This is a genomic window from Halovibrio sp. HP20-59, from assembly GCF_033052795.2.
In the GTDB taxonomy this organism is placed as follows: domain Bacteria; phylum Pseudomonadota; class Gammaproteobacteria; order Pseudomonadales; family Halomonadaceae; genus Vreelandella.
In genome coordinates, this window is sequence record NZ_JAWJUW020000008.1 from 56,860 (window position 1) to 113,514 (window position 56,655).

Genomic DNA, 56,655 nt, shown 5'->3' on the forward strand with positions numbered 1-56,655 from the left:
ACGTTTGCTGCTGGATGTGATGGCTGTCAAAGCGGGTGCTCAACCGCTGGATTACACCCTATGGAATGAGCATAAAGACTACTATTTTAAAGCGATTCAGGCCGGGCGAGATGGTGGCTATCAGTTTATTGAACGCTTGGTTCGAGATGTTTTGGAGACGCAATAAGAAGGGTTAGAAAGTCTGCGTACAGTCTCAAAAAGCCAGGGTCAATTTAGCAAAACGACGCGAACGAGACTTGAGACGTTTCTCTACCACTGCCGTGCGCTCACCTGTTTCTATCGCGCTTGAGCTGGCGACTGCACGCAAAATACGCTCGCGGGAAACAGTGACTTTATCAGTTGGGGCCTTACGAACCATGACAACGCTCCTAGGCAAATCAATAGTTATTATTATAGCAGTAACCTTGCCGGTATGTCGTGCCTGTTACCTAGCCTTATAGGTGGTTAAAAAGGTGGTCAGGAGGTGCAGTCAACGCTCATAGAACGCATTTCGACGTGTTGGGTTCCTTTGATTCGCCTGTGTTTGATGTAAAGCCTGCCAATGGGTGTATTTGCCTAACGAAGCGCTGCCCCCATGTTAAGATGTCATATCTTAAATATTGCACTGGCTACTCTTTAAATTTTTTAATAAACAATAGGTTGTAATGATTTAATGAACTATTCTTCCCATAACAGCCTTGTCTCTTTTATTTGGAAAATTGCCGACGACTGCCTGCGCGACGTTTATGTCCGCGGCAAGTACCGTGATGTCATTCTGCCCATGGTGGTGTTGCGCCGTTTGGATACGCTTCTAGAGCCCACTAAGGAAGCTGTGCTCGAAGAAGTTCGTTATCAGAAGGAAGACCAAGACGCGCTAGAATTTGATGATGATCCGCTAGAAGCGGCGTCCGGCTATGTTTTTTACAACATCAGCCAGTGGACGCTAAAAAAGCTGCATAGCACCGCGACCAACAACCAACAAATCTTGCTAGCGAACATTGAGGACTACCTCGATGGTTTCAGCGACAACGTCAAAGAGATTATCACCCGCTTTAAACTTTTTGATCAGATGCGCCTCATGGCGAACAAGCAAGTGCTGCTGGACGTCATCGAGAATTTTGTCTCGCCCCGGATCAACCTAACACCTCATGATGCAGAAGACCCTGAAGGCAACGTCTTGCCGGGTTTGTCGAACCTTGGCATGGGCTATGTGTTTGAAGAGTTGATCCGTAAGTTCAACGAGGAGAACAATGAGGAAGCGGGGGAGCACTTTACCCCGCGCGAGGTTATTCACCTTATGACCCACCTCATGTTCGACCCGATCAAAGGTCAGCTCCCACCTGTCATGACGATCTACGACCCTGCCTGTGGGTCGGGCGGCATGCTGACTGAAGCGCAGAACTATATCAAAGACACTGAAGGGCAGATCCAGGCGAAAGGTGATGTCTATCTCTACGGTAAGGAGATCAATGACGAGACCTACGCGATCTGCAAATCGGACATGATGATCAAGGGCAACAACCCTGAAAACATCCGCGTCGGTTCCACGCTCTCCACCGATGAGTTTTCGGCCCATCGCTTCGACTTCATGCTCTCCAACCCGCCTTATGGGAAAAGCTGGAACAGCGAGGTCAAATATATCAAAGATGGCAAAGACGTCATCGATCCTCGCTTTCAGGTCGAACTGGCCGATTATTGGGGCAATAAAGAGACCGTAGACGCCACTCCGCGCTCTTCGGATGGCCAGCTTCTGTTCCTGATGGAGATGGTTAACAAGATGAAGCCTGCGGGCACCAGCCCGCTTGGCTCACGCATTGCCAGTGTTCACAACGGCTCCAGCCTGTTTACTGGGGATGCGGGTAGCGGTGAATCCAATATCCGCCGCTACATCATTGAAAACGATATGCTGGATACCATCATCCAGCTGCCGAATAACCTCTTTTACAACACTGGCATCACCACCTACATCTGGCTGTTGACCAACGCCAAACCCGAGGCACGCAAAGGTCGTGTTCAACTGATCGACGCCAATCTGCTCTACCGCAAGCTGCGCAAGAACCTGGGTGATAAGAACTGTGAGTTCTCAGACGAACACGTCCAGCAGATTACCAATGCCTACCTGAATTTTGCGCCCATTGAGCGTGAGGTTGATGCTAACAATGACCCGCTAGGCATCGCTGCTCAGGTCTTCGATAACGAAGATTTCGGCTATCACAAAGTCATCATCGAACGCCCCGACCGTCGCCGCGCTGGTTTCAGTATTGAGCGCATCGCGCCGCTACGTTTTGATAAGAGCCTGCGTGAACCGATGGAGTGGCTCTGGGCGGAACACGGAGAGAAAGTCTACGAAACGGGCTTTCTGAAGGGTGAAGCCAAGGCCATCACCGCCTGGTGCGAGGAGCAGGGCATTACCCTGAACGCCAAGCAGCGCGGCAAGCTCATTGATACGAAATACTGGGCGAAATTACGCGACCTGGTGAACATCGCTAACCAGCTTATGGATGATATCGGCACCGAGGAAACCGCCGACTTCAACGCCTTCCGTGACGATGTCAGCAAAGCGATCAAGGCTCGCAAGATGAAGGTCTCGGCAGCCGAGAAAAACGCCATTCTTAACGCCGTGAGCTGGTACGACGAAAAAGCGGAGAAGGTGATTGCCAAACGCTATCCGCTTTCAGAAGAGGGCGTGACAGATATTGCTGAACGCTTTGAATGTACCGTGGCACAACTGGCAGATTTTGGTTACTACCGGCAGCCCGATGGCAGCTATCTGACCTATGAGAGCGCAACCGACCTGCGCGATGCGGAAAGTGTGCCACTAAAAGACAGCATCCACCGTTACTTCCTGGCGGAGGTAAAGCCTCACGTAGAGGAGGCCTGGATCAATCTTGACTCAGTCAAAATCGGCTACGAGATCAGCTTTAATAAATATTTCTACCGCCACAAGCCGCTGCGTAGTCTGGAAGAAGTGACGCAGGATATTCTGGCGCTTGAGAAAAAAGCTGACGGATTGATTGCGGATATACTTGGAGTCGAAGTAGCGACGAAGTTGGAGTCGGTGGAATGAACGTCGCGGCTTATCCTAAGTATGAGAGTTACAAACATACGAGTATCAAATGGTCCCCTGAAATACCTAAGCATTGGGACATTATGCCGTTGAAGTCCATGGCAGGCCTGAAAAGCGGAGACACGATTACAGCCGAGCAATTCACAAGCGATGGTTTTCCTGTTTACGGAGGAAACGGATTCCGAGGTTTTACGGATAGAAAAACACACACCGGGAACTTTGTGTTGATTGGAAGACAAGGCGCGTTATGTGGGAATGTGAACTATGCGCATGATGACTTTTTTGCGACGGAGCACGCCATAGTTGTATCGCCCAAGAAATCACTTGAAACAATCTGGCTCGGAGAAGCCATACGTTGTGCGGATTTCAACCAGTTATCCCAATCTGCAGCTCAACCAGGCATCTCTACTGAAGTGATTGGCAACCAGCGCTTTCCATTTCCCCCACTCCCCGAACAACGCGCTATCGCGGCATTTCTGGATGGAAAATGCGCCAAGATCGACGAGGCGGTGCGGATCAAGGAGGAGCAGATCAAACTCTTGCGCGAGCGCAGGCAGATCCTGATTCAGGAGGCCGTCACCCGTGGTCTGAATCCTGATGTTCCCATGAAGAACAGCGGCATCGACTGGATTGGGGAGATTCCTGCGCATTGGGAGGTTCGGCGTGGAAAGTATCTTTTTCGAGAAGTAAATGAGCGGTCTGAAAGTGGCAATGAAGAGCTTCTTTCAGTCTCGCATACCAGCGGAGTGACGCCTCGGTCTGAAAAGAACGTCAATATGTTTTTGGCTGAAGACTACACCGGCTCCAAACTCTGCCGACCAGGCGATATCGTTATCAATACAATGTGGGCGTGGATGGGAGCCTTGGGAGTGTCAGACCTGAGAGGAATTATTAGTCCGTCTTACGGCGTTTATCGCTCATTGCAGAAAGGGGCTTTCAACCGGCGTTTTCTGGAATGGCTGTTGCGCACCACTCCTTTTATTGAGCAATACAATAAAATTTCGACAGGGCTACATTCGTCACGCCTGCGGCTATATCCGCACATGTTCTTAGGAATGCCCATAGCGTTTCCTAACCGTGATGAGCAGGATTCGATCGTTACACATGTCGAAGTCGAAGCCGAGAAAATCGACAAAGCTATTTCAATCAAACAAGACCAGATCACCACGCTCAAAGAATACAAAACCAGCCTGATCAATTCAGCGGTAACGGGCAAGATCAAAGTGATTTAAGGAGCAGTGATGAGCTATGCGGTCAGCAACACCAAGGAAATCGCGCTGGAACAGGCCATCGAAAAACACTTGGCTGGTACCACCACGGAAGCGCAGGCGCAGGGTATAACGGAAGCCGTGGCCTATGGCGTAGGCGCTTACCGCATTGGCCATACTGCCGACTTTGACCCCGCGCTGGCGCTGGATACCGTCAAGTTCTGGGCGTTTCTGGAGGCGACCCAAGGCAAAGCGCTTGAAAAGCTGCAAACCCGCAACCCCGCTGACTGGCAAGCTAAAATCCTCGGGCAGTTCGATAAGCTGGTGAAGCGCAAGGGCATATTGCATCTGTTAAAAAAGGGCCTGCCGGTTGAGGATGAACACTTCACGCTGATGTATCCCGCGCCGCTGGCTAGCTCCTCGCCCAAGGTTCACGATAACTTCGCCGCCAATATCTGGAGCGTGACCCGTCAGGTTCACCACTCGCTGTCGAACCCGAACGAATCCGTGGATATGGTGCTGTTCGTTAACGGACTGCCTATCGCCACGCTGGAATTGAAAAACGCCTGGACGAACCAGACGGCCCGTTATCATGGGCAGAAACAGTATCGTGACCGGGATGCCAGCCAGCCACTAATGCAGTTCGGTCGCGTGCTGGTACACATGACAGCCGATACAGATGAAGCCTGGATGGCAACTAAGCTGTCCGGTGATTCGACCTACTTTCTGCCTTTCAATAAGGGCCATAACGAGGGTGCAGGCAATCCGCTCAACCCCAACGGCCATAAGACCGCTTACTTGTGGGAAGAGGTCTTCCAGCCTAAAAGCCTCGCTGGCATTATTCAGCATTTTGTTCTACTGGAAGGCAAAAGCAGCGATCCGCTGGCAAAGAAGGCTCTTATCTTCCCGCGTTATCAACAGCTAGATGTGGTGCGCAAACTTCTGAATCACACCGCAACGCATGGCGTTGGGCACAGGTATCTTATCCAGCACTCTGCGGGCTCGGGCAAGTCGAATAGCATTACCTGGGCGGCCTATCAACTGATTGAAAGTTATCCCAAGCAGCTGGACTTGCCTGGCGCAAAAGCGCTTGATGCACCGCTATTTGATAGCGTGATTGTGGTGACCGACCGTCGCCTGCTGGATAAGCAGCTGCGCGATAACATCCGTGATTTTTCCGAAGTGAAAAACATCGTCGCCCCGGCGATGCGTTCGGCGGATCTCAAGGCAGCGCTGGAGAACGGTAAGAAGATCATCATCACGACGATTCAGAAGTTCCCCTTCATCATCGACGGTATTGAAGATCTAAGCGACAAGCGTTTTGCCGTGATTATCGATGAGGCTCATAGCGGGCAAACCAGTCACGCTCAAGGCAATATGAATAAAGCCATGGGCGGAAGTGCAGAAGAGGAGGAAGAGGATAATCAGGACAAGATTCTCAAGTCCATACAGGGACGTAAGCAGCGTAGCAACGCTTCCTACTTTGCGTTCACGGCCACACCCAAAAACAGTACGCTGGAAATGTTCGGTGAGGCGCAGCCGGATGGCAGCTTTAAACCTTTCCACCTCTACAGTATGAAGCAGGCCATCGAGGAGGGCTTTATCCTTGATGTGCTGGCTAACTACACCACCTACAAAGGTTATTACGAGATACAGAAGTCTATCGAAGGCAATCCCCAGTTCGACACCGCCAAGGCGCAGAAGCAGCTGCGTGCTTATGTTGAGCGCAGCCAACAGACGATCAACATCAAGGCTGAAGTCATGGTCGAGGACTTCGTCGATAACGTGGTGAACAAGAAGAAGCTGCGGGGAAAGGGTAAGGGAATGATCATCACGCAGAATATCGAGATGGCCATTCGCTACTACAAAGCCGTCCAGACCGAATTGGAAAAGCGTGGTAACCCATTCAAAGCGCTTATCGCCTTCTCGGGAGAGAAGGAGGTTGATGGGATCAAATATACGGAAGCGGAGATGAACGGCTTTCCGGAAGACAAAACTCGGAAGGCGTTCGACAAGGACGAATATCGTCTGCTTGTGGTGGCGAACAAATACCTGACGGGTTTCGACCAGCCGAAGCTCTGCGCCATGTATATCGACAAAAAGCTGCAATTCGTTCTTGCCGTACAGGCGCTATCCCGCTTGAACCGCTCCGCGCCGAAGTTGAACAAGCGCACTGAGGATCTGTTCGTGCTCGATTTCTTCAACTCGACCGAAGATATCAAGACCGCTTTCGACCCTTTCTTTACCGTTACCACGCTATCGCAGGCGACCGACGTCAATGTGCTGCATGAGCTGAAAGAGAGCCTTGATGATGAGGGCGTCTATGAATGGGCTGAGGTTGAGGATTTTTGTAAACGCTTCTTTGATCAAGAAGATGCGCAGCAGTTAAGTCCGCTCATTGATACGGCGGCTGAACGTTTTAATAACAGCCTGGAGCTCGAAGGTTCCGAGAAGATTGATTACAAAATCAAGGCCAAGCAGTTTGTAAAGATCTACGGGCAGATGGCGTCGATTATGCCCTTCGAGGTGCTGGCTTGGGAGCAGCTGTTCTGGCTCCTGAAGTTTCTTATCCCGAAGCTGAAGATCAAAGACCCAAATCAGGATGAGCTTGATGAGCTTCTTGAGTCAGTCGACCTATCGTCATACGGGTTAGGGCGCACTAGGCTAAATCACTCGATTGCGCTGGATGCTGAGGAAGCAACGCTAGATCCTCAAAACCCTAATCCACGCGGATACCGGGAAGACGAAGTTCAAAAAGATCCGCTGGAGGAAATCATTCGCAGCTTTAATGAGCGTTGGTTTCAAGGTTGGGGGGCAACGCCAGAGGAGCAGCGTGTGAAGTTCTTGAATATTCTTGAAAGTGTTCAGGCACATCCGGACTTTGAAGAGAAGTTTAACGAAAACCCCGACCCTTACTCCCGTGATCTCGCCTTTGAGCAGATCATGAGGGAAGTGATGTTAAAACGGCGCAAAGAGGAGATGGAGCTGTATAAACTTCATCAAGATCCAACGTTTAAGGCGTCTTTTTACCAAAGCATCAAAAATGCTCTTCCAAAGCCGGGGTTGGGTAACAATCTGTTCTAAGTGTGAGGTCAGCCCAAGGGCAAATGCGATCTCCATCAGGCTAAATTCTTTATTAATTTGGAGATCGCATGACACCTACTCAAGCCCGCCCAACCTCCATTCGTATCTTTCTCGCTGATGGCACGCCTGAAGGCTTGCGCTTAGTCGAGAAATCCAACTGGACGGGCAGGGCGGTGGTGGCTAACCGCTCCCAGCTTGAGCGTGCGCTGATGCGAGGCGAAATGGCACAACCCGGCGTGTATGTGCTCACCGGGCAAACGGAAGATGGTGTTTCCAAGCTTTACGTAGGCGAAGCCGATGCGCTGGGAGATCGTATCAAGCAGCATGTATCGGGTAAGGAGTTTTGGACGCGGGTGGTGGCGTTTACCAGCACCAACGAAGGCTTGAACAAAGCCAACGTGCGTTACCTGGAAGCAGGTTTACTGGCTCTGGCGAAGACCGCTAATCAGTGGGCGCTAGATAACGGGACCTTTCCTGCGCCGCCCCCACTTTCTGAAGCCGACCGTGCCGATGCCGAGTGGTTTTTAGCTGAAATGCTGGTGATTTTTCCGCTGTTGGGCATTGATGCGTTTGAAGCAGCTAGCAGCCAAGCCGCTGCGTCATCTTCAGAGCAAGTCGAGCCGCCGGTTACGCTTTATCTCAACGAACGTGGGGCCGAAGGTACCGGTAGAGAAGTCGCGGATGGCTTTGTGGTGTTAAAAGGCTCCCAGGCTCGCGCCGAAGAGATGGTTTCTATTCACGATTATATGCGCGAACAGCGCCAGCTTCTGCAAGAACGGGGCGTATTGGCGCCGCTAGATGGAAAGCTGGTCTTCACCCAAGATTTTCGTTTTTCGTCGCCATCAACCGCGGCGGGTGTGTTGGTCGGTGGCGCTTCAAACGGTCGGATTGCCTGGAAAGATGCGAGCGGTAAAACTTTGAGGGCCATACAGGATGAGCGCTTGGCGAGTATTTAATATGTGCTTACTGAGCTTCCCTCCGACCCAATAATATCCTCCACCTGATGCCGCTTTTGAGCAAACTCAGCGGGCGGCAGTTAATTGAGAAGGAGACTGAAACAACACTGCACTTGGTGCAAAAGAGGGCATCCGCCCCAGCCGCTATGTGCTTTACTATCTGCAACTGTTATTCACGGAGGAGTCACCCATGGCCATAGGCGGCTTGATAGGATTACTGGATGACATTGCCGCATTGGCGAAGTTGACCGCAGCATCATTGGACGATGTGAGTGCCGCCGCTGGGCGTGCGACGGCGAAGGCGGCTGGGGTGGTGGTCGATGATACGGCGGTGACGCCGCAATATCTGCAGGGGGTGGCAGCGGAGCGTGAACTGGCGATTGTGAAGCAGATCGCGCTGGGGTCTATCCGCAACAAGCTGATTTTTATCCTGCCGGTGGCGCTGCTGCTGAATCACTTTTTGCCCGCGCTATTGCCGATCATCCTGATGGTGGGCGGCACCTACCTGGCCTTTGAAGGCGCGGAGAAGGTTTGGCATAAGCTTTCCGGCAAACATGACGACGACAAACCGGCGGTAGAGAAGGGGCCGGAAGCCGAGAAAAAGATCGTGAGTGGTGCCATTCGTACCGACCTGATTCTGTCTGCTGAAATCATGGTGATCGCGCTGGCTACTGTCTCCCATCAAGGGTTCTGGTCACAGCTGGCGAGCCTGGTGGTGGTCGCGTTTTTCATCACACTTCTGGTGTATGGCGTGGTCGCACTGTTGATTAGGATGGATGATATCGGCCTGAAGCTCGCCCAGCGGGAGAGTTCGGGAGTTCAGACCCTGGGCCGTGGTCTGGTGACGGCCATGCCCAAGGTGCTAGCGACCATCTCGGTCGTGGGCACCGTCGCCATGCTCTGGGTGGGTGGGCATATCCTGATGGCCAATCTGGGGGCCGATGGCACGGGTTGGTTCAACGCACCCTATGCTTGGGTACACCATATCGAACAGGGCATTAGCGAGGCAACCGGTGCCTTGGGCGGTACGCTGGGCTGGAGCTTCAATACGCTGTGCTCTGCGGTGATTGGCTTTTTGGTGGGCTCGGTGGTGGTGGGGGCGTTGCACTTACTTCCCGTTAAGAAAACACAAAATATCTAAAATATTTAAGAATCAGATATTTTGTTAACTCAAAGTACACCATATTTAATTTTTTTAAAGAGCGCATGGTTAGCCCTTTAGTTAAGTTCTAATTTGTGAACCATGAGTACTCTTAAAGAAGAAAAGCTAAAGAAAGTGCTTGAAGCCTTACCTTCAGGGTTCATGGTCGATACCGCATGGCTTGAACGCTGCGGTGTCAGCCGTTTCCTTACTCGCAAATACGTCGATAGCGGTTGGCTGGAACGCGTTAACACCGCGGCGTCTTCCGACGCCCCGCGCCTCATGCAACAACGTCGGCCACCATCGATTGGAAAACCTGCCTGCTCTCCATGCAGCATATAATGCGCTATGACATCCATGTCGGCGGTACAACGGCGTTTGCCCAGCAGGGCTACGATCACTATCTGCGTCTGGGCAGCAATGCGCCTGTCTGGGTATATGGCGACGCCACACCCAACTGGCTCAGCAAGCTGCCACTAAACGCAACCGTCGAAACCCGTAGCACCTCGCTGTTCACCGACTCATCGCTTGGGTTAGCCAAGGACAACATCAACGACGAAGACACGCTGCCATGGGACTGGACGCTTAAAATGTCGGCACCCGAAAGGGCGATCATGGAAGCTATGGACGAGCTGCCCGACCATGAAAGTTTTCACAATCTCGATATGCTATTTGAGAGCCTGACAACGCTGCGCCCGAAACTACTGTCAGCTCTGCTGCAGAGTTGTAAGAAGATCAAGGTAAAGCGGCTGTTCTTTGTCTTTGCCGATCGCCACGACCACCCCTGGCGCAAGCGCCTTGATCCAACAGCATTCAATCTTGGGAGCGGCGACCGTGCACTGGTAAAAGGGGGGAAGATACATCCACGCTATCGCATCATGGTGCCTGAAGCGTTTGTAAGGGCGGAGACCAACGATGGCACGTGAAACATATGAAGCACAGGTCGCACTCCTTGTGCGTATTCTCCCGCATGTCGCCAAGGAAGATGTATTCGCGCTCAAGGGCGGCACGGCGATAAACCTGTTCTATCGTGATCTTCCGCGTTTGTCGGTCGATATAGACTTGACCTACCTGCCGGTGAAAGATCGAATCGATAGCCTTTCCGAGATCAGCAACGCGATGGATCGCATTGCGAGGGCCATTGAAGGCGGTATCGTTGGTGCCACTCGTATTCTGGCTCGCATGGGCTGCTGAATCCGAACCTAATCGACCTTGATAAGCCTTGGATCCAAGAATTTGAGGGAATGACCAGAACCGCCGTTAGCCTTGAAGAACTCTTGAATACACGCAAGCGATTGATTGCAGATATTCATTCTCGCTTCGATGAGAACACCAAGCGATTCCTACTGAGCCTGCATGACGGTTCACCCGATTTTGATGCCATTGATCGCCCACGGGCGGCGGCTCTGCCTGCCGTACGCTGGAAGCTTATCAATCTAGAAAAACTGAAAAACGAAAATGCCGCCAAGCATGCTGAGCAACATCATGAGCTGGAAGTATTGCTAGGGTAGGGAGGCTAAAGTGGCGCCATTGTTTTGCTTCTACTGAAAAGCTCTCCCTGTTCAATCATGGCCACTTCCAAAATGCCCCTTTGAGCCGAATACAGCACCTATTCGGCTCAATTTGTGATTCGAATAGGTTGTGAATACAGCCCCGCTCTCTTTTATAGCCCTGCCTCCATAGTGCTATTAGTGACCCACCTATCAGCGTTTCTTTTGGTAAGGCTAGAGCTGCTACTCGCACTTGCGCTGCCGTAAAGTATGGGATATGGCGTAAATCGATGAATACGGAATGTTTCGGAACTATCGTGCTGCGCCTGAACAAAGGCGGTGGGCTAGTGGCTCGGTATCCGCTTGGCGTCGACCTGGATCGGGCGCATCTCTGACCATCTTCATGTCAGGGTAATATTTTGCTGTATGAATAAACAGTTTTTGTGGTAAGGTTTACTTAACCTCTGATTGCGGGCGCGCTTGAGTCTCTCTTTTAGTATGGAAAGGTGACTACTGCCGTATTGAGTGCTGCTTGCTTGGGAGGTGCTTGTTCTGAAGACGTAAAGCGCTTTATGTAAACCTGGGAGGCAACACTCATGAATGATCAGCAAATACAGATATTCACCAGCGAAGATGGACAAGCACACCTTGAGGTGACGCTGGAGCAAGAGACTGTGTGGCTAAGCCAGGCGCAGATGGCAGAACTGTTTAACACCAAGCGCCCTGCAACAACCAAACACTTAAGTAATATTTATAAGAGTGGAGAGCTGGATGAAGACAGCACATGTTCCATTTTGGAACATATGGCTGAGCATGGGCAGCGATATCGCACCAAACACTACAACCTTGATGCTATTATTTCCGTTGGGTATCGGGTTAGCTCCAAGCGTGCCACCCAGTTCCGCAAGTGGGCAACTCATGTTCTTAAAGACCATTTGGTACAAGGCTATACCTTAAACCAACGCCGCCTAACCGAGCGTGGCATAGAATTTGAGCAAGCGGTGAGTTTGCTCAGCCGAACCCTGACCAATCAAGGCCTGGTTTCTACAGAAGGCGAAGCGGTTGCCCGCGTGATTAGCGATTACGCTCGCTCTTGGAGCTTGTTGCAGGGCTACGATGAGCAACAATTAGCTGAACTAAATATCAAGCAGCCCGGTATGCATTCGCTGGAGCTGGAAGAAGCCTTGAAAGCCATTGGTGAGTTAAAGCAAACCTTAATCGCTAAAGGCGAGGCAACTGAACTGTTCGGGCAGGTGCGGGGCGATGGTTTGACATCAGCCTTGGCTACCATTGAACAGGGTTTTGGCGACGAACTGTTTTACCCCAATGTGGCAACGCGGGCGGCGCATCTGCTTTATTTTGTGATTAAAAACCATCCTCTGGCCGATGGAAATAAGCGCTGTGGATCGTTTCTATTTCTATGGTACCTGCGCCGCAATGCGACCTTTTTGGCCCGGCCCGTCGAGCAATTAATCAACGACAATACGCTGGTGGCGTTAGCCCTGTTAGTGGCTGAAAGCCTACCTGATCAGAAAACGCTGATGATTCGGCTGATCGAACACTTCATCTTGCTGCGATAGCGGTTAACCCCCGCCGTTGAAAGCGGGGGATAACTGATTAAGCTTCTTCCATTCCCTCCACGATAAATACGCGTTAGTCGGCGCTTTGTATTAATCCGCCGACCATCGCTCAGGCATTTTTCGACAGTTGCTTAAAAGCCGTTGCTGCAATCTCTCCAGCAGCGTCTGCTCGGCGCCTTGATCAGCTATTGCGCTCAGTGTGTTAAGAGTGCTGTCGATAGCCGCCGGCATGCGTTCAGCAAGTTCGAATCCCTGTTTTAAGAAGTAACGTGGCTGGAACCGTAGTGAGCGGGCCAACGCCTCAAGGTGTGAGCGCTTGATACTACCGGGGCGAGACTCACCGGTGACACTCAGCGCAAAGTGGCTTGAAAGGCTGCTATAAAGCGCAGTACTCATCAAATCGTAGAACGGCGCCAATCGGGGGCCTTCATCGGTATAGAGGATAGCGAGATTCTTGGCGTGACTATCGTTGTTTCCAATCAACAGGTTGAAAAAGAGCCAGCCGATCAGACGCTGCAAGTCTTTAGCTGGTGCGCCTGATTGCTGCAGGAGTTCACGACAGCGAACCAGCCCCGGGCCGCCGTCGCTTTCGTATTTGATCAGCGAAGGTGTGCCAGCCAACTGGCAGAAATCGAGTTGATGCAGGCGCCGCAATCTACCTTGTGCGTCGGGAATTCGATCGTAGCGGCGCACTAGGCAGGCGCGGGTTTCGGGTTGGTAGCTAGCCTCGGCGACTTCGAGCCCGAGTTCAGCGGCCAGCTGCATGCAAAAGGTTTCGTTGAGGGCGGTGGCCCAGACACCTTTCAGGCCTTTGATATCCGGCTTGAGGATATGGCTGGAAGGCGCCGAACCCTCTGGTATGGCGGGGCTTCCATCTGGCTGTACCATCAACAGTAATTTGTCTTGAGCACCGGCCAGTGAGATCCGCGCTTCTTCGCCTTGTTGCGAGAACGGTTGCGAAAACAACGGGCCTCGTTCCCGATGTTGCAAGTGTTCAGCCACAGTTTCCCAATGAATAGGCCGGTAGTGCGGCGGCGCCGGTGACTCGCCCGGTGAAAGTAGGGTGAAGCCGCTGGCCGTATCGCCACCAATGGCTTTCAGCAACCCAAAAACGGTCGTGGTGTGATGGCGAAGTTCCAGGTGATGGAGAAGATCACCTTCCGGCAGCAGGTTCTCAAAATAAGCCAACACGTCATCGCCTGCGTGAACCTGCTGCGTGAGTGGTAATGAGGGTGATAGTCCCACTGCTTTAGAGTATTCCAACCACTCCGATGCGTACTCGAAGCGAAGTGGTTGGGTATCGTACAACCACCCGACATGCCTTTCCTCATGATAAACCGTTAGGGTGCCGTCACTCGCCATGACGGTTGCCTCCTTTGCGCTTCACGACCACCTCAAGTCCCATCAAGTCCAACACGTCCAGCACTTTTTGTAACTGAAGCGTCGGCTTGCCTCGTTCTAGGTCGACGATAAAGCGATTACCGGTGCCTGCAAGGCCCGCTAGATCAATCTGTAATAACCCTTGTTCGGCACGTAGCTGGCGCACCAGTTTGCCGAGGTCTTCGCTTTGGCGAATGGAAGTCGTCATTTGGGAGGGAGAATTATTGGTTGGCATAGGAACCTGCTTTTGATTACCGTCCGGTAATTTTAAACCCGATATCGGTGTCTCGCAATATAATAATTACCGAGCGGTAATTATTATATTAAAAAGCCCTAGAAGTCATTATAAATTACCGATCGGTAATTATGCGTGCTGCATTTTTTCTAAGGAACAAGCGCGCTTGAGTATTTGCTTTGGTATGTAAAGTTGAATACTGCTGCACCAGGGGCGGAACTGGAGAAAGAGGAAGCTACCCGGAAATTCCGGGTAGGGTACTAAGAGGAAAAGCGGCAGATTCGACGCCGGGCCAAGCAAGGCTTAGGTTTACAAGGCGAAGCCGTTAAGCTGGGGCATGTAAGCATTAGTGAAAATATAAAAAGGCCATTCGTTAATTAACAAATGACCTTTTTATTGCTAAACGGTGCGTAAAGAAAGCCTTTTACGCTTCTTCCATTCCATCCACGATAAACACGCGGTAGTCGGCACCCTGGAAGCGGTGCTTGCGGGCTTCCTGGTAGGCGGGGCTTTGGTACCACGCGCGGGCGGCGGCCATGTCAGGGAAGCGCAGAATCACCGCACCTTCCATGTCGCTGCCTTCCAGTACTTCAAAATCGCCGTAGAAGGCGAGCGGCTGCGGGTCGTGGCCTTCGCGGGCGGCTTTGGCCTTTTCGCCATAGCGCGAAAACTCCTCTGCATCGTGGGTGCGTTCACGGGTCATTACGACATAAGCGGGCATTGGATCTCCTCGTTGGTATAAAGTGTGTGTTTGGAGATCATACCTTTTATGGGCCCGGTCCTGCTTCATTTAAGAGGCTTGTTCCCACAAGGTTTTCAGCGAGCCACCGATGGGGTCGGCTTCGGGTAAGGCCACGGCAGCGACTCGCGCTTGGGCTGCCTCAAGCTGTGCGGGGTCGCCGCGCTCTATGTCCGGTTTTTGGCCTATGGGATAAGCGCCTACCATGCAGAAATCATCGTCCGCCTCTAGGCTGGCATGCCCGACTCCCGCTGGCAGCACCAGCACATCACCTGGGTAAAGCATCAGCTCCTGGCCGTTAGGGCCGCCGAGCCGCGCCCGGGCCTGCCCGCGGAAGATGCCTAGTGCCTCGTGGGCGGTGGAGTGAAAGTGGTCAAAATCATACAGGTGGTAGCGCCACGCAGGCGGCCAACCGTGGTGTTTGAACGTACTTTCAAAGGCCTCGGCCCGCTCTTCTGCATTGCTGATATCGAGAACCTGCCGATAAACCAGCACCGGTAGAGGGGAGTTGGGGTAGCCGGTCGCTGCATCGCTGTCGAGATGGAGTCGTTCGGGCTGGGGGGTAGACATCCTTGCCTCCTTATTTCTCGTTGGGGTGTGCTTTCAGCTTGGTTTTAAGCATGTTTTTAAGAATAGTTTTTAATGCATACCCGAGCAAACTGATAACAAACTGGCTAGGTGCTTAGCCGATTACCGCCCAGCAGCCTACCCCCTCATTTTCTATTCGATTGCCTTGATAGCATCAGTCGGTATCATATCGCTGATGCTGTCCATCATTACGCCCTTTTGCCGCGAGCTTCTATGACCCAATCTAAAACGCCCTTCATTGTGGTGCTGAGCCTAGCAATGACCATGATGTTGGGCCCGTTTTCCATGGATACGTACCTGCCGGCCTTTCCGGTTATCGGCGAATCGCTAGGGGTTTCTCAGCAGGCGGTATCGTTGAGTGTTTCGGTGTATGTATTCGCGATGGCGTTGGGGCAGTTAATCGGCGGTGCGCTTTCAGACCGATTCGGTCGCCAGCGGGTGTTGATGAGCGGGCTGGCGATTTTTGCGCTCTCAAGCATTGTCATTGGTATGGCGGATTCTTTAAACACGATGCTCGGCGGGCGCGCCGTTCAGGCCCTTGGCGCAGGCTTCACTCTGGTTTCAGTACCGGCGTTAGTGCGTGACCGAGTGGCGGGCCGCGATGCCGCTAAGCTGTTCTCGATGATGGGCTTTATCATGGTGCTGGCGCCGGGCATTGCGCCAAGCGTGGGCAGTGCGATTCTGGCGCTGGGTTCCTGGCACACTATCTTTTTTGCCTTGGCGGTATACGCGGTGCTGCTGGTGCCGTTGCTGGTGCGGGTGATTTTTACCGGCACGGGCAAGGTGTCTCGCGCGAAAAGCCCTAAAATGAGCCTGCTGGCGCGTTACAAGCTGGTACTGTCGACAAAACCGGCCCTGCCGTTCATCGTTTGGCAGGCCGCCTCGTTTTCTACCCTGATGATGTTCATTACTTATGCGTCATTTATCTATCAGGGGCATTTCGGCCAGTCGCCTTCAAGCTTTTCGATGCTGTTTGCGGCGAATATCGTCGCGATGCTTATCTTCAACATTCTCAATCGCGTGTTGCTTTCCAGGCTACCGTCACTGCGTATCCTGCAGTTGGCAACGGGCTGCCAGGCGGTTGGCATAGTATTGCTGGTGATGGCGGCTTTCATGGAGTGGCCGCTGTATGCCTTCCTGCCCGCCATGATGCTGACCATCGGTTCGATTGGGGCGATCTCGCCGAATATTCAGGCCTGCTTTTTGGAGTTCTTTCCCACCAGCAGTGGGACGGCCGCAGCGCTGCTGGGTGCCGCCCAGTTCGGCATCGCCGGGATTCTGAGTGGTTTATCTGCACTGCTACCGCATACGCTGGAAGCGGTCATCCTGGCCATGGCCGCCTGTGGCTCGGTGGCGTATGTGATGCTTGCCCGCTCTATCATCAAAGGGCGTGCCGCTGCCGAGGCACACTGAGCCAGGCCACACTCCTTTGTCAAAAGCCCCGTGTTTTGGATAACACGGGCTTTTTTTATTTGTTGATCAGATGCCGCTGGTACACGAGCGCTGCAGATATAGGACGGGTAGTCGGCTGGTGCATGACCTCATACGTGTATTGCAATCATGAACTAAAGTTAAAAATAAATGATTATGATTTGTGTTATTACTATTGACTAGGTGCTGCCACCCTTGGATACTCTCACGGCCTTTTAAAAGAAAACCATAAGGCGAGCAGGGCCGGTTTAATCATTTCAAGGGATCTTCAACATGACTGATAGCAGTAGCACAGTCCGGCGCGGCGCAAGCCGGTTACGGTGGCAGCAGACCACTACCGCCATTCTGTGCGGCACAACGCTGGTGACTATTCCCATGGATCGGGAGTGCACAGGAAACCGGCGAAGGCAGTGACAATAACGAGGGCTATCGCCTCGCCCCCATTATCGTCAATGCTCAGGCCTACGCTGATGATGATGCCAATTCGATAGTGGCTCAGGAGCTGTGGGTGGGTGGTAAGGTCGCCACCAGTCTTCTCGATACGCCGGCCTCTGTGTCAGTCATCACTGAGAAAGAGATTGAGCAGCGCAACGCCTCTACCACCGAGGAAGTACTGCAATATACGCCTGGGGTCATCACCGGGTATTACGGCTCAGATGATCGCAATGACTATTTCCAAATCCGCGGGTTCCAGGCGACCACTTATCGTGATGGACTGACGCTAGGCTCAATGCGCGGTGTTCGTGAAGAACCCTACGCCTATGAACGCGTCGAGGTGCTGCGAGGTGCTAACTCCACCCTGTTTGGCCCGGCGGATCCGGGTGGTTCGGTCAATTTCGTGAGTAAACGGCCAAGGTTTGAGCGATTTGGCGAAGGCTATCTCTCCTACGGCTCATTTGACGCAAAAGAGGCCGGTGTTGATGTGGGCGACACACTGAACGCTGACGAGACTGTGGCCTACCGTTTCACCGGCACGATCAGGGATAGTGATCGCGAGTACGATCACTCCAAAGACAACAATGGCTTCTTGATGGGCGGCCTGACTTGGGAGCCAACGGATTATACTTCAGCGAGTGTCATTTTTGATTACTTGAAGCGTGACGACACACCCAATAGCGGTGGTTATCCACTCGACCGGGAGTACGACCGCAACGAATTCTATGGTGAGCCGGACTATAACTTTCACGACGTCGAGCGTACCAGCCTCACCGGGCAGCTCACTCATGATTTCAACAACGGGCTGACGTTGCGGGGTAACCTGCGCTACAGCGATCTAACCGACGATTTCGGTTACGTCTATATCAATGACTCTGCGGCGCGCGTAGGCAGTGTGGTGGACCGCGACTACTTTGGTACTGACAAAGAAGCCCAGGAGTTGATCGGCAACGCTATTCTGCAGTACGACGCCAGTTTCGATCAGGTCGATAGCAGCACGCTCGTGGGTATCGAATATCGCGATGCCTCAACCGAAGACAGTTCGTTTTACGGCGATGCGACCTCCATTGATATCGCAAATCCTGTCTTTAGCGGTGCCCCCAGTAGCCTGAACGTCTATAGCAGCAACAAGCAGGACTTCACCACCGAGTCGGTCTTCCTGACCCAGAATTTGTCCTTCTATGACCGATTCATTGTGACAGCGGGTGTGCGCAACGACTCGATGGATGTCTCAAGCACCAACATGGCGGGCGTTACCGATTCCGATGACTTTTCTGAGACCTCACTTCGTGGGGCGCTGACCTATCGCGTCACCGACGAAATTTCCACCTATGTCAGCATGGTGGAGTCGGTTGCACCGCCCACGATTGGCGTCGATCCCGAACGGGGCGAGCAGTACGAAATTGGTGCGAAATATTCTCCCTTTGGTACGAATGCGCTGTTTTCGGCGGCCATCTATGACCTAACCAGAGACGACGTCACCATCTCGGTTGTGCAGGACAACGGCGTTGTCGAGCGGGAAACCGTAGGTGAGTCCCGCGTACGGGGTCTTGATCTGGAAGCGAAGGCTGAGTTGACCGATAGCTTTAGCGTGGCCGGTGGTTACTCCTATATGGAGTCGGAAGTGGTGCGCGACAGCAACGCAGCCAGAGAGGGTAACGAGTTCACCGCAGCACCCAAACATACGGCGTCGCTGTGGGGCTACTATACCTTGCCAAGCCAGGAGTTGAGTGTTGGCCTCGGTGCCCGTTACATTGGCTCCTACTACTTTGATGTCGCCAATACGTCAAAGAGCAGTGCGGCAACGCTTTTTGACGCGGCCTTCAGCTACCAGCTCACCAAAGATGCGGACCTAGCCGTCAATGTCAGCAACTTGCTTGATGAGCAGCATGTGGTCGGTTCGGCCACGGCCGACTACTACAATCCTGGCCGCGAAGTCGTGGCAAAAGTGAGCTATCGCTGGTAAGTCATCATATCGAAGTGCCAAGACCAGTCAGTTTACCCTGATTGGTCTTAGGCTCTTCGTACTCTGATTCTGGCGCTGGCTCAATGAGGATGGCTGTTTCAAACTTCTCGTTTTCCAGAGCCGCCAAGGCGATCTCATAACAGTCGTCGATATGGCTGTTACCCATGTATTTCATCGCGGTATAACTGATACTGCCCGCCACAGCGCTGCCCACAAAGGGCACAAACTTGGAAACATTCTTTGCAGCTACCTTGCCTGCCATCTTATTGAGTAGCAGCACAATCAGTTTTCGGGTGATGTATTTGCCCGCCATTTTACTGCCGGTATTTGAAATGGCGGTCATCACAAAGAGCTTGGATTGCGTATCCAGGCTATCGATTTGCTCAGGCGATAAGCCAAATTTTTCGTTAATTTTGGGAATTAGCCGCATCAATATAGCCACGTCTGAACCTATATCCAGGCCGGGTATAGGAATAATCGCGGCGCCCGCAGAAAAGCGAGAACTCTTCGTTACCATTGAACGGCACGATTCTTTTATGGCGTCGAGCTCTTCGATTGAGTCGATCATGTGAGATCCTTTTAGCTAGACAGGTGTTTTTATGGCTTACGTTCGGCGTTGAGCTGCGAGAAACCCACCCAGGTAGCCGTGCCTGCCAACAAAGTAACCACGATTGAGAGAGAAAAACCCGCAGGCATCATTGCCCAAGTATCCCGCGCGTGGGCCAACGTATTAACAAAACCAAGTACCCAGGTAAGCAATAACAGCGCTGGGTAAATCAGAAAAGGCAATTGGCGGTGCTGAGTACGAAAGAAGCCAATCATCGCGAATAAAAACGCCAGGCCGGTGAAAATAAGCCCACCTATGTTTAGCCAGTACGCAACGGTCGTCCACTGCGTTGCGTAGTTCGACGAGTAGGCGTAATCGCTTAACGTGGCGCCAAGAAAGAAGGGGGTCGTCCCTACAAGTAGCACGGTATGAAGTGGATGCAGCCTATTTTTATTAGTGTGGCCAGTAGTGTCTCTCACGGCAAACTCCTTATGCTGATCAAGGGGATAAATTCACTAGGATGGCGTGAGTCATAGGATAAGCCAGCCCAGGAAACGACATCATGTTCATAGGGCGGAGTATAGTTGACGTCTGGAATCTTTCCCAAAGCGACGCTAGGAAAATGAGCGGTGCGAATACCCAAGGCGATGAGACAAAGCGCCATCAATAACAGCTACTTATTTAGGTTTGCTGTTGACGTAATACCATTTTCTGAGAGCAGGGAATGGCGCCTGCCTAATTCGATATATCAAAATTTCTGCCGTAGCGTCTGGGTCAGCTGTCAGTATCCTATGTTCTGCTTCACTTTGGTCGGTAAAGCAGGGAGGGTGCCGGTGCTGGCCCTCCTGCTTCTACCTTGTGATCCAAAGTGCTGCGGTTATTCTATGAATCCTGCCAAGCTCAGTCGATTTTTTCGCCGTTCAGTCACCTGTTACCTCGCGGATATTATTGAGGAGTTCGAGAAAATAAGGATTCCAGGTTAAGCGAGCGTGGTATTTTTCCGCGTCGTGCTGGCCCCATGCGCTGAACCATAGGGTGTCTGGGTCATCGGGCGGGACGAGGTCGTCCTGGCCGTTTTCCAGCATGAGGTAGCTACCTTCCTCACCGTAATAGGTATTCTCCGGCGCAAACAGCACATTCATGTGGGAAAAGTTACTGATCCGCCGGTCGGGCAGGTGGCTGGTCAAGGGAGTAACACGCGGGTCGTCAAGGTGTTGTGGTGGATCGCCGTACCACACGAAGCGCGATGCGGGGTGGGGAAAGCGGGTTTGAAAGGCATCGAGCGTCGCGTCGGGGTCAAGGACGCTGTCGTGCTGGCTCATGGTCATCAGCACGGGTTTATCGAAGCGCTCGGCTGCGAGATTTTTTTGCACGGCACTGACCGAGCGATAATACAGCGAGGCACCGCGCGACGGCAGCGACTGGTAGGTGACGATATTGTCCTCGTCATCGATGTCGAGCCAGTCCCAAAAATGGGCAATGGTCGGGGCGAGAAACAGATAACTGCTCGCGGGGTAAAAACCAGGAGAAAACAGCAGCAGCCCATCGACATCGTCGTCGCTGAACGCTTGGGAGGTGACTAGGTTGCCCCCGGTTGAGAAACCCCCCAGCCACAGTTCATCGACCTCTGCTGCCAGCAGGCGGGCGTGATGGGCAACGGTATGTTCCCAATCATCGTTGTTCGGCAGCATCAGGTCGGCGGGGCGGGTGCCGTGACCGGGTAGCAGAATAGAGCGAACCAGCCAGCCGTCGTTCGTCATAGCGGTGGCTATATCCGAGAAATACCACGGGCTCGAGCCCAGCCCATGCACGAGCAGGATGCCGCGTTTTGCCGGTGTATCTGGGCGACGTTCAAACGGCGTGTTGAGCTTTATTTCAAGGTTACGGCCTTCACTGATAAAAGCGCGGTTATCCGCAATCCATGCGCGTGTTTCGCGCATGTACTGATCGAAGCTTGGTTGATCATGGCGCGGTAGGCTGCCCGAGGGCTGAAATCGCGGGGAGTCCGGCGGCAGGGCGCAAGAGGCCAGCAACACAAGGGTGGAAAGTAAAACACTAAGGCGGCGAAACATGGAAGTCTCCATCGATGGGTGCTTGCCTCTAACATAGAGCCACAAATGTGCTCCTCCTGACTTAGAGTGACCGGGCAGGTTGGGCGGATTTAGGGGCTTGCGTCTTAAAATTTGCATGGCCACCTCGTTGGTGAGTTCATGGAGTCGCTTGCAAGGATGATTGATCTGCGGGCAATGCTCTATTGGGTTAGCAATTACCGCCTCGTTGCCGGGAGCGGCCCCCGCCTTAATGGAGAACGAGGTTGCCCGGTGGATTAGCTACAGTGCCTTGAAGCACCAATGGCGGGAAAAGCACGGAGGTTCCATGAAGAAAGCCGCTACGCTGGACGCTGCCAGAGACCGCTAGGCCTTGGCGCTGGCTTTTGCCAGCGGGATGCCATTGCGTGAGCGAGTCCCAGACCCAGCAAGCGCGCCTTGTCCACCTTACTGGTCGAAATGCGCGCGTCCCAGGCCCGAGCACCGTGCGTTTTCACCTTGACCCCGATTTCTCGATAGACGCCGCGGGCGGTGGCGATGGCCCAGGCGCAGCGAGGCGGCAAGGCCGTCAATCCACCATAGGCGGAGTCATAGTAGGGTTCTGCCAGATCGATCAGTTGTTGGGCCAGGCCTGCCAGGGCCTCGCGATGCCTTGGCGCTGTCATCTCCTGGCGTGGAATGCCGGCTTCCTCCAGCCACTGTGCTGGCAGATAGCAGCGATCGATTTGTGCATCCTCGATGATGTCCCGGGCGATATTGGTCAGCTGAAAGGCCATCCCCAGGTCGCAGGCGCGATCCAGGGTCGCTTCATCCCTCGCGCCCATGATCCAGGCCATCATGATGCCCACCACGCCGGCCACGTGATAGCAGTAGTCCAGGGTATCGTCGAGGGTGACATAGCGCCGCTCTGCCACGTCCATGGCGAATCCGTCCAGATGAGCCAGGGGATAGCGCTCGGGAATCCCGTGGCCGAGCGTAACCTCCTGAAAGGCGGCGAAGGCCGGGCTTTGCATGGGCTCCCCGGCATAGGCGCGACGCGTCAGGTGTCGCAGCTCGTTCAGGCGCGTCTCGCTGCTTTCGCCCGTGGTTTCCTGAGCACGAAAGCCCAGCTGCTGGTCGTCGATCACGTCGTCGCAGTGGCGGCACCAGGCATAAAGCATCAGGGCGCTGCGCCGAGTGGCCGGATCGAACAACTTGGCGGCGGTGGCAAAACTCTTGGAGCCCACGGCTATCATCTGTGCGGCATGCTGTCCTAGCTTATCGGTCATTAAGTCGCTCCAGCATCAGGCCCGCGGTGGCCTTGGCGGAACCAATCACGCCGGGCACCCCGGCGCCGGGATGGGGCCAGCCCCCACGAGATAGAGGTTGTCGATCTTGGCATCCCGGTTGTGGGGTCGGAACCAGGCGCTCTGAGTGAGAATCGGCTCCAGGGAGAAGGCGGAACCCAGGTGGGCGTTGAGCTCCTCGCGAAAATCCAGGGGGGTGAAGTGACGACAGGTCACCAGGTGCTCCCGTAGCCCGGGAATATAGTGACGCTCCAGATAGTCGAGGATGCGGTCGCGGTATATCGGCCCCTGGGTTTCCCAGTCGATGTTCGCCTTACCCAGGTGCGGCACCGGTGCCAGGACATAGTGAGCGCTACAGCCTTCAGGTGCCATGCTTGGGTCGGTGACACAGGGGGAGTGCAGGTAGAGGGAGAAATCCTCCGCCAGGGTGTCCGCGTTGAAGATCTCGTCGATCAATTCCTTGTAGCGGGGGCCGAAGCACACCGTATGGTGCTCCAGGCCTTGCGGTGGCCTGTCCAGGCCGAAATAGATCACGAACAGTGACATGCTGAAGCGCTTGCGGCCCAGGGATTTGGCTTGGCGGGTGCCACGGGAATGCCCGCTCAACAGCCTGCTGTAGGTATGCATCACGTCCGCGTTGGAGGCCAGTGCATCGGTCGGAAGATGCCGGCCATCCGTCAGGGTGACGCCGCTTACCTGATCCCCTGCGGTCTCGATGCTTGCCACTTCCGCGTTCAGTTTGAGGGCGGCCTGGTCGTTGACGTAATCGAAGGCAGGGGCATCTTCCCAGCATAGCCGGTAGAAGGGCGTGACCGGCAGCAGTTCGACATAATCTGCCATGTGTTTGTCTGCCAGACGAAAGAACTCTTCCAGGGCGGAGGGGTCGGTAATCACCGTCGGACCGGCATCGAAGGTGAACCCCTGGTCTTCATAGACATAGGCGCGGCCACCGGGCTTGTCGCGCTTTTCCAGCAGGGTGGTCTGGTAGCCGCCGGACTGCAGGCGAATCGCCAGGGCCAGGCCGCCGAAGCCGGCGCCGATCACCAGGGCACGTTGAGGCTGGGTCATGAGCGTATTCCGAAGAAGGTGGATGAAATCTTTTGTGGGGAATTCGCCCGCACCGCCTTGAGCGCTTCGCCAAGCGGCACCGGCGGCTTGCCCATCAGGATGCGCACCTTGTCGGCACGGGTCAGGCGTCCGGCGTAGAAGCGTTCGATCAGCGGTTCCGAGAGGCCGTAGAAGCGTTGCATGACCTGCCAGCGCTGCTCCGGGCGGCCCGCCAGGAACAGCATGCGATTGAGCAGGCGAAAGTAGCCCTGGCGCCGCCATTCCCGGGCGGCGAAGGCATGGATGGCCTGGAATAGCGACTCTGCATCGAGCTTGCCAAGCTCGGCGATGCGCTCCGCCAGGCCCATCGCCTGGGGTAGGGAGTACCCGGTGGTGGGGTGGAACAGACCGGCGCGCAGGCCACTTCGCGGTTGGCCTTGGGCGTTCTGCCAGAAGGTATCGAACTCACCCGCCAGGATGATCGGCAGCACGCCGCTCTCTTCCCGCAGGGTTTCGACGATCTGCCAGTCGCAATCCCGCGCATAGACGTCAATATGCTCTTGCAATTGGGCCGCGTTCACCTCTGGACGATCCACATAGTGGGTATCCTCAATCAGCAGGGTATCGTGGCTGAAGGGCAGCACGTAGACGAACCGGTAGCCGTCCTGCTGGGGCACGCTGGCATCCATGAGGATCGGTTCTTCCAGGCCGTGGGGCTTGTCCAGGCGGACTTCCCGGCCGAGAAATGCCTGATAGCCCAGGGTCAGATGAGCGCTGTCGGCGGGGCCCCGGCCGTCGATTACTGCGTTGGCGTGCAGCACCCGACCATCCTCTAGTTCCACGCTATCCCTGGAAAGGCGGGCAACGCGCGTGTCGACCCACAGCCTATCGCCTAGGGCCTCTTCCAGAACGCGAGAGAAGTCCCGGGAGAAGATGCTGGCATAGCCCCCGTTCAACAGTCGCTCGCGCTGCGGGAAGATCACCCGGTGCCGCGGCCAGCGACGACCCACCAGGGGCGCCAGCCAGGCATGTTGGTCTGCGGAGAGATCGCCATCGTGAAACGACCAGGTGTGATGACCACCGGGGCGACTTTCGCTTTCCAGCATCAGCAGGCGCAACCCTGGCTGCGCCTGTATCAAGCGCAGGGCGATCAGGCCGTTGGCCAGGCCGCCCCCCACCAGTATCAGGTCATATCTTGGCGCGATCATCCAGCAGCACCGCCGCACGCAATGCATGCAGACCGGCACTCCCGAACACTGCCGATGCGTCGTAACTGCTTAGTTCGGCCATGATCGCTGCCAGACTGCAGGGCGACTCGCTCGGCAACGCCGGTCATGGAACTGATCAACAGCAGCGCATTCACTGTCTTATGGAAAAGTCGTGTGCTTAGATCAATATCGTCCAGTACGATGTAGAAATGATCATTCTTGCGTTTCACCATACTGTCATCGGTCATGTCGCGCTCCCGCTGAAGATGCAGCCCGTTGCTGCTTTAGGCGTTTTTTGAGTTTCCTGACATCTGGCGCGTAAAGGAAGCCGAAGGGCACAGCGCCCTCTCGAGTACGTACGGCATGATGTATTCGGTGAGCTTGGATCAGACGCTTCAAGTAGCCGCTCTTCGGCTGCCAGCGAATCGGCCAGCGTCGGTGAACCATACCGTCGTGAAACAGAGAGTAAACGACCATTTTGATCGCACCAAAGAAGGCAAATCCCCAGGCCACGCTGATGACAGCAACGCACAATGCAAAAGCAATGGCGACACGCTTGCGCAAGCTGTGCCGGTACATTACTGAGCATCCTCTGCGATTCGGTACCCGATACGATGCACGGTATGAATTAATGGGCTATCAAACGGCCTATCGATAGCCTGGCGCAGCTTGTACAAGTGCGAGCGAAGCGCATCGCCATCAGGGCGCTCGTCAGCCCACAACAACGTTTCGAGATCATCGCGAGCCACAACAGACGGCGCCTCTTCCATCAAGCGTTGAAGTAGTCTCATGCCGACAGGGGTGAGATTGATGCGCCGCCCCGCACGATGCACTTGCAGCGTGGACCTGTTCATCGTCAGATCACCAACTGTTAACAGATTGTCGGTCTTTCCGTGACTACGTTTGCACAGCGCCTGCAGTCGCGCATGTAGCTCTTGTAATGCGAATGGCTTGACCAAATAGTCATCGGCTCCCGCCTCAAAATACTCAGCGATGTTTTCGCAAATGTCGCGGTTGTCTTCGACAATCAACACTCTAATCGGTGTCGCTCCAAGCACGTTCCCCATCAGCTGATCTCCCTTGTCAGGCATAACCTAGTTGCAGGCCAAGCGGTGGCTCGGCCTCGCTGTCTTGATTAAGCATTGAGAGGTTAGCAAAGCTGATGTGGCTAAAACGTCGCTGAAATGTGAAAGCGACTATCTAGCGATAGTAGCAAATGCGAATAGGGCGGTGTAGGCTTCTTCTCCAGCTTTTCTGACCTTTTAATCGGCATGGATTGATCCTCGTCGCATGGGACGAGACTACCCGGTAATGCGACTTTCAGAAGTCTTACTGGGGGTCGGAACGCTCGAGAAGTATTGCGTAAGTTTTCAGTAAGTCAGCGGCTGCGACAGTCAACACTCTTTCTACCCAACGTCGATTGAAGGGCGTCTGGTCTTTGGAGAATTCGCGCGTGATCTATCGACTCCTGCACCGGTGGCGCTGGCTTGGCGCCTGGACCCTGGCCAACCTGCTGCTTGCCTGGATGATCTCGTTGCGCTATGTCGACTATATCCAGCCCGAGGGGGCCGAGCAGTGGAGCTACCTGCTGATGGTTTTCCTCGGCCATATCTCGCTGCTGGTATGGCTGGGCGCTTTGCCGATGTTCCTGCTGGCCACGTTTTTGCGCGGCATCGGGCTGTGGCTGATAACCACCCTGTGGGCGAGTGGCCTGCAGTTGTTGCTGCTGCTTGATACCTTCGTCTACGCTCAGTATCGCTTCCACCTGAGTGGCTTCATCCTCGACCTGCTGCTCAACGCCGGGGGAGACGTGTTCAGCTTCTCATGGGTCGCCTGGGCACTGGCCGTTGGTGGCGTGCTGGGCATGTTGGCGGCGCAGGGTGGTCTCGGGCTACTGTTCAAGCGACGTCCACCTTTACGGCCTGTGGCCGCGATGCTGGTAGTAAGCTTGTTGGCCCTGCTGGGGGTTCATGGTTGGCATGCCTGGGCGGATGCCCACTACGACCGCGACATCACCGGCATGACGCGTCATGTGCCGGTCTTTTATCCGGCCACTGCCAAGCGCTTCTTCGTCAAGCAAGGGTGGGTCGACCCCCAGGCGGTGCGCGATCGGGTGGATCTTGAGGCGACAGAGGGCGGGGCGCAGGATCTGATCTACCCCTCCGCGCCGCTGAGCTGCTCGCCGTCGGTGTCTTCCGACAACCTGCTGCTGGTACTGCTGGATACCCTGCGTCACGACATGCTCACTCCTGAAGTGATGCCGAATCTTTTCCGGTACGCCCATCAACCCGATTGGTTCAGGGCGCGTGAGCATATCAGTGGTGGCAACTCCACCAAGGCCGGTGTCTTCAGCCTCTTCTATGGCCTGCCAGTCACCTACTGGGATGCCTTTACTGCCAGCCAGACGCCTCCGGTGCTGATGGAGCGATTAGAGGCTGCCGATTACCGCTTCCAGGTTCTCTCTTCTGCGACGCTGGTGAGCCCTGCCTTTGACCGTAACGTTTTTGCGGGTCTTAAGGATGTCTCGCTGGAGTCAGCAAAAGGCGAGCCCTGGGAGCGCGACCAGCAGATCACCGATGACTGGCTAGCCTGGATGGACAAAGAAGAGGCAAGGTCAGATGCGCAGCCTTTTTTTGGTTTCCTGTTCTATGACGCCGTGCACGGCTTCAGCCATCCGCCAGACTTCCCGCGGTTCACGCCCTATTGGGAGCATATCAACCACCTGAGCCTGGGGCCTGACGTTGATCCCGAACCTTACTGGAACCGCTATCGCACGGCAGCGCGCTATGTGGACCAGCAATTGGGACGCGTACTCGATGACCTGGAGCGCCGTGGGCGGCTTGAGGATACGGCGATAGTGATTACTGCCGACCACGGTGAGTCCTTCAACGAACATGGCAAGAACTATTGGGGACATGGCAGCAACTACACGCCGGAGCAGGTTCAGGTCCCGCTGGTGATGCATTTGCCGGGGCGGTCCGGTGGTGCGCTGGAGCGGCGAACGCACCACGCCGATATCGCACCGACGCTGCTCGAGGAACTGCTCGACTGTGAATCGGCTCCTCAACATTACACCCTGGGGCAAAGCCTGTTGGACGCCGACCCCCATCGCGACTGGATGCTTTCAGGCAGCTACATGGGTTATGGCATCCTGATGCCCGACTATCAGGTGGCCGTGCACCCCACAGGGGCCTTCGAAGTCTACGACTACCGCATGAACGAACTCGACGATATTAAGCTCGAGGCCCGGGTGTCGAAGGAGGTGCTCAGGGCGCTGTCGAGGTTCTATCGTTAAGACACCAAGGATGCTGCATTGCTGGCTTCAGCGTACGGAGTGAATCAGCCATGGCCTCAATCGCTATAACCCTCTATTGAACAGGCCAATGGATAACCCGACAAGGTGCAGATTTTGACCCCGAACCCCGTGCGGCGTTGAAGGCTCGGCGGTTTCAATGACCAGATACAACAAGTGACACATCAGTTAGGGTGTTGCCATGACTCACTTGTATCGACGCCTTCCGTTTGGCAATGACCTTGATTTCAAAATCGAAACCCGCCAGCCATGTCACGCCAACCGCCGTCCAGTTTGGGTAGGGTTTTTCTGGAAACGCGCGCGCCTTGGCTTCCAACCAGATAGGGAATTGGGCTTCCGGGGCAGTATGGAAAGTCGTCACGTCGACGATATCGTCAAAGCTTGCGCCCGCTGCTACCACTAATCTCTGTAGGTTGTCGAAAGCAAGCTGCACCTGAGCGGCGAAGTCCTGCTCGGGCGAGCCGTCTTCACGACTGCCTACTTGGCCTGACACGTACAGTAGATAGCCAACGACGTGTTGAAACAGAGACAACTGCTTAACGCAACTACCTGCGCCGGACGTTTGCTTAGGTGCAGACTGGCCTAGCGGCTCAGTCGATAGCGAATTTTGGGCAGCGTGCCGGCCACCGGCGGCAGTCGTGTAGCCATGATAAGCGCGGCTGCCAAAGCGTAAGCGGCCCATTCGCCCATATCGGCTCTCACGACCCAAAAGAAGTGCAACAGCACTAACCCTAGAATGGGATAAGCCAGCTTGTGCAACGGCTTCCAGCGTTTGCCCAGGCGCTTCATTGCCCAGCGGTTGGACGTGGCGCCGAGTATCGCCAGGCCGGTCAGCGCCAGCATGCCGACGATGATATAGGGGCGTTTGACGATCTCGCTGCCCAACAGCGCCCAATCAAGCCCCAGGATGAACAGCGCGTAGCTGAGCAGATGCAGGGTGGCATAGGCAAGCGTCCACAGGCCCAGCTGGCGCCGGATCAGCGCAAAGCCTTTCCAGCGGGTGAGCTTGGTCAGCGGAGTCAGGCACAGCGTCAGCAGCATCAACCACAGCCCACCGATGCCGAAGTGCAACAGCAGGTAGCGCCCTGGTTCGGGGCCGGCGTCGTTAGTCGCTACCTGCCAGCCCCAGAAGACCAGCGGGGCCAGCGCGGCGAGAAATACCCCTATGCGCCACGCCAGCCATGCACGCTTGCTTGCCATCAGTAATTTTCCTTCAGATCCATACCCGCGTACAGCTCGGCCACCTCGTCGCCATAGCCATTGAACATGCGGGTATCAATGGTATTGGAGTTGAACAGGGTGTTGGGCAGGCGGCGCTCGGTGGCCTGGCTCCAGCGGGGGTGGTCGACGTTGGGATTCACGTTGGCGTAAAAGCCGTACTCTTCAGAGGCGATCTTCTGCCAGGAATTCACCGGCTGCTCTTCCGTCAGCGATATCCGCACAATCGACTTGATGCTTTTGAAGCCGTATTTCCATGGCACGACCAGCCGCAGCGGGGCACCGTTTTGATTGGGCAATTCCCGGCCGTACATACCCATGGCGAGCATGGTCAGCGGATGCATGGCTTCGTCCATGCGCAGGCCTTCCACGTAGGGCCAGTCGATGACCGAGAACGATGACCGCTGACCGCGCATCTGCTCCGGGTCCACCAGGGTTTCAAAGCGAACATATTTAGCTTTGCTGGTGGGGTCGGCGCGTTTGATAATTTCTGCCAGCGGAATCCCCAGCCAAGGAATCACCATCGACCATGCCTCAACGCAGCGCAGGCGGTAAATGCGCTCTTCAAACTGCGATGGCTTGGCGAAGTCCTCCAAGGCAAAACGCCCACCGTTATTGACTTCGCCATCGACCACCACGCTCCAGGGCTGGGTTTCCAGGCTTCCCGCATGACGCGCAGGGTCTCCCTTGTCGGTGCCGAACTCGAAAAAGTTGTTGTAGTTGCTGGCGTCGTCATAGGGGGCGATTTTGTCTTTCTCGGGGTCGCTTGGTGTTACCGCCTTCCATTGGGTATCGCTGATTTTCTCTTGTAGCCACGCTGGCGCATCGCCGGCAGGCACATCCGAGTAGTCCTCGCTGGCGCGAACCTGGCCGGACAGGGCAAGGCCTGCACCAAGACCCGCTACGCCGCCCATGAAACGCCGTCTGGAGAGGTAGATGGACTCCGGGGTGACTTCGGATTCGTGCAAGTCGCTTGGTTTGGCAATTTTGATCAGCATGCGGTGCTCCTGCTGGATGAAGCCGACTGGGCTATGATGTCGAACTAAGGATGTATGTTTCGATCCGCTAACGGCTAAAAGGTTCTACATAACCTGTAACGAAATGAAGGGAAAAACAACCATTGGATGACGATTCCGCCGTTGCAACGGCCATTTGAGGGCGGCAGCCGAGCGCTGATGAAACATCATAACAGGGCTTAACTAATGCTTTTAGGGAGACACATGGCGGCAGAACGCCACGAGCTGGTGTCGTTGATTGACCAGGGGGCGATACCGCCCGAACAGGTGGCGCGTGCCGTCCAGGTGGCCAGGCTGCGTCCTTCGCCGCGTGCATTAGGGGTGTTTATTGACCGAGTGTTGCTATGGCTGGGAAGCTTGGCGCTGGCCTTCGCGGTGCTGTTTTTTGTGGCCTATAACTGGGCCGAGCTGGGTCGCTGGCCGCGTTTTGGCCTGGTGCAGGCGGCGCTCGTGCTGGCGGTAGGAGTCGCCGTTTGGGGCAATACTCACCGCTGGGTAGCCACCAGGGCCGCGCTGACCGCCGCGTCGCTGTTGGTTGGGGTGCTGCTGGCGCTGTTGGGTCAGGTGTATCAGAGCGGCGCCGACCCCTGGCAGCTGTTTTGCGTCTGGGCCGTGTTGATCCTGCCCTGGGTGTTGGTCAGCCGCTTTGAGCTGCTTTGGCTTGCCTGGCTGGCGCTTTTGAACACGGCGCTGTGGCTGTATTTTCGCACCTGGGGCGGGGCGCTCGACGCGTGGTTTGTCAGCAGCGATGCCATTTTCTGGTGGCTATTCGTGCTCAACACCACCGCGCTTGTGGTAGGCGAGTGGGGCGTGCAGCGTCGGCGCTGGTGCGTTAGCCCTTGGACCCTGCGCACCCTGGCGCTAGGCAGCGGTATACCCATTACGCTGTTGATGATGACGTTGATCGTCGATGCAACGGCGTTTTACATGCCCGCGCTAGGGGTTTACCCGTTATGGCTCGCGGCGTTGTATGGCGGTTATCGCTACGGGCGGCCGGATCTGTTGTTGGTGGCGGGCGGCTGCGTGTCGCTGATCTGCGTGGTGACGCTGGGCCTGGCCCGGCGGTTGTTATGGCAGGGCGAATGGCAGCCGGGTAGCTTGCTGATGTTGGCGCTGGCGGTATTGGTCATGGGTGCTGGCGCCGTGGTGTGGTTGAAACGGCTGCATACGGAGGCGCCCTTATGACCCATAAGGCGGCGTCTTTACGCGCCAGGTTGCACCAGGCGGGTATCGCAGTGAATGAAAACGACACGCAAGCGTCGCCGCCAATCCCCTGGTTCATACGCGTGCTGCAGGCGTTTTCCGGCTGGCTGGCAGCGATGTTCCTGCTCGGCTTTATCGCCATGGTCGCGGCGTCCGTGGTGGAGAGCACGCTGGGGTCATTGAGTTTGGGCGCCATGATGCTGCTGGCGGCGTTTGGGCTGTTTCGCGTGACGCGCAGCGACGTGGGCGAACACCTGGCGATTGCCGTTAGCTTGGCGGGGCAACTGCTGGTGGCTTGGGGCCTGGTCAATGTCTGGGAAACGTCCGCTTACCTATGGTGGGCGTTGCTGGGTTTGCAGGGCGTGCTGGCGCTGGTCATGCCCAGCCACACGCATCGTGGTTTTTCTGCCTTTGCCGCCAGCGTGGCGCTGTATATGGCGTTGGCGATGAGCGCCATGGAGCCGGTTGCCAGCGGCATGGTGTTGCTGGCCCTTACCGCGCTCTGGCTGAATGAGTTTCGCTGGCCGACGCGTATCACCCATGTGCAAGCATGGGGTTATGGCCTGTTGGTGGGCCTGCTGGTCATGCAGGGAATGGCCCATGCCGTCGGGTCGCTTTTGTATTTCGATGCCGGAGTGGAGGGGATTTGGGCGACGTTAGCACCCTGGCTGGGGGTGGCGTTGGTTGCGCTGGCGTTAGGCGTGCTGTTGTTGACGCGGCTTGATGCGTCACTTTCCGCCAGGGCGCGTGGGGCCGCCTTTGTGGGTGCGGTCGTGTTGCTCATTGTGACCTATCACGTGCCGAGCGTAGGGCAAGGCGTAGTGGTGATGCTATTGGGCGTTGCCGTTGGGCATCGCGTTCTGGTGGGGGTCGGGATGCTTTCGCTACTGCTGGGCATTGGCAGCTATTACTATTCGCTGGAGACCACGCTGCTGATGAAGTCACTTACACTGCTGTTGATTGGCGGGCTGTTGTTGCTGCTGCGCTGGGCGTTGCGCCGCTGGCTGGGTTCACCGACGCCACTTCAAGCCAACGGGAGCCGTGACCATGATGCTTAGTGCCAAGTGGCGCCGAATGGTGATTGTTGCGACCACGCTTCTGATTCTGCTGGTGGTGAACGCGGCGATCTGGGAGAAGGAGCAGCACTTGGCCGAAGGCGAGGTGGTGTATCTGGCGCTGGCGCCTGTCGACCCGCGCTCGTTAATGCAGGGCGACTACATGGCGCTCAATTTTGCGCTGAGCAACGAGATCCGGCGTGCGCTGCAAAGCCGCCGCGATGACGACGCATCCAGGCCGCGCGACGGCTACGCCATCGTGCGACTGGACGAACAGCGTGTTGCCCAGTTTCAACGGCTGGCGGAGGGCGAAAGCACGCTGGATAACGACGAACGGCGACTGCACTACCGCCTGCGCAACGGTCAGGTGCGGCTAGCCACCGATGCGTTCTTTTTCCAGGAAGGCCACGCCGAGCGCTATGAGGCTGCAAGCTACGGCCGCTTCCGCCTCAACGCCCAGGGGGAGCCCTTGCTGGAGTCGCTGCACGATGACGATCTTGACGCGCTGGGAGACGCCTGACCGGCCCTGCTGTCTACTCAGCCGTTGTACGCGCGCGAGTCGTCATCACGACGCCGCGCCTTGCTTCATCGGGTAAGGTAGACTGTACTTTGTGTCTTCACTGACAGGTATGGCCCGGTGTCAGCCCCTGGGGGTGGCCTGCAATCGGGCCTGTCGGTGGCTGGCAAATGGCTCATCTCAATCAAAATAAGGTACGTATGAAAGCAAAAAGCACGTGGCCCGTGTGGTGGGTGCTGGTGGTCATTCTTGTCGTGACCTTCTCTAGCCCCAGCACGGCGCAAACTCAAGGAGGAGAGAGCGGGAGTGATCGTTGGTTCAGCGTCGATTCGATCAATGCGGGGCTTGGAGAGGTCCCTGAAGAAGTCAATCGAGTAACGCCGCGCGAGGCAATCCGTAGTTTTCTGTCGCTGACCGATGAGGAGAACTACGAAGCCGCCGCGCATATTCTCAACCTTGCCGAATTTTCCAGTCAGGAGCAGCGCGAGCAAGGCGCTGAGCTGGCCCGACAGATGGCGGAGATTCTGCGGCGGGGCGAGTGGCTGAGCGTGTCGAGTCTGCCGGGGCGTGAAGACGCCGTCATCGAAGATTCCACGGGTCAAAATTCCCGTGCAGGTGAACCGCGCCGCAATATCGAACTGGCGTCGTTGCAGGCCGACGGCGAAACCTACGATATTCGGCTGGCCCGGTACCGCGTCGGTGAAGAGAAGCCGATCTGGCTGATCATGCCCATTAGCGTGACCTATATCCCAGTACTGTACGAACAGTACGGGCCCTCAATGCTGGAAAGCTACATCCCCGAACGCTTCCAGGCCTCATTCGGCCTGCTGAAAATCTGGGAGTGGATTGCCATTCCTATCTTCCTGCTGGTGGTCGGCATGGTCGGGTGGAGCGTTCACCGCCTGATTGGCTTGATGTCGAAGTGGCTGCCATCAGGGGTGTCGAGTATTTTTGCCAGCCAGGTCGGCATGCCTGCGGCAATGATCGTGATGTCGCTGTTCACGCAAATGTTGCTGGATTACGTGGTGTCGTTCTCGGCGGTGGCGACGACCACCTTCCGGGTCGTGCTGATCGCCATTATGGCCTGGGGTGTCGGCACCATGGCGCTGCGCTTGGTGGATACCATCATGCTGCGCATGATGCGGCGGCTGGTGGGCGAAATCGATGACACCAAACCCAAGGACGAGCGCAAACTGCTGACCACGCTGTACGCGCTGCGTCGGGTCATTATTCTGGTCACCGTGACCGGCGTATCGGTCTATATTCTCGGCCAGATCCAGATGTTTGAATCCATGGGGCTTTCGATTCTTGCCTCTGCCAGCGTGTTGGCGGTACTGGTAGGTGTGGCCGGGCAGGCGGTGTTGGGCAATATTCTGTCGTCGTTCCAGTTGTCGCTTGCCAAGCCTATCCGGATTGGCGATCTGGTGATATTCGAAGATGAATGGTGCTACGTAGAAGGTATTTTCTATACCTTTATCCGCTTGCGGGTATGGGATGACCGCCGGCTGATCGTGCCAGTGACTTATTTCGTCTCAAGGCCCTTCGATAACCTGTCGGTCAAGGGCACCAAGATGTACCGCTCGGTGACCCTTACGCTTCACCTTAGCGCCGACATCGAACTGATAAGAGAAAAGTTTCTGGAAGTTGCTAAAGAAGAAGATGACATTATCGAGCACCACAAGCTGCTGTGTTACGTGACCAATCAGAGCGGGGCGACACAAACCGTGACGTGCTATTTGATGACCTCTGACCCCATGGCCGGCTGGACGGCGGAAATGCACGTGCGTGAAAAACTCATGGCGTTCGTCCGCGATCAGCATCCCGATTGGTGGCCAAGAGACGTGGTGGTTATCAGCCACAACGATATCGCCCGGGGCGAAGGGCAAACCAAACGCTCGAATAACGCGCTCAGCGACGACGCATCGAGCAATGAAGTATCCGACACCCAGGCGCCTGGTGACCGGGATCAAAGCGAGTCCACGTAACCGGTGGTGAGCGGCCTGGGCAGGTTCAGCGTATATGGTAGTAAAGGCCGCTTACTGAGACAGGGAGTGTTTTTGCATGGTGTTACAAGTCGAGCAGCGTTTATTACCAGGCTGGGGCGTTACTTATGGCCCACCGGGCGATGGCCCTTTTCCAGCCGTCATGTTGCTGCATGGTTCTGAAGGCGCATGGGCGGGGTGGAGCCATCGTGACGCGATGCTATTCGCCGCCCATGGCTTCTTGGCATTCCCTTATGGCTACTCCAGCGGCGGTAATGCATGGAACGCGGGGCATATTATCGATTACCCACTGGATCGCAGTGTGGAAGCATTGAAAGCCCTACGGGAATTCCAGTTCGCTGATAAGCGGGTAGGGCTGTATGGCATCTCACGCGGCGCCGAGCATGCGTTATTGCTCGGCTCACTGATGGCAGGAGATAAGATCAAAGGTATGCCTGATGCCATCGCCGCGCACAGCCCGCCAGATGTTGTGTGCGGGGCCTTTGATGCACGTAGTTTTCGCGATGTGGGTGACCCCGGCTGGCAAGCCTGGGATGTCAGCAAACGCGCCTGGACATGGCGTGATAGTCACGAAGGCTTGCTGCCGACCACGCCGATAGAAATCGAACGCTACCCAGGGCCGTTAATGCTTTCCCATGGTACGAAAGACCAAATGTGGTCGGTTGAGATGACCAAACGTCTGGAACAACGCCTGCGCGAGCATGGCCGCTCCCCGGAAGTGCACTACTACGAAGGTGAGGATCATATTCCTAGTAGCTCAGTGCAGAATAAGCACTACGAGTTACTCCTGGATTTCTTTTCAAAACACCTGTAAGTCACTATTCACTATTTTCCCCTCCAAAAGCCCATATTGGCAGTTGCAGGCATCACCTTTTAACGCCTCAATTATTCCTCTACCAGTGCTTGAGCCAAACGTTTCGCCCCTGCAAAGTCCGCTTTTCCAGAGCCAAGGTGAGGGATGGTCTCCACCGTCAACCAGTGGCTGGGGATCATCATGGGTGGCGTACCGTTGGCGAGCATAGTGGCCTTGATGGTTTTGGCGTCTAATGCTGTTTCTGAAAGCAGCACAATGCGCTCGCCTTTGCGGCTATCGGGAATATTCACCGCCATCAGCGTGGTGTCTGAATCCTCTAGAGCTGCCTTAGCTGCCGCCTCAACGGCACTGAGGCTGATCATTTCACCGCCGATGTTGGCAAAGCGGGCGTAGCGGTCAATCAAGGTTAAGAAGCCGTCTTCATCGATAAAGCCTTTATCCCCCGTAATGTACCAGCGGTGGCCATCGGCCTCGTGGAGCGCCTTGGCCGTGCGGTTGGGGTCATTAAGGTAGCCTTGCATTATTTGCGGGCCACTAATCAATATCATGCCGGCCTCGCCGGTCGGCAGCTCTTCAAAGCTGTCAGGGTCGACGATTTTGAAGCTGGTGCCGGGTAACGGCATACCCACGGAGCCTGGCTTGCTGCCGCGTTGGATCGGTTGGAAATGAACGCCCATGGCGTCGGGAAGATTCACTGAAGCGACTGGGGCGATTTCCGTGGCGCCGTAGCCTTCATAAATAGGCTTATGGAATTTCAGCGCAAAGCTGGTACGTACGTTTTCATCGAGTTTTTCGGCCCCGGCAACTACTATCCTCAAGCTTTCCAACATCAGCGGGTGCACCTTTGTGCTGCGTACAAACAGCCTTAAAAAGCTGGAGGTGCCGAACATGATAGTGGCTTTGTGCTTGGCAATAGCGCCCGCAATGCCGGGGGCATCGGTGGGGTCGGCGTGGCATACCAACGGCAGCCCTTCAATCAGCGGTAGCAGTTGGGTGACCGTAAGGCCAAAGGCGTGGAACAGCGGCAGTGAGCCCATTACCACGTCGTTGCTCTGGGTGTTGAGCACGTCGGAGGTTTGCTTGATATTGGCCATCAGGTTGCGGTGGCTCAACATCACGCCTTTGGGTTCGCCTTCACTTCCGCTGGAGAACAGGATAGCGGCGGTGGCGTCGGCATCGTGGCCGTGGCAGAAACAGCGCTGTAGTAGCCACGTCGGCAATATCCGCACCGCAAGCCAGGTACTCAAGCGCTCAGCACGGCCAATCGTGCTTTGCAGGTCTTCTAAAAAAACCACCTGTTTTTCGTTGAGTAATTGGCGAACGTCGAGCCCGCGCTGCTCAAGCTTCTTCACAAAGCGCTGTGAGGTGAAGACGGTCGCGATTTTCGCCTGGGAAAGGGCGGAGGTCAGCGCTTCATGGTCGGCGGTGTAATTAAGATTCACCACCGTTTTACCCGCCAGCAGCGTGGCCATATTAGTGATAACCCCGGCGCTGCTAGTGGGTAGCAGTAGGCCAACGTTCTGCCCGGGGTTGAGCTTGCGAAGTCGCTTGGCCATCAGCAGGCTGGCGGTGAGCGCTTGGCTTGCGTTGAGTGGGCGGCCCAGCGTATCGGCCAGGGCAAGGTCGCTAGGGCGGCGCTTAACGCTCTGAATCCAGGCGTTAGGCAGGCTCGGGAGCTCGCCCATGGCCCGCTGCCAAGAGCGGGTAGCCTGCTCAAAAATACGCCGTTTAAGCACATCGGCAGAGGTGTCTTTGGGCAGCGGCTTGCCAAAAGCGACCACTACCGAGGAGCGGTGTAGAGGTGCATTGCGCAGCTCTTTAAGCTTGCTGGATGAGCGGGAGAACTGGCTGCCCCACAGGCCACGTAGATAAAAAGGCACAATTTTGACATCTGGATTCGCCATCTCACAGGCGCGCTCGTAGCCGCGGCGGAATTCGCCCAGTTGACCAGTGCGGCTGATCGCCCCTTCAGGAAAGAGGCACACCACCTCGCCTGCGTTGAGCTGTTCCGCCACATCGGCCAAGGCTTTTTCGGCACCGCTGCCGCGTTCGATAGGAATACAGCCCAAGGCTTTGAAGAACCAGCGCAGGTACCAACGCTGGTAAACTGATCTGAGCATTACGAATCGCACTGGGCGGGGGCTGGCAATCTGTACCATGGCCCAATCCACCCAGCTGATATGGTTGCCCAATAGCAGCACGCCGCCCTGGGCGGGCAGGTTCTGCAAGCCATGGACGTCGACACGATAGCGGCGAGTCAGTAAGAAGCTCAACAGAAAACGCACCAAGCTTTGGGGCAGCTTAACAATGGTGTAACCACCGCCCACCATGGCCACGGTAGCGATCAGTAGCAGCAGGTAGTGGCTATTCACTCCCGCCAACGCGAACAGCGCCGTGAGCACCAAAAAGCCCAGCATGGCGATGTTTTGAATCCAGTTGTTGGCGGCCAGCACGGTGCCTAGCTCATTATCGGCGGCGTGAAACTGAATCAGCGCGTTAAGCGGCACAATGAAAAGCCCGCCCATGATGCCGATAAACACAAAGTTCAGCGCCTGGCTTACGGGCGTGGTTAACAGCGGCAAGCACCATAAACCCACAGCCACCCCAACGGCGCCAACGGGAATCAAGCCGGTTTCAATACGGTTGTGGGAAAATTTGCTGGCAAATAGAGAACCCAGCGCAATCCCGATGCCGCTAGCGGCGAGAATACCCTGGAGCACTAAGGTGTTATCGATACTCAGGGCATCTTTGGCATAAGCGGGAAAGGCCGCCAGTAGCACTTGGCCCACTGACCAAAAGGTGGCAAGGCCGATAATGGAGAGCCTGATGACAGGCTGGCGAGCGATAATTCGCAGATTGTCTTTTAGGGCAGTGCCCTTGATGTAGCGCTGCCAGGTCAGCGGTGTATCTGACCGAGTAGCGTTATCAAGCGGAAGGCGGTAAAGCGTCACCACCTGAAGGGCGCTATTGAGCACCAGCAGCCAGCCCAGGGGGGCTATTTGGCGTAACAGCTGCGCTGGGGTTTGATCTTGCGGTGAGACCCAGGTCTCAAATAGCGCGGTAAACGCCACGGTGCCCGCTAGAATGGCGCCAATGGTAACGGCCTGGATCAGCCCGTTGGCTTCCGCCAAACGCGGCTTGCCGAAGAGCCCTTTTACCAAGCCGTATTTGGCCGGTGAGTAAAAGGCCGATTGAATCGCCAGCAGCAGCGTCATGGAAAAGGCCAGCCAGAACCAGCCCTGGTAGTAGGCGGCGGTGATGCCCAGTGAGACCACGACGGCGGCCCAGGCCGATGTGCGCAGAACACGTACCTTGGGATAGCTGTCAGCCACATGGCCCGCCGGGCTAAACAGCAAAATAAACGGCAGCAGGATAAGTCCGTTGACCAGTGCGGTGAGTACAACCTGCGCTTCGCCATCGTAACTTTTGAAGATCGTGTTCTGAATGACGATCTTGTGCCCCAGATCTACAAAGGCATTGAGGAAGATGGCCACTAGGTAGGGCCAAGCGCCCGGTATGCGCAGCAGTCGATGCATGGTGTGTTAGCCTTTAGCGTGTTTGAGCGTCATCGTATTCTTTAAACAGCACTTTCTTGGTCATTTTTTATCCACACTCTCTTATTTAATGATGAAACGCCTATGAGCATAAGCCCTTTTCAAGCGTTGGCATGCCCGCTGGATGGTGAGCCGTTATATGTGGCGGGCAATACGTGGCGCTGCCCTGATGGGCATAGCTTTGATATAGCCAAGCAGGGCTACGTTAATTTACTGCCTGTGCAGCAAAAGCGCTCCCATGATCCGGGTGATAGCAAGGCGATGGTGGCCGCTCGCCAGCGCTTTCTTAAAGCAGGGCATTATCAACCGATTGCCGAATCTGTCAGTCATGTTGTGTTGAGCCATGCCGAGGGTCAAACGGCAGGCAACCCGCCATTTAGCTGCCTGGATGCGGGCTGCGGTGAAGGTTACTATCTTCGCCAATTAGCTGACGTGGCGACTAACGCGCAGCCACTTTCGTTGATGGGGCTGGATATCTCTAAGTGGGCGGTACTGGCCGCAGCAAAACAGGATGCTAAGCAGGCACCGCTAATCAGCTGGGTCGTGGGTAGTAATGCGCACTTGCCGGTGCAGACAGGAACGCTGGATAGCGTGCTGTGCATGTTTGGCTTTCCGGTGGTTAGCGAGTTTGCCCGTGTGCTGAAAACCGGTGGCGTGCTGCTACAAGTTGAGGCGGGGCCCAATCACTTGCGGGAACTGCGAGAGATTATTTACCCTACGTTAAAAGCTGAGCGTTCTAGTGAGTCGGAAGCACCCGAAGGTTTTAACCACCATAACAGCGAGAAAGTAAGCTACTCGCTTGCACTCAATGGAAGTAACGAAATTGCCGATCTATTGGCGATGACGCCGCATCTTTACCGGGCCAGCGCTGAAGGGCGTGCTCGCGCAGCGGCGCTTGAGGAGCTGGTGGTGACAGTGGATGTGCGGGTGGTGCAGTGGCGACGTCTCTAGTTGCCCTCAAACGCAGCGCTCATACACTTCAAGCGCAACTTTTGTGTAGCCAAACGCAACAAGGCCCGCATAAGCGGGCCTTGTTATCCGAACCTCGAAAGGTTCGGGCAAACTGTTAACAATAAATGTTAAGAAGTTTGCTTGATGTTTGAAGCTTGAAGGCCTTTCTTGCCCTGGGTAACGTCAAAAGAAACGCTAGCACCTTCTTGCAGGGTTTTGAAGCCGTCTGCTTGAATTTCAGAGAAATGGGCAAACAGGTCATCGCCGCCGTCAGAAGGAGCAATAAAACCGAAGCCTTTAGTATCGTTGAACCACTTAACTGTGCCAGTAGACATAATAAAATCCTTTCGCGCAAATACGCTTAGTAAAGTTCCTGGTATCACCCAGATTAATAGCGGATAAAACAAGGAATACAATTACAGGCTTGCCGAAAGATTTCGTACACGTCTATCTCGTACATTTCTAAATCTTTTTCGTACACTTCTGAAACCATGCTTGCTTGCTAACCAACTGACGCTACAGTGTCACGAATTGTTCGAGGTGTCAAAGCCTTTCTTGGTTATCTTTCCTTTGAGTCCTGTGAGCGTCTCTATTGCCAGCCCATTCTCCACACGCTGTCGTCTTTTAACGCCTGCCAGGGAAGGCTGATTTCGCGGTGAGAGTGGATCGCTTCAATCACCACGTCCACTACGTTTTCTTCTTCATCGCGCAGTAGTTGGGTCACCATAAAGTGTTTTTCTTTGTTAAGCGGATGCGCCGCCGTCCATTTACTGTGGTGCAGCTTGTTGGGGTTGATTGCGTTCATTGGCACTCCTGAAAAATTTCGTCTTAAGTGGGTCGTCATGTCAGGCGTTTCCCGCAGATCGACAAGGCGATCACCCAAACTTCGCCCATCCAGTATATCAAGTCGACCCGTTTGCACCATGCGGGCAAGCCTTGCTTTGCTACCACCTACTCACTGGGTCGATATCGCTGTGCCACACTAATAAGGTGTGGTGTAGGCTTATCAAATTAGACCTACCAACTTCTTCAAATCTGTAGGGACGCAAATGACTCGTATATGGAAGGCCTATGCTCAGGCATCGTTGATTTTACGCGTCACTGTCGCGCTGGTGCTGGGCGTTGCGGTTGGGCTTGTTGGCGGTGAGACGGTGGCTGCCTGGCTAGCGCCGCTGGGGGATTTGCTGCTGCGGCTGCTCACGTTCCTGATTGTGCCCATCGTATTGTTTACGCTGATGGTGGGGGTAAACCAGTCCCGAGAGGGCAGTGCGGGGCGCGTTGGCGGCAAGGTGTTTTGTTATTACCTAGCCTCTTCAGCATTGGCAATCATGGTGGGGTTAACCGTCGCTACGCTGTTTAGTCCCGGCAGTGGGATGACGCTGGATGAGAGCGCTGATTTCTCTGTGCCCGACAATCCTGGCGTTGTCGATACGCTGCTGAATATTGTACCCAATAATATTATCGGCGCTTTCACCGAGCTTAATATGCTGGGCATTATTTTTACGGCGCTGGTATTTGGTATTGCGCTGTTAAAAATGCGTCAATCTGAGCGCCAGCATGCCATGGGTGAGCGGCTTTACGGTGTGATTGAAGCGCTCAACGAGGTCACCTTAAAGGTGATGTCGGGGGTGTTGCACTACGTGCCTATCGGCGTGTTTGCGATTGTCGCTGAAACGGTGAGCCAACAAGGTCTAGAAACGCTGCTGTCATTGGGTGATATGGTCGTTGTGCTGTATATCGCCCTGGCAACCCAGCTGCTGATTTATTGCGGCATCATGCGGCTGTTTGGCGTGAAGCTGCGTACTTTCTTCCGTGAGGCGCGCACGCCAATGGCCACAGCGTTTGCCACCCAAAGTAGCTCGGGTACGTTACCGCTAACGGTGAATGCTGCCCACCGCTTAGCAATTCCCAAAAGCATCTATGGTTTCAGTCTGCCGTTAGGGGCTACTTTAAATATGGATGGGGCGGCGATTCGTATAGCCATCTCGGCAGTATTTGCCGCCAACGTGATTGGTGCACCGCTAGATTTTATTAGTATGGTGCAAATAGTGTTAATCGGTACGCTAGTGTCGGTGGGCACGGCAGGGGTGCCGGGGGCCGGAATCATCATGATTGCCACGGTGTTTGCGCAAGTGGGCCTGCCGATTGAGACTGTCGCGCTACTCACCGCGATTGATGCACTGGTGGGGATGGGATGTACGGCGCTAAACGTGACAGGCGACTTGGTCGGCACCTCCGTGATAGCCCGTAGTGAAGGAGAGGCGTTGCAAGAAGAGCTTGTCGAAGAAGCGCCAGCGGCGGCAAAGGGGTAAATGCAGTGGGCCAATGGCTACTAGCTACTATAAGGAACGCACATGTTAAATGATCAAGAGTTTGCTTACTTAACCCGTGCCGTTGAACTGGCCGAAGAAGCCCTTAATGCGGGTGACGAACCCTTTGGTAGCGTATTGGTAAGCGCAGAGGGTGCGGTACTGGCGGAAGACCGTAACCGCATTGCTGGTGGGGATTCTACCCAGCACCCCGAATTCGCCCTGGCGCGCTGGGCTGCTCAGCATATGACGCCAGAGGCGCGAGCACTGGCGACGGTCTATACCTCAGGAGAACATTGCCCCATGTGCGCTGCTGCCCATGGCTGGGTTGGGCTCGGGAAGATTGTTTATGTCAGCTCATCCGAGCAGTTGAGTCGCTGGCTTGGGGATATGAGAGTCGCGCCACCGCCTGTCGCGACCTTGCCTATTCAACAGGTTGCGCCTGGAATCAAGGTAGAAGGCCCCATCGCTGAGCTGGATGAACGCGTTCATGAGTTGCACAAACGTCGCCATGCCAGCCCACGTTAATACGTAAAAAAGCCGCCTAAGCGTTAGCTTAGGCGGCGTCATTTTTACACGTTTCGATCAAACCCTAATGCTTCAATATCACATAAAACGCATGGATGATGCCTGGCACGAAACCAAACAGCGTTAAAATAATATTCAACCAGAAATGTCCTTTAAAACCGACCTCAAAAAATACGCCGAGTGGGGGAAGTATAACGGCAAAAATCATCTTGATTGGATCAGTCGCGGTAAACGCCATGAAGCCTCCTTTGCTTTCATTGGGGTAACGGTACAAGTGTAGGCACTGTTTTAGGTGCTATCCTTAAGTACGATCAAAAATATTATCCATACCTTAGCTGTCCCTATGCGACTAGCCGAGTAAAAGATCGTTCAATCTCGCCATCCGTTTCACCTTCAGTCATTGATGAGGGCCTTGTGCTAAAAGTAACCACCACGTCTTTTTGTTTATTAAGCTGTTTTGTTTCAGGTCAAAGCTGGGCCCAGGAAAGCTCGACGAGTGACAGTACGATGGCCACGTTGGAAGTCACGGCGCCACGCTTGTCCAGAGAGCTTTACGCTACGCCCGCCGCGGTTTCAACGCTCGACCGCGAGGCCATTGCTCAGGGCCAGCAGCGTGTGCGGCTGGATGAGTCGCTGGTGCGCGTACCAGGGGTGTTCCTGCAGAACCGCGATAATTTTGCCCAAGGCCAGCGAATTTCCATTCGTGGTTTTGGCGCACGCGCGCCTTTTGGCGTGCGTGGTATTACCATCATGGTCGACGGTATTCCCTATACGTTGCCGGATGGCCAGGCGCAGCTAGATGCCATTGACCTGGACAGCGCTGAGCGCATTGAGGTGATCCGCGGGCCTTCGTCAGTACTCTACGGCAATGCAGCGGGTGGGGTGATTGATGTCACCACCGCCGATGGGCGCGATAACCCAGGGACGAGCGTGCGTGTTGGAGCGGGCAGCGATGGCTACCGCAAAGCGTCGCTGCAAACCGGCGGCGCCCAGGGGGATTGGTCGCACCATGTGAGCCTCTCGGCGCTCAATGTAGACGGCTACCGCGAACAGAGTTCCACAGAAAAGTACCTGCTGAATGCCAAGCTGCGGCGCGAACTAGGCAGCGACCGCGCGTTAACCGCAATCATCAATCTGCTCGATAACCCGCGTTCTGAAGACCCCGGTGCTTTGAACGCCGGAGAAGTGGCCGCAGGGCGTGATCAAGCCGCGCCTAACTCGCTCGCCCTAGACGCTGGGCAAAACGTCGATCAACAGTTGCTGGGTCTACAGTACGAAGATTTGTCCGTCGGCACCGGTGAGCTTTACCTAAAAGGCTTTATTTCTCAGCGCGATTTTGAGCAGCAGCTGCCATTTGTGCATGGGTCAGGCAGCCGCATCGGCTATCAGCGTGATTACCTGGGCGCGAGTGCCGAGTTTCACCATGAAATCAGCCTGGGTAGCCTGCCGCTAAGCTACATCAGCGGTGTTGATGTGGCGCGCCAAGACGATGAGCGCTTTAGGAATGATGTTGATTCGCAGGGTGTGGTAGGCAGGCAGTTGGCGGAAGAGACCCAAACAGCAACCTCGGCCGGAGTATTTGCCCAGGGCGATCTTGCGCTGACCGAGCAGGTAACATTCTCGCTTGGCGCTCGCTTTGACCGGGTTGAATTGGAAATAGATGATCGCTACCAGAACGATGGCGACCAAAGTGAGGAGCAAACCTTCAACGAGTGGAGCGGCTCGGCGGGGCTAAGCTACCGTTATCGTCCGCAGCATCAGGCCTATATCAACACCGGCACGGCATTTGAAACCCCCGCGTTCTCGGAGTTTGCTAACCCTTCGGGCGGCGGTTTTAATCCCTCGGTGTCGCCACAAAAATCCTGGAGCCGTGAGATAGGGCTTCGGGGCTTCGTTGAAGCATTGTCGATGGATTACGATTTGGCGCTGTTTTCGGTGCGTGTCCGCGATGAGTTGGTGCCTTACGAAGAAGATGGGGGGCGCACTCTCTATCGAAATGCGGGCGATACCGACCGCGACGGCATTGAGTTGGCGTTGGGCTGGCAATTAGCCGACCAGTGGCGGCTGGATAGCGCCTTAACGCTAGCTCGCTATGAGTTTGATCGTTTTTCCACAAAGGCGGAGAGCTTTGATGGCAATCGCATCCCCGGCCTGCCTGAGCAAACCTGGGTGAATCAGCTTGCCTGGGAGAATCTGGATGAGCGCTTTGCGACCCTGGAAACCCAGTACGTGGGCGATATGGTCGCGGACAATGCCAACGAGACAGAGGTCGATAGCTACTGGCTAGTGAACCTGCGAGTGGGAGATGGCTGGCAGTTGGGTGGCGACACGCGGCTGAATGCTTACGTCGGTGTGCGCAATCTGCTGGATGAGGAGCACTATGCCAACGTGCGCTTGAACGGCTCATACGGGCGTTTCTACGAACCTGCCCCGGGGCGCAGCGTTTACGGTGGCGTGGAAGTCAGTTTTTAAAGCGTTGCAAACGTAAAAACGGGCGGTCCTCTTGCTTGAGGCCGCCCGTTTTTCGTTACGTTAGTGGTGCGCTGGCGCTATTAATCTTCCGGTAGCGCGTAACCAATCACGTAATCGCCCATCTTGGTGCCAAAGGTACCGTGACCACCCGCTGTGACGACCACATACTGACGGCCATCCTCACCGGTATACGTCATCGGCGTCGCTTGGCCGCCTGCCGGTAGGCGCGCTTTATACAGCTCTTCGCCGGTGGTGATGTCGTAACCACGTAGGTACTGATCCAACGTGCCGCTCAAGAACGACACTCCGCCAGCAGTCGTCAGCGGGCCGCCGAGCGCAGGAACGCCGACGTTCAAGCCAATGGGTAGATCAAACGGCATGCTGTCACGGGTGGTGCCATTAGGGTGCTTCCACACCACCTCGTTACTTTGCAGGTCGATACCGGCCACATCACCCCAGGAGGGCGCTTGGCAGGGCAGGCCGAGTACCGAGAGCAGCGGGCCAAGTTCCACGGCATAGGGTGCGCCCGCGTTGGCTTGCAGACCCTGTTCGCTCGCCGATCCCTGGCCTTCTTCGACTTGATCGCGGGGCACTAACGTAGACACAAACGCTAGGTATTTAGCGCCGGTGAAGAGGGCTTGGCGTTTAGGATCAACGGCGACACCGCCCCAGTTCATTACACCCACGTTGCCAGGATAGACAATGCTGCCTTCCAGCGAAGGCGGCGTGTATTGGCCCTCGTAGCGTAAAGAGTTGAGCTGAATGCGGCACATCATCTGGTCAAACGGTGAGGCGCCCCACATATCGCGCTCGGTGAGCGGTGGTGGCAGCAGGTTAAGCGCTGAGCGCGGCTGCGTCTCGGCTGTCCAGTCGCCTTCCACCGCACCCTGTGGCACGGGCACTTCTTCGATGGGCACAATCGACTCGCCGGTTTCACGGTTCAGCACATAGAGACTACCCTGCTTGGTTGGCTGAATAACCGCAGGCTGGGTGCCGTTATCGGTGGCTAGATCAATGAGCACTGGTTGTGCCGGTGTATCCATATCCCACAGGTCGTGGTGTACAAACTGGTAAACCCACTCGACCTGACCATCTTCCAGGTTAAGAGCGACTAGGCCAGCGCTGTAGGTTTCATCATTCTCGCTGCGGTCGGCGCCATATTGGTCGGGTGTAGCGTTACCCATCGGCAGGTAAACGAGACCCAGCGTTTCATCAACACTGATTGGCGCCCACACGTTAGGAGAGTTGCGCGTGTAGCTTTCGCCTTCGGCTAATGGATCGGTGTCGTCAGGGTTGCCGCTATCCCAGTTCCACACCAGCTCGCCGGTATGTACATTAAAGGCGCGGATAACGCCGGACGGTTCATCAATAGAGCTGTTGTCGGTGACATGGCCACCCAGAATAATCAGGTTTTCGGTCACGGTGGCGGGCGACGTTGAGTAATAACCACCTGGAGAGAACTCGCCAATATTGTTAGTCAGATCGATTTCGCCGTTATCGCCAAAGCTGGCACACCGCTCGCCCGTGTCGGCATTCAGCGCAATCAAGCGCGCATCCGCCGTGGGCAGGTAGAGCCTGCGCGGGCACATAACGTCGGTTTCACTGACCATCATTAGCTGCGTGCTGTCGTTTTCTTCAACACCGAATAGTAGAGATAGGAAGGAGAGATCCAGGCTGAAAATATCGCCGTCATCGAAGATATCGAAAGAGCGCGCCGCTTCGTCGTTAGGCGTGCTCTCAGTCGCTGCATAGCTGGCCGCATCGTAGTAGGCGAGGCCGCGGCAAGTCATGTGCGCCCAGCCGGAGAAGTCATCCGCCCCCATGGTGCTAATCTCGGGGTCAAACGACCATAGAGTTTCACCGGTTTCCGGGGAAAGCGCCATCGCGCGGCTATGGGAGGTACAGATATACAGGCTGTCGTTCACTTTTAACGGCGTATTCTGATTGGTGATCTCCGGGGGCGCATTAGGGCCTGCTTCGTCACCGGTTTGCATACGCCAGACTTCTTCAAGCTCGCCGATGTTGTCGGGCGTGATCTGCTCAAGCGAGGAGTAGTGGGTGCCCGCGTTAGTGCCGCCATAGGCAGGCCAATCATCGCCCGCCACCTGGGCAGGGTTAACGCTCTCGGCTGTGGCTTGGCGGTTATTGGCCAGCGACCCTTCGATACTGCCGGGGTCGCTAAATTGGCTGGCAATGGCGACGATAACGGCGGCCGCAATGCTGCCCACTAGCGCTAGACTGCCGCCCTTTGAGCGCAGCGGTTTACGCCACCAGGGCAGCAGTAGCAGAATGCCGATCAAACTGAGGATGGCAACGCGGGGGACTAGTTGCCACCAGTCCAGGCCGACTTCCCAAAGCGCCCATGCAAGCGTTGCAAAAAGCGTCAGCGCATAGAGCCAGAGTGCGGCGCCACGGCGCATAGCGAGTAAAATGCCGCAGGCAATAATGCTAAGCCCGGCAATTAAGTAGTAGGCGCTGCCGCCCAGGCTGAGTAGCTTGCCGCCACCGACGGCCAGCGCCAGGCCCGCGACGAATAGCAGCAGGCCCGCAATGACGGGCGGCCATTTGCGGTAATTGCGCGTACTTCCTTCCATGAGATGTCCCTTCATTGATGTGTTGCTGCGCTTAATCCAGTGGCCAAGCGCCGAACCCACAACGCGCGCTAACCCATCGACAGCGCCGATGGGTTAGAGCACACCTTGATTATCAATGATTTTAATTATCAATTCGCCATTGGTCTAACGATTTAATTCTTTTATATTAGGCGGGCACCCTGCCACGACGTATTTATCGCCGCAGCAGGGAGAAACAGCGGGAGTCTTAAGTCGCCTTATTTGAAGGCGTTGCTTTTAAGAAAGCGCTCTTAAGACGATAGCTTGACCAGCATCTTGCCGGTATTGCCGCCTTCAAACAGTGCCAGGAAGGCGTCTGGGGTGCTTTCCAGGCCTTCTTTCACCGTCTCTTTATAGGTGAGCTTGCCCTCAGCCACTTGCGGGGCCACTTCTTTTAAAAACTCAGGGTAGTGGTCCCAGTGGTCGGTGACGATAAAGCCCTGCATTTTGGCTTTGCGCATCACCAACTGGACAAGGTTGCGAGGTCCAGGCGTGGGTTGCTCGGCATTGTAGCTATCGATCATGCCGCATACCGCTATGCGCGCGCCTTCGTTCAACTGACTGAGTGCCGCTTCCAGGCAGTCGCCGCCAACGTTTTCAAAATACACGTCAATACCATTTGGGCTGGCAAGGTGAATAGCGTCGCTAAGCTCATAAGCATCTCTGTCGCGGTAGCTCACGGGTTCGACGCCGAGCGATTCTAGCCAGGCCAGCTTATGTGCAGCGCCTGCAATGCCCACGACGTGGCAGCCTTTCGCGCGGGCCAGTTGAACGGCGAGTGAACCTACCGCTCCGCTGGCGGCACTGACTAAAACGTTATCGCCAGGCTTGCATTCGGCAATGACGTTGAGGCCGGTCCAAGCGGTCATGCCGGGCATTCCCAATACGCCCAGGTAGGCCTGCTCGGGAACGTCAATGTCGGGCAGTGGCGTGACGCCTTCCGCAGGCAGTTGGGCGATATCGCGCCAGCCGCCCATATGATTAACGATGTCACCCTCTTTTAAGCGCGCATCGCGTGATGCGATTACTTCGCCAATGGCCCCGCCCTCCATGGGTTTGCCGATTTCAAACGGGTCCACGTAGGTGCGAATGCCGCTCATACGGCCACGCATGTAAGGGTCAACAGACAGCCACCGGTTACGAATGCGCACTTCGCCTTCGGCCAGTTCGGGCAGGGTTTGCGTTTCTAACTTAAAGAGGTCGCGCTTAGGCAGACCTTTGGGGTAATCGGTGAGCGTATAAAAGCGTGTTTGCATTATTGCCTCCTGTGGACACGTAGCGTATTGAACTCAGTGCAGCATAAAGACTATTAGCCTGCTTGCAAGTTCGCCAATGCCCTTGTGTAAAAGCAGACAAAAAAATAGGACGCACCATGGCTGGCCGCCCTATTTTGTACTATTACAGCGCTTATTTAATTACCTGCTGAGGCTAAGGGGTATCACACACCTACCAAGGATGTGTTATCCGTTAATCCAGTAGCGTGACCATGACCGGTGCCGTACCGCGGCGGAGCATGCCAAGCTTGACTGCCGCGCGTTTGGATAAATCAATAATGCGCCCTTGCACAAAGGGGCCACGGTCATTAATCAGAACCTCTACCTCTTGGCCGGTATCTTCCCGCGTGACCAGTACCTTGGTGCCGAAAGGCAGACTCGGATGAGCAGCGGTCAGCGCCTGTTGGTCAAAAGGTTCGCCGCTTGCAGTGGTTTGGCCTTGAAAGCGGTCGCTGTAAAAGGAGGCGACGCCTTCTTGCGTCGACGTGTCATGTGCCAATGCACTGTTGGCAGCGCTGCTTATTATTAGCGCTGCCAAGCAAATCGTTCGGAGTAGTCTAGTGTGAGCTCCCATGGGAGTTACCTCAGGGTTGAGTATTGCGAATTCGCATTCTTCGATGAGGTGCCTAATAGGCCCTACGATAGTAACGTTGTTGTTGGCAGTCAGCAAGCTTTGAGAAGATCGGCGCAAATAGGTTCAAAATTAAGAACTTTACTCTTCGCTTAAGTGCCCTTATGTTTCAGCCACTTATCAAGACAAGTATGAGTGGCGTCAATAAACAGTGATATGCAAAGCATTATTTTTCATCAAGCCCTAACTTGAAGGGCGTTGGCGCTTTACAATCGGTTCGGCTTGATTAATTAAATTTATTATTACGACTGGTTAAGGACACGTTCATGGCTAAATCTTCTTCGCTGGGGTTTATTTTAGTAGCGGTTGGCGGCGTGGCCGTTGGCTTTCTCGCTGCTCAGGTGGTCCCGCTGCCGGAGCAACCCGCGGAAGAGGCGCTAAGCGAGCAAGCTGGAGATGCTGAGCAGCCACCGCTTGCTGGGGCGCTTGTAGGCTTAGAAAAACTCACGCTTGATGAACGCCTGCGTGGGGAAATAACCTCAGCGAGTGAGCTTAACGGTAACGATGGCAGCCGGTTCAAGCGCTATATGATCTCACTAGACGAAGGTGAGGTCGTGGAAATTTCCTTAGCGGGTGCCTTACAAGGCGTTGTGGCGCTATATGATGACCAGCTAGAGCTGCTCGATAATGCAGCTACCGTTCGCCATCGTATTGACGAAAGCGGTGACTACATGGTGGTGGTGAGCGGTGCCGATGCCCATAGTTACGGCCCGTTTAGCGTCGAAAGCCGTACTGTTGAGCTTACCCAGGCCGACACGATCGCTGTCGGTGAGCCGGTCGATAGTTGGCTGCAAGGTGACGCTCACGAGATATCGCTGACCATTGACGAGGCTGGGCTTTACCAACTCAATATGCGCTCTGACGACTTCGATGCTTATCTAGAAGTTGAAGGACCCAATGGTTACACCCGTGAAGACGACGACAGCGCCGGTAATTTAGACGCCCGCATTGCCGATTTCTTGGCGTCAGGTGATTACACACTGACGGCACGCAGCGCCTTCGGCGACGGCAACGGTGTTTATACACTTTCGGTGGAACCGCATGAGTTACCGGATGAGGGGCAGCTGCGCAACGACGGGGCGCTCACGCCAGGGGAGGTGCTTAGCGGTTGGTATAGCGGTGAATCACTCACCTATCAGCTGACGGTCGAAGAGAGTTCGTTAGTCACGCTAGAAATGCGCTCTTCAGACTTCGATACTTTTTTAGAAATTAGCGGTCAGGGCGTTGCGGCTAGTGACGACGATGGCGCAGGTGGCACCGATTCACGCCTGCAAGAGTCGTTGCTCCCTGGTACGTATACGGTGATTGCAAGCGGTTTTAGCGCTGCAGGGAGCGGTTTATTTGAATTGGACGTTGATAGCCAACCGACGAATATCGCCCCGGAATTGTAATTGCTGGTTAGCCTGAACGGTTAAAGCCTGAATTCAGGAACCAATGCCCCTGTCGCTACCCGCGGCAAGGGCATTTCAGTTGGTGAGGCAGCCAGTTTTCAGGCTGATTAGCGACCCGCTTTGAGGCAACCCACTACCACCAGCACGGCGGCAACGGGTAAATGCCAATCGAGTACGCTCATGCCAGCAAGCACCAGCAGTAGCGCCGCTAAGATGGGGACGCCGTAGGCGAGGCTGCCCACCAGGCTAGCATGCCCCCAGCGCAGCGCTTTATCCCAAGCGACCATGGCGACGCCATAAGGGCCTAATCCCAGCGCGATGCCTGCTAATAAGGCTTCGCTGCTAGGCAAGGCGAGGTGACCTTCAAGGAACAGGCTGGCGGCCACGGCGATAGCGCAAGCGATAAGCAGTAGCCGAGGCAATAACGGTGTCAGTGCCACCGGTGCTGCTTGGCACAGCCAGGAGTAAGTGGCCCAGCAGCAGGCGGCTAAAAGCGCCAATGCGTAGCCTGTTGTGGCGCCGCCCAGGCCGCCGCTGATCGCCTGTGGCACTAACAGTAACGCCGCGCCTGAAAACGCAATCAAAGCGCCCAAAATACCCGCAAGGCGCAAACGGCCGAAACGACTCCACTGGCTAAGTAGCACGAATAGCACCGGCCAAGTGTAGGTAATCAGCGCTGCTTCAGCGGCAGGGGCTAACCGCATGCCAATAAAGTAAGTGCTAACGGCGCCAAAAATCAGCAGTGGAATACCCACCCAAACACTGAGCTGCCAGCCCTTGCCGCAGGCAGCCACATTGGCGCGGCGGCTTAATGGCAGCGTCGCTAATGCGCCGGCTAATAGCGTAACGGCGGTTAGCTGTAGGGGCGGCGTCGCTTTAGCAAACTCCGCTAGCAGCGGTGCCGCACTCCAAAGCATCACGGCCACTAATGCCGCGCCAACACTGTACCAACGTGGAAATATGACGGGGGAGTGAACGGGATGCATGAGCGATCTCCTTGATTAGTGCATGTGCCGAGCAGCATACTCGTCGTGAACACATCACAATATCGATCTTTTTTGATAGTTTTCATCAAGGCTGGTGATGTATGCGGGCACCTACATTGGACCTCACCCTATTGCGCACGCTGGTAGCGATTGCTGACACCGGCAGTGTGACGGCGGCGGCTAAACGCTTGGCGTATACCCAGTCCACGGTGAGCATGCAATTGCAGCGGTTGGAGGCGCAGCTAGCGCTCACGCTGCACGAGCGGGAAGGGCGGCGGATACGCTTTACCTCGGAAGGCGGTCGCTTGCTGATCCATGCACGGCGCTTATTAGCGCTTAACGACGAAGCCTGGAGCGATATGCAGGCACGTCAGGTCACGGGGGATCTCACCTTGGGTATCCCCGAAGATTACGCCTCGCTACTGCCCTCGGTGTTTGCTTATTTTCATCAACTTTATCCGGCGGTTGGCTTAAAAGTGATCTGCGGCACCAGCGTGCACCTAGTGGAGCAAGTCAAAGCCAAAGAGTTGGACCTTGCCCTAGTGACCCGGCAACGCAACTCGCCGGGGGGCGATGTGATTCGTCGTGAGCCCTTGGTGTGGGCGGTGGGTGTCGACCGGCAGCCGTTGCTCAGCGACCCGCTGCCGCTGGCGCTTTACTCACCAGGGGCAGACGTTTTCCGTGAGGTGGCCGAGCAGGCGTTGCAAGCCGCTGGGCGCAACTGGCGCGTTGCCTATACCAGCCAGTCCATGACAGGGTTGGCGCCGCTTGTGACCGCCGGGCTGGCGATCGTGGTGGTTACCCGTAGCATGCTAACACCCGCATTAAGACCGCTGGATGAGAGTAGCGGCCTGCCCGCACTGCCGATGATTGAGCTGGCGCTGCACCGGGCGCCGCACCGACCTTCCGAGCCAGCGCGGCGTTTGGGCGAGTTAATACGTGAGCAGCTAGCGGCGCCAACCGAAGCGCTATAGAGTAGATTAGTGACTGGCTAGGAAAGCCGTAATGCCGAGGGCGATGCTTTAAGCAGCGCAAGGCAATGTTACTGACTAGAATGAAGACAAATAAATGGTTGCTAGGAGCGCTGCATGCACGAACTGGATCACTATATCTACCCGCATCGGGTACTTCACTGGTTAGTGGCGGGGGCAGTGCTGCTCTCATTGGCTAGCGGTTTAACGCTAGGCTTTCTGGGCTTTGAACGAGCCGTTGCGCTAGTGGGCAATACGCTTACCAACCTGTTGTATACCAGCCATAAAACGCTAGGCGTAACCATCCTTATATTGATGACGCTGCGTATTATCACCCGCTGGGCTTTCGTGGTGCCCGACCACGAGCCGCCCTTGAATGCGTTCGAGCGTATTGTTAGTACCAGCGTGCATCATTTGCTCTATTTGGCGCTGATAGTCATGCCTTTATTGGGCTGGGCTGCCACCGCAAGTGGCGGGTTTCCGGTGGAGTTTTTTCATTGGCATTTGCCAGGCTTGATAAGTGAGCGTGAGCAGCTGTCTGAGCAACTTTTCATGTGGCATGAACGGCTGGGGTGGGTCATTTTAGGCTTGGTGGTACTGCACGTCGCTGGCGCAATGTTCCATTGGAAAATAAAACGCGACAACGTTATGAAGCGTATGAGTTTGTTTGATTAACGATTAGGAATTCGTCGAGCCGTAGCGATAGCAAGCGGCAACTTGGCATGACTTTATGGCATACATATGGCTATCGGCCTCGCGTAACAAGCTCGCCAACGTGCAGGCTTGCGTCTCATGGTTAGTACTTACCCCTATGCTGACGCCCACGCTGACTTGCTTGCCGCAGGGGAGCGTGATGGGCGTGCGGATAGCTTGTTCAAGGCGTACTTGAATAGTGGTGAGGGTATCGTCAGGTTCGATATTCTCCATAATGATGACGAACTCATCGCCGCCGAAGCGCGCGCAGTGGTCATTTGCGCGCGCCAGGTGAATGATACGTTCGGCAATTTTTTCTAAAACGAGATCCCCCGCCTCGTGGCCGTAGTCGTCGTTGATGGGTTTAAAGCGGTCCAGGTCGAGCATCATTAGCGCTAGCGGTTTGCCGTGCTGGCGGCTGCGTTGCAGCGCTTCTTCAGCGCGGCACGCTAATCCGTGGCGGTTTAATAAACCGGTCAGTACGTCGTAGTGGGCTAAATGCTCTAGTGCTTTCGTGCGGGCGGCAACCTTTTGCTCTAGCAAGGTTTCTTGTTTTTTGAGCGTCATCACCATGTCCGCCTGGGCGCGCTCTTTTTGCCGCTTTAGCTTGTTAAATCGGGCCGCTAGTGCAAACGACAGCAGTAGCATTTCCAGGGCAGAGCCAATCTGTATGCCGTGCAGGGTAATAAAATTAGCCGGTAAAACACCTAAGTTGCGCAGTGCGAAAGCGCCAGCCCCGACCAAGAAAAGCGACCAAGCCACGACAAAGAGACGGGCACTGGGTATCTGCTTTGACCAACCGTAAATGCCGCAAACCAGCATCAGCAGCGCCGCCATAAAACCGGTCACGTCCATGAGCCGCAGGGCGGGTTGAATAGGTAGCAACAGGGTCGCGGTCAGCGCAAGAAGGCAGTAGATACGAAAATAGGTGAGTGCACGGTGCCAGCGGGGGGCATAGGTTTTGGTGTCAAGAAAGCTTTGGGCAAAAAAAGTGCCCATGGTAGACGAAAAGGTAAACCCGATAGCGACAAGGCGTGATGTATTGTCGCCTAGGGCACTCCAAAACATCAGGGTGCCAATGCCGTTAAAGGTCAGGATGGCGACGGTAAAACCCAACGTGAAGAGAGCGTAATAGAGGAAGAAACGTTCTTTTAGGCCAAAGAACAGCATTAAATTGTAGAGGCCAAGCGCCAGCAGTATGCCAAAGTAGGCGGCCAGCCAAAAATTGTGGCGATCGTTCTTAGCGTAAAACGCTTCTGGGGTCATTAGGTTGTAACTCAGCATTTTACTGCCAGAGGCCGCGACATGGGTATACAGCGTAGCGGTTTCGTTCGCAGCTAACTCCAGTGGGAAAACCGCTTGGCGATGGGCGAGCGCACGCTGCTCAACGGGAACCGCGCTGCCGCTTCGCTGCACGTTGTTAAACGACGGAGCTAGGGTGTAAAGGGTAACGTGGTCCAGGAATGGATACTCAAACTGAACTATCCAGCGCTGCGCTTGCGGCGAGTCGTTGTGTACCTGGGTGCGCAGCCACACATCTTGCTGGGTATAGCCAAAATTGAGGTCTTCGGGGTCATGGGCTTGTTCAAAATCAGGCGCTTGAGAGAGCACCTCGCTAAGCGTTGCGGTCTGTTCGTTGGCGTGCCAGAACGCGGTATAGGGAGCAAGCGAATAACTCGGCTGGCTGGGCGAGGCCGATAGCCGGGTGTCGGCATGCGCCCACGGCACA

The 56,655-nt window shown here is 55.4% G+C and carries 51 protein-coding genes and 1 pseudogene (2 of these 52 cut by a window edge); 26 read left to right on the forward strand and 26 right to left on the reverse strand.

Annotated elements, in window-relative coordinates:
- Positions 1-166, forward strand: the final stretch of a protein-coding gene (locus RZA33_RS11030; RefSeq protein WP_317507765.1) for a Fic/DOC family protein. 446 nt of this gene lie to the left of the window's left edge; 166 of the gene's 612 nt are visible here — the last part of the coding sequence; its start codon lies off the left edge, out of view; the stop codon is at positions 164-166.
- Positions 167-193: 27 nt separating this feature from the next.
- Here the strand turns inward: RZA33_RS11030 and RZA33_RS11035 are convergent, their stop codons facing one another.
- Entirely contained in the window at positions 194-358 is a 165-nt protein-coding gene (locus RZA33_RS11035; RefSeq protein ID WP_317507766.1) for a hypothetical protein, read from the reverse strand.
- Positions 359-652: 294 nt separating this feature from the next.
- Here RZA33_RS11035 and RZA33_RS11040 point away from each other — a divergent pair, with 294 nt between their 5' ends.
- The 10 genes and pseudogenes from RZA33_RS11040 (at position 653) to RZA33_RS11085 (ending at position 12,505) form a co-directional block, all read left to right on the forward strand.
- Positions 653-3,046, forward strand: coding sequence for a class I SAM-dependent DNA methyltransferase (locus RZA33_RS11040; RefSeq protein ID WP_317507767.1), 2,394 nt, complete (start codon positions 653-655; stop codon positions 3,044-3,046).
- Positions 3,043-4,278, forward strand: a complete 1,236-nt coding sequence (locus RZA33_RS11045) for a restriction endonuclease subunit S (RefSeq protein ID WP_317507768.1) — start codon at positions 3,043-3,045, stop codon at positions 4,276-4,278. The genes RZA33_RS11040 and RZA33_RS11045 overlap by 4 nt, the downstream gene beginning before the upstream one ends.
- Positions 4,279-4,287: 9 nt before the next feature.
- Positions 4,288-7,338 (forward strand): type I restriction endonuclease subunit R, encoded by a 3,051-nt coding sequence (locus RZA33_RS11050; RefSeq protein WP_317507769.1) that lies wholly within the window; start codon positions 4,288-4,290, stop codon positions 7,336-7,338.
- Positions 7,339-7,406: 68 nt separating this feature from the next.
- Complete coding sequence (locus tag RZA33_RS11055) at positions 7,407-8,294, forward strand: GIY-YIG nuclease family protein (RefSeq protein WP_317507770.1); 888 nt, start codon at positions 7,407-7,409, stop codon at positions 8,292-8,294.
- Positions 8,295-8,484: 190 nt separating this feature from the next.
- Positions 8,485-9,435, forward strand: a complete 951-nt coding sequence (locus RZA33_RS11060; protein ID WP_317507771.1) for a DUF808 domain-containing protein — start codon at positions 8,485-8,487, stop codon at positions 9,433-9,435.
- A 162-nt stretch (positions 9,436-9,597) separates the two neighbouring features.
- Complete coding sequence (locus tag RZA33_RS11065; protein WP_317507847.1) at positions 9,598-9,777, forward strand: AbiEi antitoxin N-terminal domain-containing protein; 180 nt, start codon at positions 9,598-9,600, stop codon at positions 9,775-9,777.
- A complete protein-coding gene (locus tag RZA33_RS11070; RefSeq protein WP_317507848.1) occupies positions 9,738-10,361 on the forward strand; it encodes a type IV toxin-antitoxin system AbiEi family antitoxin domain-containing protein in 624 nt (207 codons plus the stop codon). Before RZA33_RS11065 ends, RZA33_RS11070 begins: the two co-directional genes overlap by 40 nt.
- Positions 10,351-10,578 (forward strand): annotated as a pseudogene (locus RZA33_RS11075) (nucleotidyl transferase AbiEii/AbiGii toxin family protein); the annotation flags it as partial. The gene RZA33_RS11070 and the pseudogene RZA33_RS11075, both read left to right, overlap by 11 nt.
- Before the next feature lie 101 nt (positions 10,579-10,679).
- A complete protein-coding gene (locus RZA33_RS11080; protein ID WP_317507773.1) occupies positions 10,680-10,946 on the forward strand; it encodes a hypothetical protein in 267 nt (88 codons plus the stop codon).
- A gap of 575 nt (positions 10,947-11,521) precedes the next feature.
- Positions 11,522-12,505 (forward strand): virulence protein RhuM/Fic/DOC family protein, encoded by a 984-nt coding sequence (locus RZA33_RS11085; RefSeq protein ID WP_317507774.1) that lies wholly within the window; start codon positions 11,522-11,524, stop codon positions 12,503-12,505.
- A gap of 90 nt (positions 12,506-12,595) precedes the next feature.
- On the opposite strand, the gene RZA33_RS11090 is transcribed toward RZA33_RS11085, so the two are convergent.
- From RZA33_RS11090 to RZA33_RS11105, 4 genes are all read right to left on the reverse strand, one after another.
- Positions 12,596-13,867, reverse strand: coding sequence for a type II toxin-antitoxin system HipA family toxin (locus RZA33_RS11090; protein ID WP_317507775.1), 1,272 nt, complete (start codon positions 13,865-13,867; stop codon positions 12,596-12,598).
- Positions 13,857-14,120: a helix-turn-helix transcriptional regulator gene (locus tag RZA33_RS11095; protein WP_317507776.1), complete on the reverse strand. Its 264-nt coding sequence runs from the start codon at positions 14,118-14,120 to the stop codon at positions 13,857-13,859. The genes RZA33_RS11090 and RZA33_RS11095 overlap by 11 nt, the downstream gene beginning before the upstream one ends.
- Positions 14,121-14,544: 424 nt before the next feature.
- Positions 14,545-14,841: a DUF1330 domain-containing protein gene (locus RZA33_RS11100; protein ID WP_317507777.1), complete on the reverse strand. Its 297-nt coding sequence runs from the start codon at positions 14,839-14,841 to the stop codon at positions 14,545-14,547.
- 69 nt (positions 14,842-14,910) lie between these two features.
- Positions 14,911-15,429, reverse strand: a complete 519-nt coding sequence (locus RZA33_RS11105) for a cupin (protein ID WP_317507778.1) — start codon at positions 15,427-15,429, stop codon at positions 14,911-14,913.
- Positions 15,430-15,660: 231 nt separating this feature from the next.
- On the opposite strand from RZA33_RS11105, the gene RZA33_RS11110 reads away from it, so the two are divergent.
- Both RZA33_RS11110 and RZA33_RS11115 read left to right on the forward strand, forming a co-directional pair.
- Complete coding sequence (locus RZA33_RS11110; protein ID WP_317507779.1) at positions 15,661-16,860, forward strand: multidrug effflux MFS transporter; 1,200 nt, start codon at positions 15,661-15,663, stop codon at positions 16,858-16,860.
- A 526-nt stretch (positions 16,861-17,386) separates the two neighbouring features.
- Positions 17,387-19,279 carry a TonB-dependent siderophore receptor gene (locus RZA33_RS11115; protein ID WP_317507780.1) on the forward strand — a complete coding sequence of 631 codons (1,893 nt, stop codon included), beginning with the start codon at positions 17,387-17,389 and terminating at the stop codon, positions 19,277-19,279.
- Between the two features lie 4 nt (positions 19,280-19,283).
- On the opposite strand, the gene RZA33_RS11120 is transcribed toward RZA33_RS11115, so the two are convergent.
- From RZA33_RS11120 to RZA33_RS11160, 9 genes are all read right to left on the reverse strand, one after another.
- Positions 19,284-19,847, reverse strand: a complete 564-nt coding sequence (locus RZA33_RS11120; protein WP_317507781.1) for a hypothetical protein — start codon at positions 19,845-19,847, stop codon at positions 19,284-19,286.
- Between the two features lie 29 nt (positions 19,848-19,876).
- A complete protein-coding gene (locus tag RZA33_RS11125; RefSeq protein WP_317507782.1) occupies positions 19,877-20,305 on the reverse strand; it encodes a DUF2231 domain-containing protein in 429 nt (142 codons plus the stop codon).
- A 441-nt stretch (positions 20,306-20,746) separates the two neighbouring features.
- Complete coding sequence (locus RZA33_RS11130) at positions 20,747-21,898, reverse strand: alpha/beta hydrolase (protein WP_317507783.1); 1,152 nt, start codon at positions 21,896-21,898, stop codon at positions 20,747-20,749.
- Between the two features lie 317 nt (positions 21,899-22,215).
- Entirely contained in the window at positions 22,216-23,142 is a 927-nt protein-coding gene (gene crtB / locus RZA33_RS11135; RefSeq protein ID WP_317507784.1) for a 15-cis-phytoene synthase CrtB, read from the reverse strand.
- Between the two features lie 45 nt (positions 23,143-23,187).
- Positions 23,188-24,228, reverse strand: a complete 1,041-nt coding sequence (gene crtI / locus RZA33_RS11140) for a phytoene desaturase family protein (protein ID WP_317507785.1) — start codon at positions 24,226-24,228, stop codon at positions 23,188-23,190.
- Positions 24,225-25,415 (reverse strand): lycopene beta-cyclase CrtY, encoded by a 1,191-nt coding sequence (gene crtY, locus RZA33_RS11145; protein ID WP_317507786.1) that lies wholly within the window; start codon positions 25,413-25,415, stop codon positions 24,225-24,227. The genes crtI and crtY overlap by 4 nt, the downstream gene beginning before the upstream one ends.
- Positions 25,412-25,663: a hypothetical protein gene (locus tag RZA33_RS11150; protein WP_317507787.1), complete on the reverse strand. Its 252-nt coding sequence runs from the start codon at positions 25,661-25,663 to the stop codon at positions 25,412-25,414. The genes crtY and RZA33_RS11150 overlap by 4 nt, the downstream gene beginning before the upstream one ends.
- The gene (locus tag RZA33_RS11155) at positions 25,653-25,994 is read right to left on the reverse strand and encodes a hypothetical protein (protein ID WP_322976207.1); all 342 of its coding nucleotides are present in this window, start codon (positions 25,992-25,994) and stop codon (positions 25,653-25,655) included. Before RZA33_RS11155 ends, RZA33_RS11150 begins: the two co-directional genes overlap by 11 nt.
- Positions 25,994-26,482, reverse strand: coding sequence for a winged helix-turn-helix domain-containing protein (locus RZA33_RS11160; RefSeq protein WP_416337863.1), 489 nt, complete (start codon positions 26,480-26,482; stop codon positions 25,994-25,996). Before RZA33_RS11160 ends, RZA33_RS11155 begins: the two co-directional genes overlap by 1 nt.
- Before the next feature lie 371 nt (positions 26,483-26,853).
- Here RZA33_RS11160 and RZA33_RS11165 point away from each other — a divergent pair, with 371 nt between their 5' ends.
- On the forward strand, positions 26,854-28,710 hold the full coding sequence (locus RZA33_RS11165; protein WP_317507788.1) for a DUF3413 domain-containing protein: 1,857 nt from the start codon (positions 26,854-26,856) through the stop codon (positions 28,708-28,710).
- A gap of 154 nt (positions 28,711-28,864) precedes the next feature.
- Here the strand turns inward: RZA33_RS11165 and RZA33_RS11170 are convergent, their stop codons facing one another.
- From RZA33_RS11170 to msrP, 3 genes are read right to left on the reverse strand one after another with little or no spacing between them, the layout of a single operon-like run.
- Positions 28,865-29,260, reverse strand: coding sequence for a RidA family protein (locus RZA33_RS11170; protein ID WP_317507789.1), 396 nt, complete (start codon positions 29,258-29,260; stop codon positions 28,865-28,867).
- 50 nt (positions 29,261-29,310) lie between these two features.
- Positions 29,311-29,928 carry a protein-methionine-sulfoxide reductase heme-binding subunit MsrQ gene (msrQ, locus tag RZA33_RS11175; RefSeq protein WP_317507790.1) on the reverse strand — a complete coding sequence of 206 codons (618 nt, stop codon included), beginning with the start codon at positions 29,926-29,928 and terminating at the stop codon, positions 29,311-29,313.
- Positions 29,928-30,944: a protein-methionine-sulfoxide reductase catalytic subunit MsrP gene (gene msrP, locus RZA33_RS11180; protein WP_317507791.1), complete on the reverse strand. Its 1,017-nt coding sequence runs from the start codon at positions 30,942-30,944 to the stop codon at positions 29,928-29,930. Before msrP ends, msrQ begins: the two co-directional genes overlap by 1 nt.
- Before the next feature lie 222 nt (positions 30,945-31,166).
- Here msrP and RZA33_RS11185 point away from each other — a divergent pair, with 222 nt between their 5' ends.
- The 5 genes from RZA33_RS11185 (at position 31,167) to RZA33_RS11205 (ending at position 36,554) form a co-directional block, all read left to right on the forward strand.
- A complete protein-coding gene (locus RZA33_RS11185; RefSeq protein ID WP_317507792.1) occupies positions 31,167-32,147 on the forward strand; it encodes a DUF2157 domain-containing protein in 981 nt (326 codons plus the stop codon).
- Entirely contained in the window at positions 32,144-33,223 is a 1,080-nt protein-coding gene (locus tag RZA33_RS11190) for a DUF4401 domain-containing protein (protein ID WP_317507793.1), read from the forward strand. Before RZA33_RS11185 ends, RZA33_RS11190 begins: the two co-directional genes overlap by 4 nt.
- The gene (locus tag RZA33_RS11195; protein ID WP_317507794.1) at positions 33,213-33,740 is read left to right on the forward strand and encodes a GDYXXLXY domain-containing protein; all 528 of its coding nucleotides are present in this window, start codon (positions 33,213-33,215) and stop codon (positions 33,738-33,740) included. The genes RZA33_RS11190 and RZA33_RS11195 overlap by 11 nt, the downstream gene beginning before the upstream one ends.
- Positions 33,741-33,937: 197 nt before the next feature.
- Positions 33,938-35,722: a mechanosensitive ion channel family protein gene (locus tag RZA33_RS11200; protein WP_317507795.1), complete on the forward strand. Its 1,785-nt coding sequence runs from the start codon at positions 33,938-33,940 to the stop codon at positions 35,720-35,722.
- 76 nt (positions 35,723-35,798) lie between these two features.
- Positions 35,799-36,554 carry an alpha/beta hydrolase family protein gene (locus RZA33_RS11205; protein ID WP_317507796.1) on the forward strand — a complete coding sequence of 252 codons (756 nt, stop codon included), beginning with the start codon at positions 35,799-35,801 and terminating at the stop codon, positions 36,552-36,554.
- Between the two features lie 71 nt (positions 36,555-36,625).
- Here RZA33_RS11205 and RZA33_RS11210 read toward each other — a convergent pair whose 3' ends face one another.
- Positions 36,626-40,090 carry an acyl-[ACP]--phospholipid O-acyltransferase gene (locus RZA33_RS11210; RefSeq protein WP_317507797.1) on the reverse strand — a complete coding sequence of 1,155 codons (3,465 nt, stop codon included), beginning with the start codon at positions 40,088-40,090 and terminating at the stop codon, positions 36,626-36,628.
- 102 nt (positions 40,091-40,192) lie between these two features.
- On the opposite strand from RZA33_RS11210, the gene RZA33_RS11215 reads away from it, so the two are divergent.
- A complete protein-coding gene (locus tag RZA33_RS11215; protein ID WP_317507798.1) occupies positions 40,193-41,059 on the forward strand; it encodes a putative RNA methyltransferase in 867 nt (288 codons plus the stop codon).
- A 128-nt stretch (positions 41,060-41,187) separates the two neighbouring features.
- Here RZA33_RS11215 and RZA33_RS11220 read toward each other — a convergent pair whose 3' ends face one another.
- Both RZA33_RS11220 and RZA33_RS11225 read right to left on the reverse strand, forming a co-directional pair.
- Positions 41,188-41,394, reverse strand: a complete 207-nt coding sequence (locus tag RZA33_RS11220) for a cold-shock protein (protein WP_146876075.1) — start codon at positions 41,392-41,394, stop codon at positions 41,188-41,190.
- 254 nt (positions 41,395-41,648) lie between these two features.
- Positions 41,649-41,864 carry a TIGR02450 family Trp-rich protein gene (locus RZA33_RS11225; RefSeq protein ID WP_317507799.1) on the reverse strand — a complete coding sequence of 72 codons (216 nt, stop codon included), beginning with the start codon at positions 41,862-41,864 and terminating at the stop codon, positions 41,649-41,651.
- 244 nt (positions 41,865-42,108) lie between these two features.
- Between RZA33_RS11225 and RZA33_RS11230 the strand changes: the two genes are divergently transcribed.
- Together RZA33_RS11230 and RZA33_RS11235 are read left to right on the forward strand one after the other, a co-directional pair.
- The gene (locus RZA33_RS11230) at positions 42,109-43,371 is read left to right on the forward strand and encodes a dicarboxylate/amino acid:cation symporter (RefSeq protein WP_317507800.1); all 1,263 of its coding nucleotides are present in this window, start codon (positions 42,109-42,111) and stop codon (positions 43,369-43,371) included.
- Between the two features lie 42 nt (positions 43,372-43,413).
- Positions 43,414-43,896, forward strand: a complete 483-nt coding sequence (locus RZA33_RS11235; RefSeq protein WP_317507801.1) for a nucleoside deaminase — start codon at positions 43,414-43,416, stop codon at positions 43,894-43,896.
- Positions 43,897-43,960: 64 nt separating this feature from the next.
- On the opposite strand, the gene RZA33_RS11240 is transcribed toward RZA33_RS11235, so the two are convergent.
- Positions 43,961-44,134: a YqaE/Pmp3 family membrane protein gene (locus tag RZA33_RS11240; protein ID WP_009722289.1), complete on the reverse strand. Its 174-nt coding sequence runs from the start codon at positions 44,132-44,134 to the stop codon at positions 43,961-43,963.
- A gap of 269 nt (positions 44,135-44,403) precedes the next feature.
- On the opposite strand from RZA33_RS11240, the gene RZA33_RS11245 reads away from it, so the two are divergent.
- Positions 44,404-46,368: a TonB-dependent receptor gene (locus RZA33_RS11245; RefSeq protein WP_317507802.1), complete on the forward strand. Its 1,965-nt coding sequence runs from the start codon at positions 44,404-44,406 to the stop codon at positions 46,366-46,368.
- An 80-nt stretch (positions 46,369-46,448) separates the two neighbouring features.
- Here the strand turns inward: RZA33_RS11245 and RZA33_RS11250 are convergent, their stop codons facing one another.
- From RZA33_RS11250 to RZA33_RS11260, 3 genes are all read right to left on the reverse strand, one after another.
- Positions 46,449-48,962 (reverse strand): membrane-bound PQQ-dependent dehydrogenase, glucose/quinate/shikimate family, encoded by a 2,514-nt coding sequence (locus RZA33_RS11250; RefSeq protein WP_317507803.1) that lies wholly within the window; start codon positions 48,960-48,962, stop codon positions 46,449-46,451.
- A 269-nt stretch (positions 48,963-49,231) separates the two neighbouring features.
- Positions 49,232-50,236, reverse strand: coding sequence for an NADP-dependent oxidoreductase (locus RZA33_RS11255; protein ID WP_317507804.1), 1,005 nt, complete (start codon positions 50,234-50,236; stop codon positions 49,232-49,234).
- A gap of 211 nt (positions 50,237-50,447) precedes the next feature.
- Entirely contained in the window at positions 50,448-50,828 is a 381-nt protein-coding gene (locus RZA33_RS11260) for a septal ring lytic transglycosylase RlpA family protein (RefSeq protein ID WP_317507805.1), read from the reverse strand.
- Positions 50,829-51,151: 323 nt separating this feature from the next.
- On the opposite strand from RZA33_RS11260, the gene RZA33_RS11265 reads away from it, so the two are divergent.
- Positions 51,152-52,276: a hypothetical protein gene (locus RZA33_RS11265; protein ID WP_317507806.1), complete on the forward strand. Its 1,125-nt coding sequence runs from the start codon at positions 51,152-51,154 to the stop codon at positions 52,274-52,276.
- Between the two features lie 107 nt (positions 52,277-52,383).
- On the opposite strand, the gene RZA33_RS11270 is transcribed toward RZA33_RS11265, so the two are convergent.
- On the reverse strand, positions 52,384-53,262 hold the full coding sequence (locus RZA33_RS11270; protein ID WP_317507807.1) for a DMT family transporter: 879 nt from the start codon (positions 53,260-53,262) through the stop codon (positions 52,384-52,386).
- Between the two features lie 101 nt (positions 53,263-53,363).
- On the opposite strand from RZA33_RS11270, the gene RZA33_RS11275 reads away from it, so the two are divergent.
- Positions 53,364-54,236, forward strand: a complete 873-nt coding sequence (locus tag RZA33_RS11275; protein ID WP_317507808.1) for a LysR substrate-binding domain-containing protein — start codon at positions 53,364-53,366, stop codon at positions 54,234-54,236.
- A gap of 114 nt (positions 54,237-54,350) precedes the next feature.
- Positions 54,351-54,908 carry a cytochrome b gene (locus RZA33_RS11280; RefSeq protein ID WP_317507809.1) on the forward strand — a complete coding sequence of 186 codons (558 nt, stop codon included), beginning with the start codon at positions 54,351-54,353 and terminating at the stop codon, positions 54,906-54,908.
- Positions 54,909-54,911: 3 nt separating this feature from the next.
- Here RZA33_RS11280 and RZA33_RS11285 read toward each other — a convergent pair whose 3' ends face one another.
- Positions 54,912-56,655: the 3' portion of a diguanylate cyclase gene (locus RZA33_RS11285; protein WP_317507810.1), read on the reverse strand. The gene runs 65 nt beyond the window's last position; the window shows 1,744 of its 1,809 coding nt (coding positions 66-1,809); the start codon falls outside the window, past its right edge — the gene reads right to left on this strand; its stop codon occupies positions 54,912-54,914.

What these genes read in the sequence shown, in the direction of transcription:
- crtB (WP_317507784.1), bottom strand. Translation starts at nt 23,142, where the DNA reads ATGACCGATAAGCTAGGACAGCATGCCGCACAGATGATAGCCGTGGGC.
- RZA33_RS11260 (WP_317507805.1), bottom strand. Translation starts at nt 50,828, where the DNA reads ATGGGAGCTCACACTAGACTACTCCGAACGATTTGCTTGGCAGCGCTA.
- RZA33_RS11265 (WP_317507806.1), top strand. Translation starts at nt 51,152, where the DNA reads ATGGCTAAATCTTCTTCGCTGGGGTTTATTTTAGTAGCGGTTGGCGGC.
- RZA33_RS11150 (WP_317507787.1), bottom strand. Translation starts at nt 25,663, where the DNA reads ATGACCGATGACAGTATGGTGAAACGCAAGAATGATCATTTCTACATC.
- RZA33_RS11160 (WP_416337863.1), bottom strand. Translation starts at nt 26,482, where the DNA reads ATGGGGAACGTGCTTGGAGCGACACCGATTAGAGTGTTGATTGTCGAA.
- RZA33_RS11105 (WP_317507778.1), bottom strand. Translation starts at nt 15,429, where the DNA reads ATGTCTACCCCCCAGCCCGAACGACTCCATCTCGACAGCGATGCAGCG.
- RZA33_RS11110 (WP_317507779.1), top strand. Translation starts at nt 15,661, where the DNA reads ATGACCCAATCTAAAACGCCCTTCATTGTGGTGCTGAGCCTAGCAATG.
- RZA33_RS11240 (WP_009722289.1), bottom strand. Translation starts at nt 44,134, where the DNA reads ATGGCGTTTACCGCGACTGATCCAATCAAGATGATTTTTGCCGTTATA.
- RZA33_RS11215 (WP_317507798.1), top strand. Translation starts at nt 40,193, where the DNA reads ATGAGCATAAGCCCTTTTCAAGCGTTGGCATGCCCGCTGGATGGTGAG.
- RZA33_RS11055 (WP_317507770.1), top strand. Translation starts at nt 7,407, where the DNA reads ATGACACCTACTCAAGCCCGCCCAACCTCCATTCGTATCTTTCTCGCT.
- RZA33_RS11200 (WP_317507795.1), top strand. Translation starts at nt 33,938, where the DNA reads ATGAAAGCAAAAAGCACGTGGCCCGTGTGGTGGGTGCTGGTGGTCATT.
- RZA33_RS11185 (WP_317507792.1), top strand. Translation starts at nt 31,167, where the DNA reads ATGGCGGCAGAACGCCACGAGCTGGTGTCGTTGATTGACCAGGGGGCG.
- RZA33_RS11120 (WP_317507781.1), bottom strand. Translation starts at nt 19,847, where the DNA reads ATGATCGACTCAATCGAAGAGCTCGACGCCATAAAAGAATCGTGCCGT.
- crtY (WP_317507786.1), bottom strand. Translation starts at nt 25,415, where the DNA reads ATGATCGCGCCAAGATATGACCTGATACTGGTGGGGGGCGGCCTGGCC.
- RZA33_RS11245 (WP_317507802.1), top strand. Translation starts at nt 44,404, where the DNA reads ATGGCCACGTTGGAAGTCACGGCGCCACGCTTGTCCAGAGAGCTTTAC.
- RZA33_RS11190 (WP_317507793.1), top strand. Translation starts at nt 32,144, where the DNA reads ATGACCCATAAGGCGGCGTCTTTACGCGCCAGGTTGCACCAGGCGGGT.
- RZA33_RS11065 (WP_317507847.1), top strand. Translation starts at nt 9,598, where the DNA reads ATGGTCGATACCGCATGGCTTGAACGCTGCGGTGTCAGCCGTTTCCTT.
- RZA33_RS11050 (WP_317507769.1), top strand. Translation starts at nt 4,288, where the DNA reads ATGAGCTATGCGGTCAGCAACACCAAGGAAATCGCGCTGGAACAGGCC.
- RZA33_RS11035 (WP_317507766.1), bottom strand. Translation starts at nt 358, where the DNA reads ATGGTTCGTAAGGCCCCAACTGATAAAGTCACTGTTTCCCGCGAGCGT.
- RZA33_RS11085 (WP_317507774.1), top strand. Translation starts at nt 11,522, where the DNA reads ATGAATGATCAGCAAATACAGATATTCACCAGCGAAGATGGACAAGCA.
- RZA33_RS11280 (WP_317507809.1), top strand. Translation starts at nt 54,351, where the DNA reads ATGCACGAACTGGATCACTATATCTACCCGCATCGGGTACTTCACTGG.
- RZA33_RS11090 (WP_317507775.1), bottom strand. Translation starts at nt 13,867, where the DNA reads ATGGCGAGTGACGGCACCCTAACGGTTTATCATGAGGAAAGGCATGTC.
- RZA33_RS11230 (WP_317507800.1), top strand. Translation starts at nt 42,109, where the DNA reads ATGACTCGTATATGGAAGGCCTATGCTCAGGCATCGTTGATTTTACGC.
- RZA33_RS11225 (WP_317507799.1), bottom strand. Translation starts at nt 41,864, where the DNA reads ATGAACGCAATCAACCCCAACAAGCTGCACCACAGTAAATGGACGGCG.
- RZA33_RS11255 (WP_317507804.1), bottom strand. Translation starts at nt 50,236, where the DNA reads ATGCAAACACGCTTTTATACGCTCACCGATTACCCCAAAGGTCTGCCT.
- RZA33_RS11100 (WP_317507777.1), bottom strand. Translation starts at nt 14,841, where the DNA reads ATGCCCGCTTATGTCGTAATGACCCGTGAACGCACCCACGATGCAGAG.
- msrQ (WP_317507790.1), bottom strand. Translation starts at nt 29,928, where the DNA reads ATGGCAAGCAAGCGTGCATGGCTGGCGTGGCGCATAGGGGTATTTCTC.
- RZA33_RS11235 (WP_317507801.1), top strand. Translation starts at nt 43,414, where the DNA reads ATGTTAAATGATCAAGAGTTTGCTTACTTAACCCGTGCCGTTGAACTG.
- crtI (WP_317507785.1), bottom strand. Translation starts at nt 24,228, where the DNA reads ATGACCCAGCCTCAACGTGCCCTGGTGATCGGCGCCGGCTTCGGCGGC.
- RZA33_RS11045 (WP_317507768.1), top strand. Translation starts at nt 3,043, where the DNA reads ATGAACGTCGCGGCTTATCCTAAGTATGAGAGTTACAAACATACGAGT.
- RZA33_RS11080 (WP_317507773.1), top strand. Translation starts at nt 10,680, where the DNA reads ATGACCAGAACCGCCGTTAGCCTTGAAGAACTCTTGAATACACGCAAG.
- RZA33_RS11220 (WP_146876075.1), bottom strand. Translation starts at nt 41,394, where the DNA reads ATGTCTACTGGCACAGTTAAGTGGTTCAACGATACTAAAGGCTTCGGT.
- RZA33_RS11250 (WP_317507803.1), bottom strand. Translation starts at nt 48,962, where the DNA reads ATGGAAGGAAGTACGCGCAATTACCGCAAATGGCCGCCCGTCATTGCG.
- RZA33_RS11155 (WP_322976207.1), bottom strand. Translation starts at nt 25,994, where the DNA reads ATGTACCGGCACAGCTTGCGCAAGCGTGTCGCCATTGCTTTTGCATTG.
- RZA33_RS11205 (WP_317507796.1), top strand. Translation starts at nt 35,799, where the DNA reads ATGGTGTTACAAGTCGAGCAGCGTTTATTACCAGGCTGGGGCGTTACT.
- RZA33_RS11040 (WP_317507767.1), top strand. Translation starts at nt 653, where the DNA reads ATGAACTATTCTTCCCATAACAGCCTTGTCTCTTTTATTTGGAAAATT.
- RZA33_RS11195 (WP_317507794.1), top strand. Translation starts at nt 33,213, where the DNA reads ATGATGCTTAGTGCCAAGTGGCGCCGAATGGTGATTGTTGCGACCACG.
- RZA33_RS11130 (WP_317507783.1), bottom strand. Translation starts at nt 21,898, where the DNA reads ATGTTTCGCCGCCTTAGTGTTTTACTTTCCACCCTTGTGTTGCTGGCC.
- msrP (WP_317507791.1), bottom strand. Translation starts at nt 30,944, where the DNA reads ATGCTGATCAAAATTGCCAAACCAAGCGACTTGCACGAATCCGAAGTC.
- RZA33_RS11270 (WP_317507807.1), bottom strand. Translation starts at nt 53,262, where the DNA reads ATGCATCCCGTTCACTCCCCCGTCATATTTCCACGTTGGTACAGTGTT.
- RZA33_RS11275 (WP_317507808.1), top strand. Translation starts at nt 53,364, where the DNA reads ATGCGGGCACCTACATTGGACCTCACCCTATTGCGCACGCTGGTAGCG.
- RZA33_RS11060 (WP_317507771.1), top strand. Translation starts at nt 8,485, where the DNA reads ATGGCCATAGGCGGCTTGATAGGATTACTGGATGACATTGCCGCATTG.
- RZA33_RS11210 (WP_317507797.1), bottom strand. Translation starts at nt 40,090, where the DNA reads ATGCATCGACTGCTGCGCATACCGGGCGCTTGGCCCTACCTAGTGGCC.
- RZA33_RS11095 (WP_317507776.1), bottom strand. Translation starts at nt 14,120, where the DNA reads ATGCCAACCAATAATTCTCCCTCCCAAATGACGACTTCCATTCGCCAA.